The organism is Vibrio chagasii (assembly GCA_041879415.1).
GTDB lineage: Bacteria > Pseudomonadota > Gammaproteobacteria > Enterobacterales > Vibrionaceae > Vibrio.
The window spans coordinates 692,059-749,729 of sequence record CP090851.1 but is presented as its reverse complement, the minus strand read 5'-3'; the positions used below and the strand labels follow the sequence as shown (position 1 = coordinate 749,729).

The window sequence follows — 57,671 nt, the reverse complement described above, 5'->3', positions numbered from 1 at the left end:
TTTAATCTTTAGTTTTGGTGCTCTACTTTATCGATTATCTAAACGACTTATCGAACCTTTCAACTCGCTCTCTGAACAGCTTGAATCAAATAATCTCAATCAAGAGTTTGGCGTCACTGATGACGCTGCTGTTGAATTTCGCCAACTGACCGACCAACTCAATCAATATCGACGTGAAATCAACTCTCTCGTTAAACGTGAGCAAGCCTTTGCACGCTATGCAAGTCATGAATTGAGAACACCATTAACGGTTGCACGTGGTGCCAATAAACTGCTGATCCGAAGTGAAACGACCGAGTTTCAATCCCGTCAGGTTGAACGTATTGATGACGCCATCGTGCAGATGTCTGAGATGGTCGATGCCTTGCTTGGCCTCGTGCGATATGAAAGAAACAGTGACGACGCACCACTACGCTTATTTAGCCAACAAGAACTAGAAGCGATTGTCTCAAAAAGCACGTCGCAGGCCTCTGAAAAAGAGGTCGAGATATCGTTAATCGTTGAGTCAGAGCCAACCATTCAAGCCACCAGCGCTATCATGAACATGTTGATTGGCAACCTGCTAAGAAACGCTATTGCGGCAACTAATCTCGGCACTGTGACCATTACTCTGTCTCAAAACAGCATCACGATTGAAGACCAAGGCGAAGGCCTACAAGATCAATACAACCCTAACGGCCACGGTTTAGGGCTATTGATTGTCGACGACCTGTGTCAACGCTATCACTGGGACTTCAAACTGTTTAACCGAAGTTGCGGTGGATGCACGGCTCAAATCACCTTTTAGAGCGATTGGTATTCATTAATATCTATTGGTCTCAATATCGAGTGAAAACTTGATGTAGTTGGTTTACAGAGGCAATAACCTACTAGATACTCGTTAGTCCAATTTGATTTTAAAATGCTGGCTTTTTAGTCAGCATTTTTACTAAGTGCGATGAAACTAAATAATAGCCCTGTAACTCAGCATCAATACAACGACCACACCTTTTTCTTAAAGCGTGATGACCAGCTGCACTCCCACTTTTGTGGCAATAAAGCCCGCAAGTTCATGAAGCTGCTAGAAGACGATCATCCGGATATCACCACCCTAATCAGCTACGGCTCAGCGCAAGCGAACTCTCTGTTCTCACTCGCGGCATTGGCAAAGATTAAAGGTTGGACGCTGGAGTTTTACGTCGACCATCTACCTCAATGGTTACAAGAGCGCCCAATCGGCAATTACCGTGGTGCCATCGACCTCGGCGCTAAAGTCATTCCAGTTAAAGAAACAGGCTCAGAACTTCATCCACAACAGTATATTGATCAAGTGAGACAACCAGACTCACAGTGCATCGTGTTACCAGAGGGTGGTCGCTCTCAACTTTCCGAATATGGCGTGAAGCAACTGGCAATGGAAATACTGAGCTGGACGCGCTTTGAAAACCAATACGAATTTGTTGTGGCACTACCCGCAGGGACTGGCAGCACTGCACTTTATCTTCATAAGCATCTAAAGTTACACAATATCCCAGTGCTCACTTGCGCTTGTGTCGGTGGAAGTGACTACCTAACGCAGCAATTCAATGAGCTTGGCGAAACCGAACATCCACAGATATTGCCTCTCCCGAAGAAGCATCACTTTGGTAAACTGTATAAGCAAGACTATCAGACATGGCTAGATCTTCAGGAGCAAACTGACATTGAGTTTGATCTGCTTTATGACCCATTAATGTGGCAATGTTTAGAACAATGGCAGGCAGATAACCCAACCAAAACCATTATCTATATTCATCAAGGGGGCATCTTAGGAAACGAGTCAATGTTACCGCGCTACCAACGCAAGTATCCTGATATAAAGACAACTGGTTCTAACAGCGATAGCAGCGCATCACCTGCTTGGTAATGGTTCAAATCTCCTAAACCTGTTATTCGAACAATCACAGTGACGGTTTACTGTGATTGTGTCTTCCGTATAAGTTTCTTCCGTTTAATACAGTAATCCTTCTTGCTTTACCCATCAAAGCCAAACTGACAATCTGGCGAGAATCATAACCTTATCTATACTTTCCATTGGATTGCCACTCGTCACCGGAAGGATTAATGTATGCGAGCACTTACTACACTAGGTCTGTTTTCGGTTTTGCTTCCTTTTGCAGCACACTCTGGAGAAAACGTCATCTACCAGGTAGATGGTATGGAGTATGAAGGTTATTGGAGTGAAGCCAGCGATCAAGCCCCCCTCGTACTTTTGATACACGATTGGGATGGTTTGACTGACTACGAGAAAAAGCGTTCTGAGATGCTCAACGAACTGGGTTACAACGTGTTTGCTATCGACCTGTTTGGAAAAGACATTCGCCCAACAGAAGTGAAAGATAAAAAGCAACACACGGGCGAGTTGTATAAAGATCGTGAAAAAATGCGCGCACTACTTAATGCTGGCGCTATGGAAGCGCAAAGGCTTGGCGGTAACTTAGATAACAACGTAATGATGGGTTATTGTTTTGGTGGCGCTGCCGTATTAGAAGCCGCGAGAGCAGGAATTCCATCCAAAGCTAATGTCACCTTCCACGGTGGTCTATCGACACCGCAAGGACAAAACTACTCACAAACCAAAGCGCCAGTTGTCGTGTTCCATGGAACGGCTGACGCCATGATATCAATGCAGGATTTTGGCAGCCTTGCCGCTGAACTGGAATCAGCCAAAGTACCTCATGAGATGATCACCTACAGCGGAGCCCCTCATGCGTTCACAGTGTTTGGTTCCAATAATTACCAGAATGAAGCTGACCAAAAATCGTGGCAGCGATTCACTCATGTATTAGAGACCACCACCAGATAAACTGAAACACTAAAACCTAGTTAGCCCATGCTTATAGCTAAGCATGGGCTAATTGGTGTGTACACGTTTTTTGATGAGTTACATGTAACGGTGGATGCTCAGGTCGTCTGATTGAATATCGCTATTTGAGCCACTAACTACACTCGCTAACAACTTTCCTGAACCACACGCCATCGTCCATCCCAAGGTTCCATGACCAGTATTGGTAAATAGATTCTTAATTGGCGTCTTTCCGATGATAGGCGTGCCATCTGGCGTCATCGGCCTCAAGCCAGTCCAGTACTCTGCTTTAGAGAAGTCCCCCGCCTGCGGGAACAGGTCTTTTATCACCATATCAATCGTCGCTTTGCGCTTTTCAGGAATCAGGTAATTGAAACCAGCAAGCTCTGCGGTCCCTGCAATACGAATTCGATCATCAAAACGCGTCATCGCCACCTTATAGGTTTCATCCATAACGGTTGATGTTGGTGACTTATCCGCACTAACAATTGGCAATGTCAAAGAGTAGCCCTTCACTGGATAAACAGGAATCGACAAGTCGACTTGTTTAAGTAGATCTCGAGAATAACTTCCCGAGGCCACCACGTAAGCGTCCGCTCTGAACTCTCCTTGGGTCGTGGTAATGCTCTGAATATCTTGATTTTTACGGTTCAGCTTAAGTACTTCCGTATCAAACACAAACTGAACACCAAGCGCCTTAGCTTTCTCAGTCAGAGCTAAACAGAATTGGTGACAATCTCCCGTTTCATCATGAGGTAAGTATAAGCCGCCCACCAGCTTGTCTTTCACGTCAGCTAATCCCGGTTCAACCGATAGGCACTGATCAACACCAAACAGCGAGTGCTCGATGCCACTTTCTGTTAGTAGCTTCATATCCTGCTGAATCGCGTCTAGTTGCTTTTCGCTTCTGAATACCTGCAAGGTGCCTTTCTGCCTGCCCTCGTATGCCAAATTTTCACTGGTTCGAAGATGGGTTAGACAGTCTCGGCTGTAGTTTGCCACTCTCAACATGCGAGACTTATTCACAGCGTATTTGGCTTCGTTACAGTTAGCGAGCATCTTAGTCGCCCAAGCCACCAACTCTGGAGAAAGTGATGGCTTCACTTTCAAGGGAGCATGTTCTTGAGTGAGCCATTTCATCGCTTTCAACGGAATACCCGGCGCTGCCCAAGGTGAAGAATAGCCATAAGAAATTTGTCCGGCATTCGCGAAACTGGTCTCTTTAGCACTGCTATCTTGGCGGTCGATAACCGTTACTGAGTGACCCTCTTTCGCCAGATACCAAGCACTGGTCAAGCCAATAACACCGCTGCCAATTACAATTACTTCCATTCTATATTCCCCTTCACTCGCCACACAGCCGAGCCTTACTGCCTGTTGAAACATCTGTCGTTAATAGTTTGTAACGTATTCATCAAGCGTTGACTTAACAATCCAACATGCGTTGATAAAAAGTCAATTTAGTGGAGGGTCGGGAGAATGAGTTTTGGAAGTGTGATGTTGAAGGGCTTCCGAGCACAAGACATTGAGTGGACCCACAGAGTAGCCTCACCCAACAAAGAAGCTCACTGGTAGTAACAAGTTGAGCCAAGAGTAGGACTCTGCGTTTCACCAACCCTGATCTATTTAGATATTGTGAGCATCATGACTTAAGAATGTGGCGTTCTCGATGAGAAAGTCTAAAAAGGTTTCGGCTTGCAATGAGAGTGCACGGCCTTTGAGAGATTGAACTTTCACCGTCGCTTTAGAGAAGGTGTCTAACTCGGTCGCAACCACTTCAATTTGTCCCGATTTGATCTCATCAAGCACAGTGAGCTTAGGCATAAAGGTCACGCCTAGGCCTGCCGAAACAAAGTTAGTGAGTGCGGTAACAGAGTTAGTTTGAAGCTTAGGTTGCAAAGTGAGATGAGAGTTTTGTTCGGCTTGCTTTACTAGCCTCCCCATACCTGTCGAGTTATCGATCAAAGCAACAGAAGCCTCTCTTACATCTTGAAGTGTCACTGGTGCTTGTCGGGTAGTTAATACGTGCCCTTTTGGAGCGATAAGCTCTAAAGGGTGGCTACGTTCGACGTGTGAATGCAGTTTAGGATGAGGAGCAGACGCATAGGTAATCGCAAAATCAATCTGTTGATCTTCCAACATTTTCACCGCATCCAATGCACCGGCTATCTCGATCGATAAATTGATATCAGGGTAACGAGCCATGAAAGTCTGCATCGGTTTAGAGACCAAGTTTGTGATAAACCCTTCCCCAATCGCGATACTAACGTTACCACCCTTGAGGTTTTTCAGCTTGGTTAGGCGAGCCAGCACCGCCGTTTCACTGCGAACGATGGAGCGGTAATAGTTCAATAACTCGTTGCCCGCCTCAGTCAACAGTGATTGACGATTATTGCGTTCCCATACCTTCATTTCTGCTTGTGCTTCAAGCTGCGTCAGCATTCTACTCATTGCCGCAGGGTCAACGTTCATCATCTTAGATGCTTTACGCAGTGACCCATATTTTGATAACGCATTCAGATACTCAAGCGCACGAAGATTAAAGTGATGCATGCAACTTCCTTGTGATTCGACTGACACAACACAAGCGTCTCATAGTTTTAGTAAGACATGTATCCCAATATATTCATACCATGCTTCCACCTCCTAGCTTGTGCGCTAAATCACTTAAAAGCCAAAGGAATTAAGCCCTTTGACTTGAGCTTGATAAAGCAAATATCGCCACTTTAATTTCTTTTTTATAAAGATTTGTGAAAATCCCCAAATGGTATTCTGTTAATACATAATTCAAATAAGGGAATACCGTGAATACAACTAAATTTTTGTTGGTTATATCTGGAGCTGTGATAATTACGGCATGTGGTGGTAGTGAAAGTTCGTCATTAGATAGTCCCCATCAGGCCATAACCATGTCGGGAAAAGCAATCGATGGGTATATTCAGGGTGCAACCGCCTTTCTAGACATTAATGCCAACGGTATCCTAGATAAAGGTGAGCCATCCGACACAACAGATGAACAGGGGCAATACGATTTCAACCTTTCCAATGAACAAGCGCAGTGCCAACAGTATGCCGCTACTGTGATCGATGTGCCTATTGGAGCAATTGACAGTGACTACCCAGATAACCCTATCACAGAACCCTATCAACTTACCTACCCACCTTCTATAGCAACCACGAGCGATAGCGATATTCTGGCCGTTACGCCTCTATCAACCATTGTGTGGGTTGGGATTCAGCGTGATTTAACTGCCGAAGATAAATCACCGACTTGCACCGCATTACTTCATAACGAGGAACTACGTGGTGACATAATCAACCGCGTCGAAGAGCAAGAATTACGGGTTGCGTACCGCTACAACATTACTGTAGATGAACTTTACAGTGATTATGTTGAGACTAATAATGAAGAATTACACTTACTCGCGCAAAATCTAGTCCCAGGCCTTCAAAAGAGCTATGACGAAACAAGTGATATTTCAAAAGAAGGCTACGACTATGCATACGTTGAGTATTTCCTTGCAAGCCCTGATTGGCCAACGGATGCTTACGAGAACTCAGAAGCAACAACGTGGTACCGCCTCGAGTTTATTCAATCTGAAGAAGGAAACTGGGAAGAAACGACATGGCTGTATTCGTATGATCTAGAAGAACAACTAGGTCTCGTAGATTATAAAGAAGCCGCAGAGCAGAAGGAGGAAGGCTTAATCAAAACCAACTTCCTAGCGATGTCACGCAACATGTTCTCAGCTCCAGAACAAGGTATTCAGAAGTGGGAACCTGGTAACGAAAACTTTTACTGCAGCATCGCAAATGAGGCTTTACAAGAAAAAGATGACGCGCGCGGATATTCAGTTGCTGCATTCATATACAATACGACAAGCATTGAAGATTGTCGTGAGCAAGTACAAAACAGAGCTAACGAACTTAATGAAAGTGTTATTGCCAAGACCATAAACAACGAAGAAAATACGATGCAGGAGTCAATTTATCGAAGCGAACAAGGTACGGTGTTGCACCCTACCTTATTTGCAGGAAAAATTGATTCTGACAGTCTCGATACACTGACCTACTACAGCTCTGATTTTGATACAAACGACCTAAATAGTGCCTTCGAAGTTTGGAAATCTCACCAAGATTACAACACTTATGGTGACATCGTTCAGACAAGTATGTTTCGAAGCTTTAATAAAACCTCATTAGACCTAAATTTAACCTCACCGACCAAAGTAACCGAGCACCATGCGGATGGAACGAACTCGTCATACTGCCATGTTAATAATGTTGTAGTAGATGATTGCGAACAAAGCTACGAGAACTAGTATTTAATAACTTAATTGCTAGTTATTTCAAGCCTAAAGAGGAGTCGCCACTCCTCTTAATTTAAGCCTTAACCTTACAAACTTCATCTACCCACTAGAAAAAGTGAAGCTACTTATTTTAAAGCAAGTAGCTTATCGACAAACTCTGAGAAACCGTATCCGCCGGGCTCGCTCATCACTACTGATGGGTGATGCTCTAGTCGTTCCCAATAATGCTGAATATTAGCCACACCGACACTGTTCGGCAAAATTTCAAACATGTATTGATCGTTCATCGAATCACCGACATAGCAACTACGCTCGACGATCTCTTGGTCAGATAGCCCCTTCTCTTTGAGAAAAGCAGTCGATGTTGCTTTCTTAGAGTGTTCACCATACCAAGCATTAATGTGGATAGAGCTTGCTGTGGCATGTGCACCTAACGCGTGAATCTTTGAAACTATCTCTTCAATAATCGCATCATCGACTTTAGGACGGTTTTGACCGATGTCTATCGCAACTTCACACAAGCGGTACGACTGATCGAGCGTTAAACTGAGCTCTGGATAATCGCTCAAAATAGCTAAGACTTGTTCTTTCAGTTTGCTCTGATTAGTACTGACTTCTGGCAAAGGAATATCAGAGCGCAATGTCAGATAACCGTTTTTCTTTTCCATAATGAAGGCGCCATTCTCACCGAGAACCGCATCAACAGGCCACAGCTGAGCAATATGATCACACCAACCTGCACAAGCGCCCGTTACCGCAACCACTTTCTTGCCCGAGTCACGTAACTTACTTAAAGCGATCAAGGTTTCAGGCGGCAATTGACCTTGCCACGTTAAGGTATCATCCACATCGGTTAACACCCAATCTATCTTTTTCCAATTTTGGTTCAATTCATTCGATACCGAATTCATTTCTACACCTCTAAATAATCAATCACTAAACAGTGTTAAAGCAAATTCGGTAAAAACATCACTAAGCTTTCAGAGAAAGTCAGCAGCATCAGAACCGTGAGTAGTGCTAGCAACAACGGAGCCACTTCTCTTACGAAGTCGACCATACGAACTTTTAAAATCGAGCAAACCGTAAACATCATCGAGCCAAATGGCGGAGTCACACCACCAATCATGATATTCACAATCACGATAATACCGAAGTGAACCGGGTTAACGCCTAGGTTAAGCACAGCTGGCAATAGTAATGGCGTGAGTATGATCATCGCGGCGCCACCTTCGATGAACATGCCAACCACTAACAGCAGCACGTTAATCAACAACAGCAAGACGAGCTTGTTGTCTGTCAGCTCAATCAGAGCCGAAGCAACATTGTGTGGGATCTGTTCTAGCGTCATGTAGTAGCCGAAGACCATGGCGCCAATAATGATGAACATGACACTACTAGTGCCCTGCACTGTTTCACGCATGATCAGCGGGATATGGCGAAAGCCCAGTTGACGATAAACAAAGATGCCAATAATCGCGCAAAGTAATACGGCAATCGCACCCGCTTCAGTAGGCGTGAACAAGCCAAAACGCATACCCAGAATAATGCCGAACGGGATCAACAGTGCCGGAATCGCTTTCAAGAAGTAGTGAAAACGCTCTCTGGCAGAAGCTGGCTCAGAGCGTGACGGTTTGTAACGGCGCTTACGAGCAATAAACGCGATTGTCACCATCAGCGACAGCGCCATCAAAAATGCCGGCACGTAACCCGCTATAAACATTTGATGGACTGACACGTTCGCTAATAAAGCAAAGATGATTAGGTTAATACCCGGTGGAATCACAGGGCTGATACTTGATGACGCAGCTGTTACCGCGGCTGTGAATGGCAAATCATACCCACGCTTAGTCATCTCAGGAGCAAGAATCTTCGACTGCATCGCCGCATCCGCGTTTGCCGACCCAGAGATACCACCCATCAGAGTACTCAATGCCACATTCACTTGAGCCAAACCACCGGTTTTATGGCCAATCATCGAGTCAGCAAAAGCGAGTAAGCTCTTACTGATCCCCGCATAGTTCATCACCGAACCCACCATGATAAAGAACGGGATGGCCAACAACGGAAAAGACTCAGCAGAACTAATAAAGCGCTGCATCACCAAGCTCACCGGAATAGAGTCATTGATAAAAAGAAAGTAAACCATCGCCGATGCAATCAGAGAAAACGCGATGGGGATGTTCAAAAGAAACAGAGCAAACAGAATAAGGATTGGAAGATAGCTTTCCATGAATCGTACCTACTTAGAAGAGCGCTTTAGAGAAGCGACATCGTTCGCGATAAATCGAACGGTGTGGATCGCCATCAATGAGAAACAAAGCAACAACACGCCATTGATAACAAAATATGATACGCCCATGACCGGCGTTACCTTGTTAGATAACATGAGATATTGATAACTCAGAACCGCCATTAAAATGTTCAGAGCCAGTAGGAAAACGGAAACACACAATCTAAATGGGATTTTTGCTTTTTCTGGCAGCATGGCAACCACCACATCCACACCCATGTGAAGCTTGTGTTTGTAACAGGAGCTAATCCCTAAGTAGACAGCCCAAATGAAGCAAATAACCGACAGCTCTTCACTCCACGGAACAACAAAGCCAAATCCATAACGCAACACGACGTTAACGATAACAACCAAAACGGTGATCGAAATAGCGATAGAAGCGAGGATTTCTTCAATATTTTTCAATAAAAACAAAAGACTTCTCCAGCGAAATACCTAATACAACGTGGGTATTTCAGGAATAAAACGGCCTAAGAATATTTAGGCCGTAATCATTAACTAATTAATTTATGCAGAACTACTGTGCAGCTCGGATCGTTTCTAGCTCTTTCATGATCGTCGCGTGTATGCCTTCACTCCAGCTTGGGAACTGGTTGTACACATCTGCCGTCAACTGGTTGAACTCTTCAGAATTCACTTCATTGAAAGTAACACCTAACTCTTCAAGTTTCTGAGTGTATTCAACATCCAGTTTAACTAGCTCAGCAGTGTTAGATTCAGCACCAGCCTCTAGCTCTTCGTTGATGATCTGTTGTTGCTCTGGCGTAAATTTATCCCAAAGCGTTGGTGAAATGTAGATACCCACAGTGCCAAGGAAGTGCTTAGTCAAAGACATGTTCTTAGCCACTTCGTAGATCTTGGTTGAGTACATGGTCAGGATAGAACCTTCAAGACCGTCGACAACGCCTTGCTGAACGCCTGCGTAGGTCTCAGGGAATGGAAGAGAAGCTGGAGCTGCGCCCATTGCTGAAAGTGTACTGATGAACAGCTGACTTTGTGGAACACGAATACGCATGCCTTTCATGTCATCAGAGTTAACAATCTCTTTATTGGTGATCATGTGGCGGAAGCCAAACATGTAGTCTGCGTTTAATACTTTGATGCCCTTCTCTTCCGCTTTAGCTTTAAGGCCAGCCACGAAGTCAGTGTCCATCATCGCTAAATATTCATCGTAGGTGTTGTACAGCATTGGACCTGCCAGTGCAGCAAAGTCAGGCACGTAATCACCTAGATAAGTCAAATCCTCTACGGCAATCCAGTTAGCACCGTTAACCACTTGCTCCAAGTTATCTTTGTAAACAGGCAATTGACCACCAGGGAAAACTTTAATGTTTACCGAGCCATCAGTTCTTTCTCGAATTTTGTCGGTCGCTTTGATTAACTCTTGTGTAAGCAGCTCATTTTGAGTGAACACAAGGCTCATGTTGATATTGATCGGCTCGTCTTTAGCTTCAGAACCAGCCTTGTCAGCTTCACCACAACCAACAAGCAGCGTTGCCGCCATAATTACTGTACCTAATAGCTTTTTCATTTTTCATCACCTTTATGTGGCTATCGTTTTCTAAATATAGAGGGTGTTATTAAGTTTTCGTAGAGTATGTGAGTGAATTATTACATTCATATGAACATTTATCTTAGCAATTTGAACATAGTGAGTATAAGGTCTCACTATTGTACAAACTCTATCCAACTCTTTTTAACTAGTTCTCATTTAAAACAGCGCAATATGGTGGAGAGTTAATAAATCTGTAATAAAGTGGAGCTACTGTTTCCTGAATTTTCAAATGAACATCGAGATTGAATTATGATCACAGGCCACCGCGGTGCCGCTTCTTTAGCACCTGAAAATACGTTAGTGAGTATTGAACACGCAGCGAAAGCTGGTGCTAAATGGATTGAAATTGATACCCAGTTGAGCGCTGATGGCATCCCTATGGTTTTTCATGACAAGACAGTCAATCGTTGTACTAACGGAACGGGTAATATCGCCGATTTAGACTTAACTACACTCAAGACGTTAGATGCTGGTAGTTGGTTTGGTAGCGAGTTCGCGGGGACCACGATTCCTACTTTGAGCGAAGCGTTCGATAAATGCCTAGAACTTGATGTAACTCTGAACCTTGAGATCAAAATTTATGACGATAAGGCTATTCAGCCGCTAGTTGAAACAGTGATCGCACTGGTTGAGCAAAAGCAGTTCCCTATTGAAAAACTGCTCATCTCAAGCTTCAAAAAAGAAGCGCTAAGTCTTTGCCAGCAAATGATGCCTGAGGTTAAACGTGGTTTTATCTGCGAAGTGTGGAACGATTTCAGCCTGGAGTCCCTTCGATCACTTGATCTGTACAGCATTCATATTGATCACCGCATCCTTGATGAGAAAACAGCAAAAGCGATCAAAGCTTCAGGCGCAGTTCTGAAAATATGGACCCTGAACGATCCACAATTGGCGGCTAAATATTTCAACCTAGGCGTCGATAACATCATCACTGACGAACCAAACCAATTTTAGTGGGCTTCTATGGAACTGAACCATCGCCAGAAAGAAATACTCGCAACGCTTAAAGCTAACCAAGATATTCAGATCGACCACTTAGCCGAGTTGTTTTCTGTTACCACTCAAACCATTCGTCGTGACGTAAACCACCTGTGTGAGCAAGGTCTAGCGCGTAGAGTGCACGGAGGCGTGAGCCTACCTACTACGCTCACGAACACGAGTTATCGATTCCGCGCTGGCGTTGAGTCAGAAACAAAAGACAGTATTGCTATAGCAGTTGCCGATGCGATACCTGAAGGCTCAACGGTCATGATGGGCATTGGTACGACCGTCACTCGAATCGCACAGTACTTATTAGCAAAGCCAGCGCTGCGAGTGATCACCAATAACCTTCAGGTCGCTCGTATCCTTGAGGCAAATGAGCAGATTGAAGTGTATTTGGCAGGTGGTTTGTTCAGACGAGAGCATCAAGATATGGTTGGCAGCAGCGTGGTCCACTTCTTCTCTGACTTTGAAGCAGACATAGGCATCTGTGGTTGTGGTTCAGTAACAGACAGTCATTTCGCCATGGAGCATGAACAAGTTGAAGCTGACCTATCCAAGTCAATCATAAAGAACAGCCGTGAAAGTTGGCTAGTCGCAGATGCTAGTAAATGGGGTCGGTTTGCTGCTCTGAAGGTAGCGTCACTGAATGATTTTGACCGCATCTACACAAACAACACTCAGCTGCCATCGGAATTGAACATACATTTGGTCGAAGACGAAGTACATCAATAAAGAAGAAAAACATAGATAGAAAAAAGCCTAGCTTCAACGCTAGGCTTTTTTGTTTAACAAGATAGACCAGAGAAATACTACATCCCAACAAAGAAACTGATCACCAGCGCATTAATCAAATCGACAAAGAAGCCACACACTAGAGGCACGACGATAAATGCTTGTGGGCTCGCACCGTAACGATGAGTCACGGCAGTCATGTTTACAATCGCTGTTGCAGTCGAACCTAAAGTGATGCCTCCGAAGCCAGAACATATCACCACTGAATCGTAGTTTCTTCCCATCAAGTAATAAACGACAAAGATGGTAAACAGCAGCGAAAGTAGAATTTGGATGCTCATAACCACAGAGATATAGCCAAACAGCCCGTCAAGATCCCAAATGCGGAGTCCCATTAATGCCATGGTTAAAAACATGCCCAGGCAGATATCGGAGATCATTGCCAACCCTTTGCGACCTTGGGCAATTTTTTCTTGTGTGCGACGCTTCTTGAACAAAGCCCGACCAACGTTTCCGATTAAGATACCTGCGATTAAACAGCTTACGAATAGAGGCAGTTTTAGGCCCATTGATTCAATAACTTCACTTAAGCTATAACCTAGCATAAGTGTCAGGTTTAGAATCAACCATGCCCATAAAACGCCGTAGTGGCTAAGCTCAGTTTTGGTTTCACTCTCTTGGAATGCACCAACCGTTACCTCCTCTTCATTTGAAGGGCTCACTTTGTGTTTGTTAAGAAGGTAGTTGGCAATCGGACCACCGATGACACAGGCTGCGATTAAACCAACCGTGTTGGACGCCACACCAAGCTCCAACGCATTCGAAATACCAAACTCTTCGACAAACATTGGCGCCCAAGCTAGGGTTGTACCGACACCGCCAATCAAGCTAATAGAACCTGACAGCAAACCCGCTTTCGCATCCATACCAAAACCCGATGCGACAGCCATACCCACCACGTTTTGAAGAACGATAAAAGTCGACGCCAAACAGAGCAGGATAAACAGCGGCCGCCCACCTTTTACCAACGTCTTAATGTCAGCTTGAAGACCAATACCAGCAAAAAAGTAGAGAAGCAGAAAGTCTCTAACATCGAGGCTAAAGGTGATTTGGATTTCAAAGAGATAGTAAAGCGCAGCGACGATAGCAGCACAAACAAAGCCACCAATAACTGGCTCTGGTAGTGAATACTTCCTTAATACTTCAGAGCGCTCGATTAAGCCTTTACCAATGAACAGCAATGAGATCGCAATGGTAAAGGAGAGCATTGGAGAAACGAGGGTTTCTGTCATGATGAGATAGATTCCTAAGAGTTAAGATTATTCATAATGTTGCTTACTCTAAATCTTGTAGATTCATGACAATAAATCAAGCGTTTATCGGTGACATCAATCGCTAATCTGGAGCAAAATGCTTCAACATAAACAGTGGGGGTGACGAACACAAAAGGACTTGAGAAAGTAATGTTTCGAAAGGAAGAATGTGTAAAAATTTAGGTGCCCAAGAACGAGAAAACCCCAGCATTTCTGCTGGGGTTTAGAATAGTGGTGGAAGGATGGGGATTTGAACCCCAGATACGCTATAAACGTATACTCGCTTTCCAGGCGAGCGCCTTAAGCCACTCAGCCATCCTTCCACAAATTGTGTTGAGCTCGTCACTCAACGAGGCGCTACTTTATTGATTCTGCTTGCTTTGGTCAAGGGGCATTATCAAAAAAAGTGCCTTTTTAAGTTTGTTCGATTACAAATTAACTCATTAGATCAAAAACAAACCAAATTTGATGCTATCGCTATTCTTAAGCTTGTTGCTTTTCTTAAGCTTGTTGATAGTAACCTGGAACTCTAAACCACTTACGGCACATATCTAAGAAGTAACCGTACAATACGCCCATACCACAAGAGATCACAGCGTTACTGGTTACCGCAGTCACGATCTGGTCACTTGAAGCACCAACAGCTAACAAAATACCAGCATACACTGGAGACTGGAATAACACGTAAGCCATTAAGTCAGAGAGGTTTTTCATCAACGAGCTTTGTGAAAGTTTTGCACCATTACGCAAGAACCAATCACGGAACACGCCATAAGGCCATGCAATCGCAATGTTTACCGGAATCGACAGCGTTCGAGAAGCAAGAGATTGCTCGAACGTCATACCAGAGATGAACACTTCTACGATCATGCCGGAGATAAAACAAAAAACTACCATAGCAAATGTATCCGCCGCTGCGTTACGAATACAAAATGGACCACGAGACTTCATTTAGCGTCAAACCTAAAATATATCACTACCTATTTAGTGATTTAGCAACATATAAACAAGGCACTTTCGCACCCTACCAGATAATGTCGCTATTAAAACACAAGATTAGCAGTCATACATTTCAAATTAAAAATCAAGTTGTAAATTAACAACCAAAAACCATTTAAAAACCAGTCACTTCCACTAAAAAATTACAAAAAGGTTATAATTCAGCCATTTCGTCATTAACTTTCCGTAATTAAACAACACCTATGCCATAGGCAGGTTGACGGTAATTATGTTGATCACATCTTGAGTCGGCGGAGCGCCTAAAGAAACCTGTTCTAATGCTTTATCAACTTGGCGAGAAAGCTCAGCATTGTCCATAGGTTCGACATGCTTACGCAGGCTTTCTAACGCTGATTGAATCAGCTCTAGGTTATTGTCTTCTAACGCGACATAGAGTGTCACGAGTAGCTCTTCGGTATTGTCCTTGTTGCGCAGATCAGGTTTCGGTAGTGAGCGGCTTGGGCTCTTATTTTTATTAAGGTTTGCATCATGACTATTTAAGCTCACAGGCTCCCCCAAAGACCCGTTCTCATTCTGGCTTTTGGTTTCATGATATTGATAGAGCTTGTTAGAGTAACGGAACAAGGCATCATCAAGTTCACGCTCATCAATCGGCTTAGCGATAATGTAATCGACTCCAGCCCCAAGCATGCGCTCACGAGTCTCTTTGAAGACATCAGCCGTACAACCAAATATCAAAACAGAAGACACTTCACCAATTAACGCTCGAATGGCTGTTGTTGATTCTACGCCGTCCATGACTGGCATGTGGTTATCCATCAACACGAGATCAAATCGCTCAGCAACAAGCGCCTGTATTGCCAGTTCACCGTTTTCAACGCTCTTGCAAGTAAAGCCCTTGCTATTCATAAAGGTCTCAATGATTACCGTGTTGGTTCGATTGTCCTCAACGATCAGCACCTTCAAGCCAGAGTAATCTAACTTCTTATGTGGCAAGCTCTCTATTTCACCAGGCTGACAAGGTTGAATTTTCAATCTTACATCAAAGCTCGTGCCTATCCCCTCTTCACTGGTGACGGTAATGTTGCCATCCATTAGCTGAGTGATTTTCTTTACAATCGCTAACCCAAGGCCTGTACCACCAAAACGCCTGGTCGTCGAAGACTCCGCTTGTTCAAACGGTTTGAAAATGCGCTTTTGCGCCTCTTTCGATATACCGATGCCGGTATCACGAACTCGAATGCTGAGGTAAGTATCGCTGCCTTCGACTATCTCTTTAAGGTAAACCTCAACAAAACCACGCGAGGTGAACTTCACTGCGTTATTTAAGAGGTTAAATAGAATTTGACGCAAGCGTGCTTTGTCGGAGAAGTACCAGCGACCGGAAGGCACTTCCGAGTACACCTTAAATTGGAGTCCTTTCTCAGAAGACAATGTGTAGTAAACACTGTTGATACTGCCGATGATCGAATCCAGTGGGAAGCGCGTCTCATCAAGGTCTAACCTACCCTGCTCAATCTTAGAGAAGTCCAAGATTTCATTCAGCAAGGTCATCATGTGATCGCCTGATTCATACAGACTCTTAAGGTGCTTCTCTTGCTCAGCATTAAGCGGGGTTTTTAACAGAATTTGCGCGGTACCCAAAACGCCATTCATCGGGGTACGAATTTCGTGTGACAGGGTCGCAAGGAAAGCAGTCTTTGCATTGGTTGATGCTTGCGCTTTCACTTTTTCAGCTTCGAGGTATACCGTCTTCTCATTGAAGGTTTTGATCAGGTGACCGATCTCATCATGACTCGAATAATCTACATCAATCACTTCACCGGCTTTTGAACTGTTGACCTGAGTGGCAATGTTGGTGATGGGACTGATTAAATAACGGTTAAGTAAGTAGTAACCCGCCATCACACACAGTAGTAACAAGGGCACAATACCACCTTCGATACTCATCACCTGACGAAATACTTCATCTGCTACCCGCGATTTAGAGTTAACGACATCGACTTGCCAACCAAACTCACCGAATTGATTACTACTAATGTAGATCCCTTCGACAAGGTTAAAGTTATGAGAAACCAGCACTTGGTTGAGCTTGTCTCTCAAGGTAATACCAAGGTTATACTCTTCTGCGTGATTCTTAATAAAACCCAGTAACTCTTCCAAAGAGAGATCCACCGTCGCGATACCTGCAAAGGTACCATCGTAGTAATACGGCGAAGACGCAGTGATCATTCGCACGTGCGTGTAAGGATCAATGTAGACGTCACTCCATGAGATAGTTCCCTGAGGTTCATCGACCACCGAGGTATACCAATACTCTTCGTGATAAGGGGCATTTTTCGGGTTGTTGTAAGAAAACAGCTGGTCGATGGTTCCATCGTCAGCTTTGTTGAAGAAGTAACTGTTTAAGAGCTTGTCGGGGTCTAACGCATAAGGTTCTGGCCAAATGCCAGCACTGACGATGGTGTCGTCACTCGCGGCTAACATCGACTTAAACAGAGGGATAACATCTTCGCCTTTACGGTGCGCCTGTGCAAAGCCAACTAGACTATCAACAAAACCTTGAGAGCTACTGAGTGGCTCTGTAATCAGCGAAGACAGTAGTTGCGTACGTAAGTCGAGGTTCTGTTGCAGTTTGGCGCGCACAGGAGATTCTACGACGTAATACGTGACGCTACCGACAATAGCGATAAACATTGCAAGGTATAACCCAAGCGCTACCATGCTTTTTTTCTTTAAAGACGACCGTATCTGCATAATTCTTTTATTGTTTTCTTTTCTGTTAAACCTAGTGTTTATCCTCAACGACATCAAGCCTTTTTAGATTGAAGCTTGATTGGCACAAGTTCATTGGTACTATAAGCGCAAATATGTTCCCTTTTACGGTACCTCACTTTGACTTTACAAGATATTCTTGCGCTTCCAGAGTTGGAAGGAAAGCTAATCACAGAACACAAAACCATGGGCTTTGTCACTGCAATGGCTGCAGCGCCTAATGTGTTAACCCCGCATGAGTGGCTACCGTTCCTTTGGGGTGGCGAAGAAGTCGCTCCTTTCACTGATGGCGAGCAACTAGAAAGCTACATTGAAGTGATCATTGCACTTTGGAACAAAACTCGTCCCGAACTAATCGAAGGCACTTGGGTTTGGCCTGAAGCTTGTCAATTAGACGAAGAGGAAGTGGTTAACACTGCTGCTCGTGATTTCTGTGAAGGCTTACTTCAAGGCTGGCAGATTGCTCGTGATGATTGGGAAACGCTAATGCCTGAAGATAGCGAAGACAACGCTCTGGTTGGCGGTGTTCTACTTTCTCTGAGCATGCTCTACGATCCAGAAACTTCAATCGCAACCCTTGCCGAACAAGGTATCGAAGGCCTAGAGCAGTTTGAAGAGATCTTCAATGCAGTTCCTGTAATGCTTTGTGGTCTAACTCAGCGTGGTATTGCACTGGCTGAAGCTCAATAAAAGTAATCAACAGAAACTACGAAACAAACAGCAAAAGGCCTCATGATGAGGCCTCTTTTAATGCAAAAATGTCCAGTAAGGCGAAACACTCTAGTACACGAAAAGCGCTCACATCAAAAAGAGTCGCGACTTAAAAGCCTTTCCAATCAAAGTCGTCGATACGCTCATCGGCAATATAGAACAACTTAGTACCGCTACTGACGACTTGATCCAATTCTGGATTGAGCTCAATACCGTTTCCAGAGTCTATCGCAATCAACGTCGCTTGATACTTCTCTTTAAACACAGAGAAAATTGGCGCCACAGTCACAGGTTCGGCATCTTGAGGGTAGTAAGTCGAATACTGCGTCATACCTCTCGTCGAGCTAAGCAGCTCTTGGTGCAGCGCGCTGGATCCCGGATCGACCGCGGCCTTTGCTAGCATCTCCGCGCCTACCGCAGGAATACACTCAGAGTTCGGGCAATGTTTATGTAGCAGGTCACTCAATGCTTCATCTTTAAAATAAACCAACAGATGCGCTTCTGGGTTTCGGTTGGCACAGTAAAGTGCAGCAGATAAAGTAATATCATCTTCAGGGTTATCAATCAGAATACAGCTGGCTGATTCAATCCCCGTCTTTTCCATCTCTTTACCATCAGTGTAGCTATTCACCTTAACGAAACTGATTTCACCAGGGAGTGGGTTTTCAATGTCTGAACGCGTACATAACACAATTGGACGCCTACCCGTCTCTTCATGCTGGAGCATACGGATAAGGTGAATGGTTCTTTGCTCATTCCACCCCAACATTAAAATATGATTTTCCACTCGTACTCTCCTTTTTCCTAACAAGCCAGCTCGCCAATATTCAACACCTTCTGTGGCAACCTTACCGAGTAACGCAGCAAACAGGCTCAGTCCACCCGGAATCACAAATAGAATGACAATCCATCGACCCGCTTCTGTCGTCGGTGATAAGTCGCCATACCCTACAGTCGAAGCGGTCACTACTAAGTAATACGCGAATGTCGTAAACGAACTGGTTAAGTCCGTCTCACCCACCAAATACAAACTTGACCATGAAATAAACACATAGCCAAGAAAAGTAACCAGTAGGTTTTTGCCGTTCAAAACAAAGATGTTTGCTTTGATCCAACGTTTGAGTTGTAACCAGATTATCATTCAAGCCTCAAATCCTGCGTTCTTACTTACATGCTAGAAAAAATACGCGATATCAACAAGATGAATCATCAGAAAAAGACACATGCTCACAACATTGATATTAGCAGGTTATCTTTAGGTACAAAAAAACCAGCACTATAGGCTGGTTTTTAATTTAGGCAGATAAGTAAGCCGCTTACGCGTTACCTTTTACCTGCATGTTTAACTGCTCTGCGAAATCTAACATACGGTTCAATGGAATAAGCGATTTAACACGTAGCTCGTCAGAAACGAAGATTTCGTGTTGCTCACCGCCATTCTCAAGTGCGTTTTCAATTGCCTCAAGACCGTTCATTGCCATCCAAGGACAGTGTGCGCAACTACGACAAGTTGCACCAGCACCCGCCGTTGGCGCTTCAATCAGCTCTTTTTCAGGAACCAGTTGTTGCATCTTGAAGAAAATGCCTTTGTCTGTCGCAACAATCATCTGTGGATGCGGCAGCTCTTTCGCTTTCTTGATTAATTGGCTAGTAGAGCCAACAGCATCAGCCAGCTCAACAACACTTGCTGGAGATTCTGGGTGCACAAGAATTGCAGCTTCAGGGTATACCGATTTCATCTTTCTCAATGCATCTGCAGAGAACTCATCGTGAACGATACACTCACCTTGCCAAAGCAACATGTCAGCACCGGTTTGATTCGCGATGTAAGAACCTAAATGACGGTCAGGGCCCCAAATGATTGGTTTGCCTTCAGCGTCTAGGCTTTCAACGATTTCCAAAGCAATGCTCGACGTAACCACCCAGTCTGCACGAGCTTTAACAGCCGCAGAAGTGTTTGCGTATACAACCACAGTGTGGTCAGGGTGAGCATCACAAAATTCTGTGAATTTATCAGCAGGACAGCCAAGGTCTAATGAACATTCAGCTTCAAGCGTTGGCATTAGAATGCGTTTTTCAGGAGTAAGGATCTTCGCAGACTCACCCATAAAACGAACACCAGCGATGATCAAAGTGCTTGCTGAGTGACGGTTACCGAATTTAGCCATTTCTAATGAATCGCCAACGAAACCACCAGTTTCTTCTGCCAGAGCCTGAATTTCAGGATCTGTGTAGTAGTGTGCAATTAGAACTGCATCTTTTTCTTGAAGTAGTTTTTTGATGTTTGCGATGTGGGCCTGTTTCTGAGCGTCACTCAGTGGAACTGGCTTAGGCGGAAACGGGTAAACTGTATCGATTTTATCTAGTATATGACTCATTGCTCTTGCTCTACGCAACTTCTTCCGAGAATCCGAGTATTCTACACAGGACAGGCATGAGGATCAAAAAGGATTGGTTGTAAGCAAGCACGATTGGGTATTGAAGCGGGTAGAAAAAAGAGGCGCCTTAGCACCTCTATTTGATTTTATAAGTGGGTTTGTGCCACTTTGGCCGAAGCACTGTTTGGGTACTCGGTAACGACTTGTTGGTAATATTTCTTAGCTTGCGCCGCATTGTTATTGCGCGCTGCTATGTCACCAAGCTTAACCAGTGCGTCCGCTCGCTTGTTTGAGTCTTTGTACGACACAACAGCGGCAAAGCTCTTCACAGCTTCTTTATCCTGCTTCTTAGCAAAATAAAGCTGACCTAACCAGTAATGAGAGTTAGGTGTGAAGGTAGAATCTGGGAAGTCTTTTTGAAACTGTTGGAATGCGGCAATCGCACCCGTGTAGTCTCGTTGCTTGAGAATCATGTCTACAGCATTTTGATAAGCAGTCTGCTCATCAACATCAGTACTGAACGTACCAGAAGCTTCTTTAGAGCCTTCGCTCGCGGCTACTGCTACCGTTGCGGTACCTGCTGCTTTCACCTCACCTCTTACGCGATCAAGCTCGATAAAGAGTTCACGTTGGCGCTCTAGCATTTGTTTCATATCGTAACTGTTGCGTTCTAGCTCACCACGAAGCTCACTGATTTCCAGTGCCATATCGTCCATTTGCTGTTGCATTTGAAGCTGAACAAGATTGCGATTTTGAAGCAGGCGCTCTAAACGCTCAATATCTGATTCGTTAGATGCTGATCGAGAGGAAGAAGAAGTTGAATTGGTTGCGGTGCTATTGAGATCGGATACTGGAGCTGGTGCAGCGAACGCAGTGTTCGCTGCACTTGCCAGTAACGAAAGCAAAATGACTCGCTTTGTGTTACTGAACATGAGGCAATTCCTCAATTAAATAGCTTACTAGGATTAGTAAACTAGTACTGCGCGACGGTTTTTAGCGTACACATCTTCAGATTGACCTAGAAGAAGTGGCTTCTCTTCACCGTAGCTTACGATAGAGATTTGGTCAGCTTGAACACCTAGAGCTTGTAGGTATTTTGCTACAGCTTGTGCACGACGCTCGCCAAGTGCGATGTTGTACTCTGGAGTACCGCGCTCGTCAGCGTGACCTTCGATAGTTACTTTCATGTCTACGTTCTTAACTAGGTAAGCTGCGTGAGCTGCTAGCATTTCTTCGTAGTCGCCAGCGATAGTAGAGTTATCGAATGCGAAGTAGATTGTTTGAGTTTCACGTAGTGCTTGCTCTTTAAGCTCTTGCTCAGACAGTTGACCGTTAGCGTCAATTGGCGTTACAACAGTTGTATCTACGTTGCCTTCTGAACCAGAAGTAGTTTGGTTGCTTTCAGTACCAGATGTTGCAGATGTTGCTTCATCAGTTGAGCTACATGCCGTTACTGCCATCACTGGTAGTGCAATCATTAAGCCTTTAAGAACTTTATTAAGTTGCATCGTTTTTTCCTTACGTTATCAAACTTAGTTTCTACAGCGACTAAGTGCTATAGATAGTTAAATGCCACAATAGTTAACACTATCAATAGCTAAAAGAATATGTGACTTATCCTAGAGGAACGGAGACCATGCAGGCGCTCTTACACGTCCGTTGGTAGCCGGTAATCTAGCTTTAAAACGGCCATCGATAGAAACCATCGATAGTACGTTCGTCTTGTTGTAAATAGAGCTATAGATAACCATACCTCCATTTGGTGCAATACTTGGAGACTCATCTAACAGTGTTTTTGTTAGTACTTGAACCGCACCAGTTTCCAAATCCTGCTTAGCCAAGTTAAAGCCTGAGTTGCTGCGATTAACCATGATCAGGAATCGTCCATCAGGGGTAATCTGGCCACCTAAGTTTTGGCTACCTTGCCAAGTAATACGAGATGTCGAATTATTTGACAAATTTACATTATATATCTGAGGTTTACCACCACGATCAGACGTAAAGATAAGAGACTTACCGTCTGGATGCCAGAATGGTTCCGTATTATTTGAACGGCCGCGGGTAATTTGAGTCAGCTTACGGCTCGCTAGGTCAAGTGTGTAAACCTGAAGGCTGCCTGTTTTCGACAATACTAGAGCGAGCTTTTTACCATCAGGAGAGAATCTTGGCGCACCATTATGACGAGGGTATGACGTCACTTTCTCACGCTCACCCGTGTAAATATTCATGATGAAAATTTCAGCTTGGCCATTCTGGAAGCTCACGTAAGCAAGCTTTTTGCCGTCTGGAGACCATGCTGGAGACATTAGAGGTTGCTTAGAGCGAAGTACTAGGCGCTCATTGAAACCATCGTAGTCTGCTACGCGAAGCTGGTACGGGTATTTGTCTTTGTCGTTCACAACAACGTAAGAGATACGTGTTAAAAACGCGCCTTTCTCACCTGTTAGCTCTTCATATACCAAATCAGAGATACGGTGTGCGTACTCTCTTAGGCGCTTACCTGGTACGGTCGCTTTCTTATTGAACAACACGTGATCTTTTGAAAGTACCAATTGACCTTCATCGCTTAGCGCGCGGCTTTGGCCTTTCGTTAACTGGCCACGAACAATATCGATCAGTTGGTAATTCACCACGTACTGCCCTTCGGCATTTTTTGTGATGCTACCAGTTAATAGTGAATCAACGCCTAGGTTAGTCCAAGCATCAAAGTTTACCTCTGTTTCGCTGTAAGGCGTTTGAGGCATTTTGCTTGTCGCAACTGGGCTGAATTTACCACTACGCTGTAAGTCAGAAGCGATAACCGCTGACACATCGTGTGGTAGTGGCTCAGCACCTTCCCAGCGGAAAGGTACGATAGCGATAGGTCGTGCAGAGTTAATACCATCTGTAATAACCAGCTCCAGTGCTGCATGCGCAAACTGGCTGCTTGTCGCTATTACAAAAACAAAACTCAGTAATAGTTTCTTTAACACAAGTTCGTCCTTTTACTCTGGTGATACCGTTAAATTAATGTCTTTTAGTGATTTCACAATATCAGGGTCTTTAGGCAATGGGTAAGATTGTACCTGTGCCACCGCGCGCTTAGTTGCTGCACATAGACGGCTATCGCCATCCAATATGCTTAGACTACCCAAAATAGCATTTGATCCTGTTGGAATAAGCTTAAGGTTCACTCGGCATGAGCGACCTCGGTAGCTGTCTTCTAACAATAGGTTTTGCTGAATCAACTGGGTGTAAATTGCACCGTAACGCTGTGCTTCATCACTAATAAATTGTTGTCTTGCCGAAGAGTTTTGAGTCGCTTCAGTTTCAAGCCCTGCAAAGATATCATTCAGTGCAGCTTCTTGCTGTTTACGCTCTTTCTCAGCTCTGGCTGCCGCCTCTTTTGCTTTACGCGCTTTCTCAGCTGCAGCGGCGGCTTCTTTCTCTTTCGCTATACGCTGCTTCTCAGCACGTTCAGCGGCTTCTTTTTCTTTACGAGCTTTTTCAGCGGCCTCTTGCGCAGCTTTTTCTTTTGCCACGCGTTCTTGTTCCGCTTTTGCAATCGCTGCTTCTTTCGCTTTACGCTCTTTCTCAGCTTTCACTAGAGCCGCCTCTTTTAACTTGCGGTCTGCTTCTGCTTTAGCAGCTTTCTTCTTCTCTTGCTCTAAACGTGCTTGTTCAGCTTTGCGTTTTTTCTCGTTTTCGACACGTCGTTTTTCTGCTTCTCGAGCGGCTTTCGCATCCTTCGCTTGTTGCTCTTTTAGCTTACGGATGTTTTCTTCTTCAGCCTTACGATTCTTTTCTAGCCTTTCACTTTCACGTCGAAGCTTGTCTAGGCGCTCTTGCTCTTTCTTACTCGCCGCCTCACGTTGTTGACGAATTTGTTGAGCTTGTTGACGAACCAATTGAGGGTCAATAACTACAGCCTGCACCATCTGCCCAGTAGGCTTAGGTTCAGACATAGTAAAATCCGCTCCCCATATGAGCGCAACGAATAAGACTACGTGCAGCCCAAGTGAAATAAGAAGCGGCTTTTTGAAACTGTTAGATTTTTTATTATTCGCTTTCATGAATGCTACGGAGCTATTCCCTTATATCCGTTAAAAGGCCAACCTTTGGCACACCTGCACGGCTTAATTCATCAAGTAATAAAACCACTTCAGCATAAGGAGTTGCAGCATCGCCACCCACCGCTACTGGAGAGTTCGGTTTCAAAGACAGTTCAGCTTTTACTCGAACGATGATGTCTTCCAATGATAGACCTCGCTGTACCTCTTCGTCGTTAACGCTTAGGCCAAGCTCGCCGTCTTTATTCACTTCAACGATAATGAAACTCGCGTTGTCATCACCTAATAAATCTTGCGCTGACTTCGCAGTAGACGCCTGAGGTAGTTCGACATCCACACCTTGAGTTACAAACGGCGACGTCACCATGAAAATGATCAGCAATACGAGCATAACGTCGATATAAGGTACGACGTTAATCTCAGCTGTCATTTTGCGTTTTTTAGGTTGGTATCCAGCCATCTATTATTCCCTGCCAGCCATCGCTTGACGGTGAAGAATGCTGTGGAACTCTTCAGAGAAAGTCGCGTAGTTATGTTCTAGCTTACCAACACTGCTGCTAAAGCGGTTGTATGCCATTACAGCTGGAATCGCAGCGAATAGACCCATTGCAGTTGCGATAAGAGCTTCTGCAATACCTGGTGCTACCATCGCCAATGTCGCTTGCTTCACTTCACCTAACGCGATGAATGAGTGCATGATACCCCAAACGGTACCGAACAGGCCGATGTATGGGCTGATTGAACCAACAGTCGCCAAGAAAGGTAAGTTAGTTTCTAACTCGTCCACTTCGCGAGCTACTGCTACGCGCATTGCACGTCCAGTGCCTTCCATGATGAAGTCGGGAGATGTCGCATTCGATTTACGAAGGCGTGCAAATTCAGTAAAGCCTGCGTAGAAAATCTCTTCAGTTCCAGAAAGCTCATCTTTGCGCTTGTTGCTCTCTTGGTACAACTTAGCCAAATCAACACCAGACCAGAATTTATCTTCGAAGACTTCTGCTTGTTTAGAAGCTTGAGATAGCACTTTACTTCTTTTTATGATCATTGCCCAAGAAACGACAGACATGCCCATAAGAGTCAGCATGACCATTTTAACTAGTAAACTAGCTTCTAGAATTAGGCCTAAGATTGAGATTTCAGCAGTCACTATTCGTTAGCTCCGTAAGAATAAATGTTGGCATTGCCTTGGGTTTCATTTTTTGATTGTCGATACATGCTACCTTAACCATTGCTTTACACAATGCTTTGCCATCAGGATTTACGATCTCTTGACAGAAGACCAAGGTAGCTCGCTTTAACTCGTAAATATTTGTAATGACTTGTAAAGAATCATCAAGACGTGCGCCTTGAATGAAATCAATGTCCATATGTCTGACTACAAAACCGATGTTTTGTTCTAATAATACTTGTTGAGAAACGCCAATTGAGCGCAGCATCTCAGTTCGTGCACGCTCGAAGAACTTGAGATAGTTCGAGTGGTACACCACGCCACCTGCGTCGGTGTCTTCGTAATATACGGTTACTGGCCACGTAAACGGCTTAGATAATCCCTGCAAATTAATACCACAAACCAAAAATCGATAAAGACATCACTATAACCTAACTCCTTATCATTAATAGTATATGGCAGTGAATTTTTTGATTTAACAGACGAAAAAAAAGGCCATCTGTATAAGATGACCTCTTTTTGACTAAAAACCCAACAAGTACAAAGGCTCACGTTGAATGAGAACCTAAAACCACACCTATTTTATAGAAGGCGTAGCACTGTTAGATACAGCAGAATGGTAAGTGAAACGTATGGGCTAAACAGCAGTTGCCACATCCAAGCTCTAGGCTTAAACCCAACACCGTAAACCATGCTTGAGCACACAGCCCAGATAAACATTGGCCCGATGATCGCATTAAAGCCACCGATGCTTGCTGCATACGCTTCAGGATCCCACATCACTAAACCAACATGCATGAAACCCAATATTAGGGACAAAGCTCTTAACAGAGTCTTGTCCATTGGTCGATGCAGCTTAGCGACTTGTTCTGCGAGATTACTCACTGTCTTTGTCCATCATTTCAGAATGCTCAAGCCATAGAGCATTGATGATGCCGAATGCACATGCTAGAAGTACACCCAAAATCCATGCGAAATACCACATAAAATTTCTCCTAAGTTATTTCACTTCTAGCTTAGTAAGCTGAAACGTCGTTATCTTCGATGTGTTTCTTATCTAGGCGACCGAACATTTTGTAGTATGTCCAAGTTGTGTAGCCAAGAATCACTGGAACCATTACCGCCGCAACCGCAGTCATTAGACCAAGTGTTAGCTCACTCGCCGTTGAATCCCACATAGTCAAGCTATGGTCAGGGTTCAGGCTTGATGGCATTACGAATGGGAACATTGCAAAACCAGCCGTTAAGATCACACCAGCGTTAGATAGGCTCGAGAATAAGAAAGCGAAACCACCGCGCTCAAGACGAGATGCAATCACAGCGAATAGTGGCATAACCACACCAAGAATCGGTGCCGCCCACATTGCTGGGTACGTCTCGAAGTTTGTCATCCACGCGCCAACTTGAAGTGATACTTCTTTGTTTAGCGGGTTAGAGTCTGCGAACGTGTCAATCGTGCTTGTAATTACATAGCCTTCGATTGATTGAACCCAGAAGCCACCAATAACAAATAGCACAATTGAGATTAGGCCTGTGATCTGAGCAACGTTACGAGCACGAGCGTGCAACGCTTCTGTTGTCTTCATCTGTAGCCATGTTGCGCCTTGTGTCACGAACAACATCAGCGCCAATACACCACATAGCAATGCAAACGGATTTAGCAGAGCGAAGAATGTACCGTGGTACTTAGACATCATTAGATCGTTAAGGTCAAATGGAACACCTTGTAGTAGGTTACCAAATGCTACACCAAAGATGATTGGCGGAACTGTGCCACTAAAGCAAAGTGCGTAGTCCCACGTTTTACGCCATTTTGGGTCTTCAATCTTAGAACGGTAATCAAGTGCAAGTGGTCGTAACCAAAGCGCTGCTAACGTCGCGTACATCGCGAAGTAGAAGCCAGAAAACGACGTTGCGTAAACCAGCGGCCAAGCTGCGAACAGTGCGCCACCAGCCGTGATCAACCAAACTTGGTTACCATCCCAGTGAGGGGCAATCGTATTCAGCATGATACGACGTTCAGTGTCACTCTTACCGATAACCGGTGAAAGTGCTGCAACACCCATATCGAAGCCATCTGTTACTGCGAAACCTACCAGTAGAACACCGATTAGGATCCACCAAATAAGTCGTAAGCTTTCGTAATCAAACATTAATATTCCCTCACTTATACTTCAACTGAACGGCTAACTTTGTCTTCAACAGAGTTATCGTTTTGTTCGAAGTGGTAACGGCCTGTCTTCAAGCTACTTGGACCTTTACGTGCGAATTTCAGCATTAGGTAAACTTCGGCAATCAGGAACACTGTGTACAGTGCCAGGATAGCGAATAGAGAAGTCCAAAGCTGTTCAATAGTTAGTGCTGATGCAGCAACGTTAACCGGTAGGATTTCACCAACCGCCCATGGTTGACGACCAAACTCAGCAACGAACCAACCTGCTTCAATCGCAATCCAAGGTAGTGGGATTGAGAATAGTGCTGCTTTAAGTACCCATGGTTTCTGTTCGATCTTCTGACGACACGTTTGGATAAACGCCGCACCGAATACAAACAGCATGATGAAGCCACAAGCAACCATCAGACGGAATGACCAGAACAGAGGCCAAACTGTTGGGATTGAATCATCCGCAGCCATTTGGATTTGGTCTTCTGTTGCGTCAACAACATTGTCTGTGTAGCGCTTAAGAAGTAGACCGTAACCTAGGTCACCTTTCACTTCATCGAACGCTGCCATGTTTTCTTCAGACTTATCGCCCGCACGTAGTTTCTCAAGTAGCTCGTATGCGTACATACCTGTACGGATGCGATCAACGTGGTCATCACGTAGGTCACGTAGACCCGTTACTTCTTTATCAAGAGAACGCGTTGCAATAATACCCATTACGTAAGGGATCTTAATTGCGTAGTCAGTATCCATTGTTTCTTGGTTAGGAATCCCAAAAACAGTAAATGCTGCTGGTGCTTCTTCCGTGTGCCACTCTGCTTCTACCGCAGCTAGCTTCACTTTCTGAACTTCACCAAGCTCGTAACCAGACTCGTCACCTAGTACGATTACTGACAGGATCGCCGCCATACCGAAAGATGCTGCAATCGCGAAAGAACGACGAGCAAAGGCAAGGTCACGACCTTTAAGAATGTAGTATGAGCTGATACCAAGGATGAACATCGCACCCGTTGTGTAACCAGACGCTACTGTGTGTACGAATTTAACTTGCGCTACTGGGTTTAGTACAACTTCAGCGAAGCTCACCATTTCCATACGCATAGTTTCAAAGTTAAATTCCGCACCCACTGGGTTTTGCATCCAGCCGTTTGCTACCAAGATCCAAAGCGCTGAGAAGTTAGAGCCTAGTGCTACTAACCAAGTTACCGCTAAGTGCTGACGCTTTGACAGTCTGTCCCAACCGAAGAAGAAAAGGCCAACAAAAGTAGACTCTAGGAAGAATGCAACAAGCGCTTCGATAGCTAGCGGAGCACCAAAGATGTCGCCAACATAGTGAGAATAGTAAGACCAGTTAGTACCAAACTGGAACTCCATGGTTAAGCCTGTCGCTACACCAAGAGCAAAGTTAATACCAAACAATTTACCCCAGAACTTGGTCATGTCCTTGTAAATTTGCTTGCCAGTCATTACATAAACAGACTCCATGATGGCAAGTAGAAATGCCATACCTAAAGTCAGTGGAACAAATAGGAAGTGATACATCGCTGTAAATGCAAATTGCAATCGCGACAGATCAACAACATCAATCATGGTAACTCCTTTGTGTCGGCTGAATGACACTTGTGTGATTATTCACCTCAAAAATCCATGTTAAAACAATTTGTAAAATTGTTATTACAACTTGAAATTTGTAGCAAAAACGTACCGTTATAGTTAGATTATTGTTAAGCATGAGCTAATATAGCTGGCGCTAATATTACTGGTAAAATCAGTATGTTTCAAAAGGTTTATGGGAGAACCCTGCGTTGATTTGTATCAAATTTATTCGTGCAAATTAGGGTTATTTTTGAACAATTATGATTAAAATCACACCAATTTGGCTTGTGTTAATAACACTGCATGATAGCTGTGACAAAACCTCAGCACACCATCAACATTAGAGTCACAACTACCCATAAAGTATTAACAAGAAATATGACAACTTATTTCAATTTTTGTTAGCTAAATCAAAGCTGAAATCAAAGTTTTCATTTTTGAAGCGCTCTATTTGAGCTTTATAGCGACTCGCGCAAAGAGTTGTTATTCAGTAAAACGCAAAAAATCCCAGCGCTTATGCAACTGGGATCTTTAAAAATGAATAATCTAGCGATTGGACGGTCTATCTATTCCAAAGTGTAAATAGGCTCTGTCGGTCGCAATTCGACCTCTTGGTGTTCTTTGTAGATAACCTTGCTGAATCAGATACGGTTCTAATACATCTTCAATGGTGTCTTTTTCTTCACCAATGGCTGCTGCCATATTATCGATACCAACAGGACCACCACCAAACTTCTCCATGATTGCCAGTAGAAGTTTTCTGTCCATATAGTCGAAACCTTTAGCATCGACATCAAGCATGTTCAGTGCGCTATCTGCAACCTCAGGGCAAATATGACCGTTCCCCTTCACTTCCGCATAGTCACGAACACGGCGCAATAAGCGGTTTGCAATACGTGGTGTACCACGAGCACGACGGGCAACTTCTAATGCCCCTTCCGCTTCCATCGATAAACCAAGACAATCGGCACTGCGCTGCACGATGTTTTGCAAATCTTCAACTTTGTAATACTCAAGACGTTGAGTGATACCAAAACGGTCACGAAGTGGAGAAGTCAATGAGCCAGCACGAGTGGTTGCGCCAATCAAAGTAAAAGGTGGCAGGTCAATTTTAATTGAACGTGCAGCAGGGCCTTCTCCGATCATGATGTCCAACTGATAGTCTTCCATAGCTGGATACAACACCTCTTCAACCACAGGGCTTAATCGGTGAATCTCATCAATGAATAACACATCATTTTCTTCAAGGTTGGTTAGCAGCGCCGCCAAGTCACCAGCTTTCTCTAATACAGGGCCAGAGGTAGTGCGAATGTTCACATCCATCTCATTGGCAACGATATTCGCTAACGTCGTTTTACCAAGACCGGGAGGACCGAATATCAACAGATGATCAAGCGCTTCATTACGCAGCTGTGCCGCTTTGATGAATATCTCCATCTGGTCACGAACGTGGTCCTGACCTTGATAGTCGGCGAGTGCCTTTGGTCGTATTGCACGGTCGATAACATCTTCATCTTTAAAGACCGGGTTGTCAGGAGCAATGAGGCGATCTGCTTCAATCATAGAGAGTTCCAATTTAAGAGTGTTAACTCTGTTTTCTTTCAATTCTTGTTAAAAGTATCACCGACGTTAAAAAAACGAAGGTAAACACTCGTTTTACCCTAACGTCGAGGCAGAAAAAACCGACACGCAAGGGACAAGTATCTTTTATCAGCCACACCTCAACCTTTTCGATTGAACTGGGGCTGTATTATCGGGTTCGATTAGACCATCGATTTCAAGGCTTCGCGAATCAGCTGTTCACTTGTCATGCCGTCTTTCGCGATTTGAGAAACCACCTTAGAAGCTTGAGTTGGTTTGTAGCCTAGTGCAAGTAGCGCACTTACCGCTTCTTCTTCAGCATCATGAACCGTTGGCATAGAGTCAATTGGTGCAGCGTCAGTCGCAGGAGTAAACAAGTCACCTGCACCCCACCCTTTCAGGCGGTCTTTCATTTCAACAACAAGGCGCTCTGCGGTTTTCTTACCAACACCTGGAAGTTTCACTAGCGTAGAAATGTCTTCACGTTCAACACTTTGAACAAACTGGCTCGCAGTCATACCAGAAAGGATACCAAGGCCAAGTTTAGGGCCGACACCGTTCGCTTTGATCACTTCGCGGAACAGCGCACGCTCTTTAACCGTGTTGAAGCCATAAAGGAGCTGCGCATCTTCACGTACTACAAAATGCGTGTAAATAATGGCCTCTTCGCCTACGTTCGGTAGTTCATAAAAACAGCTCATTGGCATTTGTACTTCGTAACCAACACCACTGACTTCTATCAATAATTCTGGTGGCTGTTTTTCTATTAATGTACCGCGTAGACGTCCGATCACAATTCACTCTCTTGATGGAATTTAATTTGAGGGACAGAATATAAAAGAACTGGATGCTTATCCAGTTCTTTGTGGGTTTTCGAGGGATTTATTTAAGCCTGTTTAGCTTGGGAGACCACGCGATTTAGGCTTTCAACCAATTCCTTGACTGAAGTGACATGTCCAGTCAGTTCAGAGCCATAGTTGGCAACCAAACTCGACACAGATTTAGTTTCGGCAACGCTCTGCGCCACTTCAGAGCTGGCAAGATCGAGCTCTTTTAAAGAGTCCATCTGCATCGCCATAATATCGGTCAATTGGTTCACATCAGTAGAGATAGTCTGAACCTCTGAAATAATGCCGTTCATTTCATTGGCCGTAGTTTCGATGATCGCTCTGCCATGCTCCACTTCCACTTTACTACGATCCAACAAGCTTCGGATCTCGATGGCTGAATGACTACTTTTTGCTGACAGCTCCCTTACCTGGTCGGCTACCACAGCAAAACCTCTCCCCTGCTCACCTGCGCGAGCCGCTTCTATTGCGGCATTCAGCGCGAGTAAATTGGTTTGCTCAGCTACCGAAGTAATTAAGTCAGCGACCTTCATGATCTCTTGGTTACTTTGTATGATTTGACTGATGGCTCCGGTCGAGGCCTCAAGAGACTCAGAACTCTTTTGCGCTTTGGTGCCAACGGCTTCACTGCGCTCTTTGAGTTCACCGACAAACGAATTCGACTCTGCGATACCTTGCGTCATCTGGTGCAGTTGCTGGCTCATCTCTTCGGCTGCACTCGCCTGAGATTCACAATTGATGTTCAATACTTCGACTTGCGCATGTAAATCTTGTGACTGTTGTTCTAGGTGTACAGAGACACCCTGTAAGCTTTCTGAATTCGAGTTTGCTTGATCGAGCACAACTGACAAGCGTCCTTCACTTTGTGTCGCTTTGTTGGCGACCTGCTGACTCTCTGAAATCGCTTCTTCTGCCATCTCGATGGCGACTTCTTTTTGCTTGGCTGTAAACGCTTGTGCAATGCAGATCACCACCAGCGGCATAATAACACCCGACCATGTTTCGACAACCACCGCTTCCGGAGTAAGCACTAACTGTGGAAATGTGAATCCGTTTAAATGAGCGGACGTCATCACCAAGGAAACACCAATCACCAGCCCACTCCACACCAAAGCGACAATACGTGTTCCTGATAAAAAGAAAGCAACCACTAACAAAGGCACCCAATAGGCTTGCGTCGAGTCCACCACACCACCACTTTGATAAATGATATTCAGTGCGTGTACCGCCATGCCGACAAAACCAAAGTTAAGTGCCAAGCTTGGTTTCCCGGTAACGCGGAGTAATGTGGCTGAGAGCAGTTCGAAGACGATAAGGAACACAGAAGTAGCAACAAGTAGTTGCTCTCCATGTTTTGTCCATTTGATTAAGCTGTAGATACCGACGAACAAAGCGATGAAAGTGAAAAGTAATAAGATGTCGGCTTGTCTAGTTTGATTGTTGTTCCATTCGCGAGTTTTGGGCAGAAATAGCACGCGCCACAACTTGATAGGGTTCATCAGTGATCATCCTTGATTAACTTATAAGACCTCCGACCAATGTTAATATCATGTTAAAAGGGACGCAATGTTATGTTCTAGGTTCTGTTCGAAAGATCTCATTTCGTCAGGGATTTAGCGGCATATTGCTTTGATATGAGCCTAACCAAACGCGAGGCTCATCTGTGTAACGGGGGAAGTGATATATGAAGGAAGCTAACTGGAGGAGAGAGTTAACGATAGCGTCCTTTTCTCGCTCCTGTCGCTTTACCTGCCAGTGCAATCAAGGTTTTGTTGGTGTTGGCGTGAGTGATCGCTACGCCTAACGCATCGGCAGCATCGGCTTGTGGTCTCGCAGGTAACTTAAGCATACTCATTACCATGTTCTGAACCATAGACTTATCAGCACCACCATTACCTGTCACCGCCTGCTTAATCAAACGAGCGGCGTATTCATGAACCGGCAAATCTGCATTTACAGCGGCCACAATTGCGCTACCACGAGCCTGACCTAACTTAAGTGCCGAGTCCGCATTCTTTGCCATGAAGACCTGCTCAATGGCAAACACATCCGGCTGAAACTGAGTAATGATTTCACTTACCCCAGCGTAGATCTGCTTGAGTCGGCCGGGAAGCTCTTTTTCCGAGGTACGGATGCACCCACTGCCTAAGTAATGCAGATGGCGACCATTTTGACGAATCACACCGTAGCCGGTAATGCGAGAGCCGGGGTCAATCCCCAAGATAATAGACATAACTTCTAGTACTGATTATTTATACATGCTTTATCAGCTTAGTATATCGAACGATAAAAAAAATGCCCGTTAAATTAACGGGCATTTTTATTTACTAAACAAAAAGTCACTCCAATAAAGAGTCACTCAAAAGATAGAGTACTTAGCTTATTCAGCCGACTCTTCTTTTTGTGCTGCTTTGACTGTGATTGCTAGCTCTTCCAAAGATGCTGGGTTTGCTAGGCTTGGCGCGTCTGTTAGTAGACATGCTGCAGCTGTTGTTTTCGGGAATGCAATAACGTCACGGATGTTCTCAGTACCACAAAGTAGCATTGCTAGACGGTCAAGACCGAATGCTAGACCAGCGTGTGGTGGAGTTCCGTATTGAAGAGCATCTAGTAGGAAGCCAAACTTCTCTTGTTGCTCTTTCTCTTCGATACCTAGGATACCGAATACAGCCGTTTGCATCTCTGCGTTGTGAATACGAACAGAACCACCGCCCACTTCGTAGCCGTTGATTACCATGTCGTATGCGTCAGAGTTTGCCGCTGCTGGGTTCGCTTTTAGCTCTTCCGCAGTCACACCTAGTGGAGATGTGAATGGGTGGTGCATTGCGTGTAGGTTACCTTCGCCGTCTTCTTCAAACATTGGGAAGTCAACAACCCACAGTGGAGCCCATGCAGATGTATCTGTTAGCTCTAGGTCTGTACCTAGTTTAAGACGAAGTGCGCCCATTGCTTCAGCAACGATGCCTGCTTTGTCTGCGCCGAACAGAATGATATCGCCAGATTCAGCTTCAGTACGGTCTAGAATACCGTTGATTACGTCTTCGCTTAGGAATTTAGCAACTGGAGATTGGATACCTTCCATGCCTGCTGCACGGTCGTTAACCTTCATCCAAGCTAGACCTTTCGCGCCGTAGATGTTTACGTACTCTGCGTAACCGTCGATTTGCTTACGAGTTAGCTTAGCACCACCTGGAACACGGATAACCGCTACACGACCTTTTTCGTCGTTAGCTGGGCCAGAGAATACTTTGAACTCAACGTCTTTAACTAGGTCAGCAACGTCAACAAGCTCTAGTGGGTTACGTAGATCTGGCTTATCAGAACCGAAACGACGAATCGCTTCAGAGAAAGGCATTACTGGGAATTGACCTAGTTCTACATCTAGAAGCTCTTTCCACATATCGTGAACTAGCTTTTCAGTGATGTTACGTACTTCTTGAGAAGACATGAACGATGTTTCGATATCGATCTGAGTAAATTCAGGCTGACGGTCAGCACGTAAATCTTCATCACGGAAACATTTAACGATTTGGTAGTAACGGTCAAAACCAGACATCATCAGCAGTTGCTTGAACAGCTGAGGAGATTGAGGAAGCGCGTAGAAGCTGCCTTTGTGAACACGGCTTGGTACTAGGTAGTCACGAGCACCTTCTGGAGTCGCTTTCGTTAGTACTGGTGTTTCGATATCTAGGAACAGGTTCTCGTCTAGGAAACGACGAACGAAGCTAGATGCACGAGCACGAAGCTTGATGCGATCGCTCATTTCTGGACGACGAAGATCGATGTAACGGTACTTAAGACGCTGTTCTTCAGAGTTCGTTTGGTTGAAGTCTAGTGGAAGCGCTTCTGAACGGTTGATGATCTCTAGACCAGTCGCGTAAAGTTCTACTTCACCAGTAGCCATGTCTTTATTTACTTGGCTGTCAGGACGAACACGTACTTCACCAGTAAATTTGATACAGAATTCATTACGCAGTTGGTTAGCGATCGGGAAGATATCTTTCATATCTGGATCGACAACAACCTGAACGATGCCTTCACGATCACGCATATCAATAAAGATAAGACCGCCTAAATCACGGCGACGGTTTACCCAGCCGCACAATTCTACAGTTTGTCCCGCCAGGGACTTGTTCAGGTTACCACAGTAATGGGTACGCATAATGAATTTCCCAATCTCTTAATAATTTACTAATTTCCAAGCTGTAGGTGTCAAAATAGCCCTACAGAGCAAAGGATCATTTATACGCGGAAACTCGCTTAAAATCGACCTTCCACACTCGAATTTATTGTGTTTTATCTGGCTTTGCTGCTTTTTAGTTCATCAAACGCGCAAAGATTCACCAAAACCAAAAAAATTGCGATAATTATATCTCGAAAGTACCTTAATCAGCAAAAGTCTCGTACAGTAGATTTTCATTTCGATTAAAAGCAGTAATGTGATGACTAATGGTGCAAAAACGATGGACACTTTACCTCTAAGACTTGGATTAACCATGTGGTCTCATTCTGAGTGGCAAAGTCAGTTCTACGGTAAAGGCACCAAGCCCGAAGAACGCCTTGAAAAGTACACTCAAGTTTTCCATACCGTAGAGGGCAATACGACCTTTTACGCGACGCCGAGTATGACTACCGTGCATAACTGGAAAGCGGCAAGCCACGATGACTTCAAGTTCACCTTTAAACTGCCCAAGTTCATCACGCACCAGCAACAACTTAGACATTGCCAAGCCGAACTCAAAGAGTTCTTAATGACGATGTCACCTCTTCACGATCGCATAGGTCAGTGGACCATACAGCTACCACACGCCTTTGAACCGAGCATGCTTCCTGCTCTGCAAAAATTCTGCACCTTGTTTCCAAAAGAGATGCAGCTCGGCGTTGAAGTTCGCCATTTGGGTTTCTTTGATAAAGGTGATGCTGAAAAACGCTTTAACCAATGGCTTGTGGAAGAAGGTATTAACCGTATCATTATGGATAGTCGCCCTGTCTTTTCTGCGCCGCCAACCACAGAAGCGGTAATCGATGCCCATCAGAAAAAGCCACGCGTGCCCGTTCATGCTATTGCGACAGCCAATAATCCAATGATTCGATTTATTGGTCACCCTGACCAAGCGCCAAATATCGAATTTTTCAAACCTTGGTTTAGCAAAATTCCACAGTGGCTAAGTGAAGGCAAACAACCGTACTTAATGATCCACACCCCAGACAACAATCATGCGCCGGAACTCGCGAGCGCCATCTATGAGTTATTGCAAAAACAAGTGTCTGAAAATACGTCACTATTACTACCTGACCTGGAGCAATTTCCAGCTCAAAAAGGCAATCATCAAATCTCGATGTTTTGAGGCTTCTTGTACATACAACGGTAATCCTCATCAGTAATCTGAGTTTTCGTGACAGCAGTCCTATTTTTTCGTAAAATACGCCCCCTTTTATTCGGTACGAGCTTTGTACCAGTAACGCTGACTGTCGAGAGAGAATGCCATGAGCAACAAAGACAACATCTTTTCCGCTCCTATTGATAAAATTGGAGACTTCACCTTTGATGCAAGGGTCGCAGAAGTATTCCCGGATATGATTCAACGCTCGGTTCCTGGCTACAGCAACATCATTTCAGCTATCGGTATGTTAGCGGAGCGTTTCGTAAAACCGCATTCAAACGTTTATGACTTGGGTTGTTCTCTTGGCGCTGCAACACTTTCCATGCGTCGTCACATCCAGAAAGAAGGCTGCACAATTTTTGCTATCGATAACTCAGAAGCGATGGTTGAACGCTGCAAGTTGCACGTTAACGCTTACCGCAGCGACACGCCTGTAGAAGTCATCGAAGCCGATATCCGTGAAGTCGAAATCAAAGACGCTTCGGTAGTGGTACTTAACTTCACGCTACAGTTCCTATCGCCAGACGACCGCTATGCTCTACTTGAGAAAATTCATGCTGGCCTGCGCCCAGGCGGAATTCTAATCTTGTCTGAGAAATACGTATTCGAAGATGAAAGCTCGAACGAACTGCTGATCGACCTGCACCATGATTTCAAACGTGCTAACGGATACAGCGAACTTGAAGTGAGCCAAAAACGTAGCGCGATTGAAAACGTGATGCGCCCAGACTCTATCCCAGTGCACAGAGAGCGCTTTGATAAGATTGGCTTCTCAAGCAGCGAAGTGTGGTTCCAATGCTTTAACTTTGGATCAATGTTCGCGATTAAGTAGCGCACAAACCCGTTTAGCTCGCACTAGAACGTCATCCTCACTGTAGTGAATGACACGATAACTTTTACACCACCAATTCAGTGAAAAACTATGTTTAATTTTGCCAATTTTTATCAACTTATTGCCCAAGATACTCGCCTACAGCCGTGGCTTAATGTTTTGCCACAGCAACTGACGGATTGGCAAAATGCAGAGCACGGTGATTTCGATCGTTGGTTACGCGCGTTAAACAAAATTCCACAAGACGTACCAGATCAAGTTGACCTGAAAAATTCAGTGACCATTGGTAGTTCTAAACCATACCACCAAGGTGAACTGAAAAAGTTAGAAAGCTTATTGAAGACGTTCCACCCATGGAGAAAAGGCCCTTATACCGTTCACGACATCCATATCGATACAGAGTGGCGCAGTGACTGGAAATGGGATCGTGTACTTCCACATATTTCTCCATTGAAGAACCGCTCGGTGCTAGATGTTGGCTGTGGTAACGGCTACCACATGTGGCGCATGCTAGGTGAAGGGGCACGCTTAACAGTGGGTATTGATCCTTCTCACCTATTCTTGATTCAATTTGAAGCTATTCGTAAGTTAATGGGCAACGACCAACGTGCTCACCTTCTACCTTTAGGTATCGAACAGCTACCAAAACTTGAAGCCTATGACACGGTATTCAGCATGGGTGTGCTGTACCACCGCCGTTCTCCATTGGATCACCTGATTCAACTGAAGGACCAATTAGTATCTGGCGGCGAATTAGTGCTGGAGACCTTAGTGATTGAAGGCGATGAGAACGCAGTATTGGTTCCTGTTGATCGCTATGCACAGATGAGAAACGTGTACTTCTTCCCTTCTGCTCGCGCACTGAAACGCTGGCTTGAACAGGTTGGCTTTAAAGACGTACGCATCGTGGACGAGAATGTCACAACGATTGGCGAGCAACGCACAACTGAGTGGATGACACACAACTCTCTGCCGGATTACCTAGATCCAAACGACCCGAGTAAAACAGTGGAAGGTCACCCTGCGCCAAGACGCGCCATTCTTATCGCAACCAAGCCATAAACTAAATATTCAAAAGCCAAAATTGCGTCGTAATAAAATTTGTCTCTAGAGCTCATTTATTTTCTAAAACAGATCAATGTTTAATAAATGAGCTATTTCAAATAGCAATAATTGGCGTAGCGCTCACATTGCGATTCAATATGACCAGACTCTTACAATAGGATGCTTCACGCATCCTTTTTTGTGGGCTAAACTTCTAAATAGTCTGAACTATTCTCTAATTTCCCAAAGGTTTTTTTATGTTTAAGCGATTATCGCCAATTGTGGCGGTTGGTTTGCTCTCTGGCTGTACCCTAACTAATGGTGCGGCCTACCACCAAGAAACTCTCGACGCTATTGCCCGCTCAGAGACAAACATCGCAAATAAGGTTCAAAATCTTGAACTACAACTAAGCAATCAAAGTGATTACATTGAAAGCTTAGAAGACGAAATCACAACCCTCTCCCAACAGCTTGATGTCCACCTAACCAGCATGGAACACAAAGTGATTGAAGAACTGGAAGAAGAAGAGCCAGTCGCAGTTGCAGCGGCTCCTGTTGCTCCAACTTCACAGCCTACAATCCTTGGCGGCATCGAAAAAGTCTCTATCGACTCTATCAAACAAAGCTTCGATGCTCGTGTTGATACGGGTGCTACAACATCGTCTTTGAACGCTGTTGATATCAAAGAATTCGAACGCAACGGCAAAGATTGGGTACGATTCCACCTAGCTGATAAATCACAAGCGACAGAAGACCAAAAATGGATTGAAGCGCCTGTTGTACGTTATGTGAAAATCCGTCAGTCAACGACCGACCAAGCAGAACGTCGAGCTGTGATCGAATTATGGGTTAAAGTTGGAAAAATCCATGAAAAAGCGCAATTTACATTGGCGGATCGCTCTCAAATGAGTCACCCTGTATTACTAGGGCGCGAATTTATCAAAGACATCGCGCTAGTAGATGTAAGTAAACAGTACGTACAAACGGAAGCCAAATAACAATAGTAGGGTAAGCTATGACGTCACGAATTCCATTTTATATCTCTATTTTCCTGCTCATTGCAGCAGGTATAACACTGAGTATGTTCAGACATACGACCTATGGTGTTCCTTGGACCCCAGGGGAAACCAGACAGGTGTGGGACATTGAAGCTCGTATCGAATTCAATGCTGTAGGCAAAGAAGCGAAGGTTTCATTAGCGGCTCCTCATACTCAGTCTAACTACACTCTAATCAGCGAGTCAGCTTCATCACCAGGCTACGGTATCTCTTACTTGAATACCGATTCAGGTCGCCGCGCCGAATGGTCTATCCGCTATGCTGATGGCCCACAAACCATCTACTACAAAACTCAATTCTTAGTCGATAGCCAAGCAAAAGTTACTGAAAACCCACCAGAGGGTGAAGTTGCTCAACCAAGCTTCGACGGACCAGAAGAAGCAGCATCGATTGCTTTGATTGACCGCGCAACCAAGCGTTCAGCAGACAACCTAACCTTCACTCGTGAGCTCATCAAAACGTTAAACGATCCAGACAGCCAAAACTCAGCGCTGCTTCTGAACAACATGACCAAAGTTGAAGCGACACACAAGCTACTTTCGGCAGCAAAAATCCACAACAAAGTGGTTGGTGTTATCGAGCTAGAAGATGGTCGCCGTCGTCAATCCATTCAGAACATGATCCAAGTTTGGGATAACGATCAGTGGATTCTGTTCTCCCCTGAATCAAGCGAACAACAAGTTCAACCAAACCTACTGATCTGGGATGAGTCGAACGTATCTTTGTTAGATGTTGTTGGTGGTCAAAACAGTAAAGTTCACTTCTCTATGATTGCTCAAGAGATCACTCCTACTGAAGCAACCAACAGCAAAGTCTCTGCAGACCAATTATTGAACCTATCGATTCACAGCCTACCGCTAGAAGAGCAAGCGATGTTTAAAACCATCATGCTAATTCCAATCGGTGCTCTGATTGTTGTGTTCTTGCGCGTTATCATCGGTTTGAAGACATCTGGTACTTTCATGCCAGTTCTGATAGCAGTAGCCTTTGTTCAAACACAATTGGTTACGGGTATTGTCGGTTTCTTACTGATTGTCGGCACAGGCCTTATTATTCGTAGCTACTTATCCAAGCTCAACCTGTTACTGGTGGCCAGAATATCCGCGGTGATTATCACGGTAATCATGATTATTTCTGTGTTTACCGTAGTGGCATTCAAAGTGGGTCTAACTGAAGGTCTTTCTATTACGTTCTTCCCAATGATCATCCTATCTTGGACTATCGAACGTATGTCTATCCTATGGGAAGAAGAAGGCGCGAAAGAAGTGGTTCTTCAAGGTGGTGGCTCACTATTGACTGCCGTACTTGTGTACTTAGCAATGACTAACCCGTTCATTCAACACCTAACATTTAACTTTATCGGTCTACAACTGATTGTCCTAGGCGGTATTTTACTACTAGGTACTTACACTGGTTACCGCTTAACTGAGCTACGTCGCTTTAAACCGCTAGCGGAGGATTAAGTTATGTTTGAACAGTTTACTTCGCCGTTTAAGTTGAAAGACAAAGGCATCATGGGGATGAACAAGCGTAACCATAGCTATATTGGTCGCTACAATGATCGCTCCAAGTATCCGTTAGTAGATGACAAGCTAAAGACTAAAATCATTGCGGAACAAGCCGGTGCGACAGTGCCTAAACTTATCGGCGTGATCAGTCACCAAGCTGAAGTAAAGACAATCCACAAGATGGTTAAAGAGTGGCCGGGTTTTGTAATCAAGCCAGCTCAAGGAAGTGGTGGTAAGGGTATCCTTGTCATCACCTCACACAAGGACGGCGTTTACACCAAGCCGTCTGGCTCAACTATTAACGAAGAAGATGTAGAGCGTCACATCAGTAACGCTCTTGCAGGTCTTTTCTCGCTAGGTGGTAAGAACGACGTTGCCGTAGTTGAAAACCTGATTAAGTTTGACGAATGTTTTGACGGTTTCAGTTATGAGGGCGTGCCAGATGTACGAATCATTGTATTCAAAGGCTACCCTGTCATGGCGATGATGCGTCTTTCTACTTCGGCTTCTGATGGCAAGGCTAACCTTCACCAAGGTGCCGTGGGTGTAGGTATCGACATTGCAACAGGCAAAGCAGTGCGAGCGGTTCAGTTTGACCAACCGGTGACGCACCACCCAGATACAGGTAAAGAACTGGCACTGCTGCAAGTTCCTCACTGGGAAAAGCTGCTGATTCTTGCTTCAAGCGCTTGGGAAATGACTGGTTTGGGTTACATGGGTACGGACATGGTTTTAGACCAAGAAGAAGGCCCAATGGTACTTGAGCTTAATGCTCGTCCAGGTTTGGCTATCCAAATCGCGAACGGCGCAGGTCTACTTCCTAGATTACAGCATATTGAAAACCTTGGTACACCCGCTGAATACCCAAAACCTGCGGAGCGCGTTGCTTACGCTGCAAAACAATTTGGTGTTCACAGTAATGAGATTGTTTCAAGCTAAGCCTACAACTGAACTGAGAACTCTATCAGTTGCTAGCTTGCTAACTCAATAAAAAAGCCGCATAACTCTCAGAGTTACGCGGCTTTTTAATGCCTGCTATTTCATTCTAAGCAATTCAGCTAGGCTTCTGCCTGTGCAGTTTTAACTTCAGGTTCACACATTGGGTCAATGCGTACTGCCGCCACCTTGAATTCTGGGATCTTGGCATGCGGATCGGTCGCGGTTGTCGTCAAACGGTTCACTGGAGACTCCACGAAATGGAAAGGAATAAACACCACCCCTTTTTGCATTCGCTTCGTCACAAACGCTGCAATCTCAATCTCGCCGCGACGTGTTGATACCCTAAGCATTTGACCATTGGAAATCCCTAACGCCTCGGCATCATGAACACTGACCATAGCTCGCGGCCCCGCTAGGTTATCCAATCCTTTAGTTTTACGTGTCATAGTTCCGGTATGGAACTGCTCTAAAATACGCCCTGTCGTGAGCACCAACGGGTACTCTTCGTCCGGAAGCTCTGCAGCATAACGAAACGGAATTGCCTCCATTTGGCCACGTCCACGAGTAAACTGGGTTTGGTGCATGATACGAGTGCCATCAGGGTTGTTCTTATTGCTTGGCCACTGCACACCATTCACCGTGATATTCTCCCAACGTAAACCTGCGTACTGTGGTGTTACGCGAGCTATCTCGTTAGTGATATCGGCAACCGACTGATAGCTCCAGCCACCACCCATGGCATTAGCCAGCATTTGAATGATAGCCCAATCTTCCTTCGCTTCCCCTGGAGGTAACACCGCAGGATTGATACGCTGCACGCGTCGCTCAGTATTCGTAAAGTGACCTGACTTTTCTGCAAATGAGCAAGATGGCAAAACCACATCCGCATATTGCGCCGTTTCCGTTAAGAAGATGTCTTGCACAACAAGGAAATCCAACGCCTCAAGTCCTTCGATCACGTGCGCTTGATTTGGATCGCTTAGCACAGGGTTTTCACCCATCACGTACAAGGCTCGAACTTCTCGGTTACATGCACCGTCAATAATTTCGGTGAGTGTTAGCCCCGTCTCCGCTGGTAAATCAGTAATGCCCCACTCCATCGCAAACTTTTGACGCACCATAGGGTTATAGACCTTCTGATACCCAGGTAGGTTATTTGGCAATGCTCCCATATCACACGCGCCTTGAACATTGGATTGACCGCGTAACGGGTTGATACCGCCCCCTTCGATGCCGATGTTGCCACAGAGGAGCTGCAGGTTAGCAATGGAGCGAACATTATCGTGCCCAGTCGTGTGTTGCGTAATGCCCATGGAGTAATACACCGCGGTTCGCTTTGCGGTACCAATCAAGCGCGCCATCGCGAAGATATCTTCAGCTTTAACGCCAGTCACCAGTTCTACTTTGTCTAGGGAGTAACTTGGCGACATCACCTCTTGCAACAGGGTATCAAAGCCGTCCACACGATCTTCGATATATTCTTGGTCATACCAACCATGTTTGATGATTTGCTGCATCACACCGTTAATTAGCATCACGTCTGTACCCGGTCGATGTGCTAAGTAAAGCTCAGCATGATCGGCAATATCGATTCTTTTAGGGTCTGCGACAATCAAACGCGCACCGTTATGTCTTACCGCCTGCTTTATGTGCGAGCCAATAATCGGGTGTGCGGATGTAGTATCAGAACCGATGATGAAGATGACATCCGAGTGTTTGATGCTTGGGATATCATTGGTCATTGCCCCACTGCCAAGCGAAGCCTCAAGTCCAGTCACTGTCGAGGCATGACAAAGGCGAGCACAGTGGTCGACGTTGTTAGTCCCAAGCTCACGTCGAATGAATTTTTGGAACGCATAGTTATCTTCATTGGTGGCTTTCGCTGAAGAGAACCCTGCTAGCGCATTGCTACCAAAGCCTTGTTTTATCGCAGTGAACTTATCGGCAATGAGCGTGATGGCTTTTTCCCAACTCGCAGGTTGCAACCAACCATCTTTACGAATCAATGGGGTTGTGAGGCGAGCATCACTACTCACGAAGTCAAAACCAAAACGTCCCTTAACACAAAGCATGCCTTCGTTAACCGGAGAGTCACCACCTTCGATATAACGAATCTTATTCTTCGCTTCATCGATATGCATGGTTAGCTTACAGCCCACACCACAGTAGGTGCAGATGGTATCGACCTTCTTAAGAACGTCGGTGTCGCCTTGCTTTCTATCACGAGCATCCACCATGGCACCTGTTGGACAGGCTTGAATACAAGAACCGCATTGAACACAGTTCGAGTCACCCATTAAAGTCTGGTTCGCCCCAAAATTAGGGCGACACTCAGGTCTTGAAGCTGGCTTGCCATCAGCTTGATTCATGAAACTTAGGACGCCATGAACATTCTGTTCACGACAGGCTTGAATACACTGGCCACAACTGATGCAGCGGTTGGCATCGAAAATAATAAATTCAGAACTACTGTCGACAGCAAACTTCTGTCTTGTGGAACCAACTTTCGCTTCTTCTGCGCGAATAGCTTGCCAGCTCTCATTTGAAGCAATATCGATTTTGTATTCTGGATGTGTCTGCGTTGCTTTGTATTCGGTTGAATAATCTCGTAGGTCGCAGTTAGTGTTCGCTTGGCAACCACACTCTAAACATCTTGCCGCTTCTGCAATGGCATCGGCATTGTCAAAACCAGTTTCGACTTCTTCAAAGCTTTGCTCACGCTGCTCTGGCGTCAGCTCTGGCATAATCTTACGCGCCATGCGTTGTATCGATTTATATTGCTCAGAATCGACCGCTTTAAGCTGCTTATGCTTTCTAGAGTTAAACGGTTTGGCAGGGATATTATCCATATCGCCATTGAAGAATCGGTCGATCGCTTGTGCAGCAATTCGCCCGTCTCCTACTGCTTCTACTGCAGTCGCTGGACCACGTCTGAAATCACCGATACTAAATATATTACCCGTACCTGTGTGCATGGTTTGCGGATCAGCATCTGCGGTGTTCCAGCGAGTTAGTGGGATATCAATCTCTTCGCTATCCATGAAGCTTAGGTCTGGCTTTTGCGACACAGCAGCAATAACCGTATCGAACGCTTCAACAAAGAACTCCCCTGTTGGTTTAGGGCTACGACGACCGGACGCATCAGCAGGACCAAGCGCCATGCGTTCTAATCGAATTTCAGATACATGGCCATTTTCATCGGAAATGTTTTCAGCTGGGTTGGTCAAAAAGTGGAACTTAACACCTTCATGCTCCGCTTCTTCGATTTCGTAATCTTCAGCTGGCATTTCGTCTCGCGTGCGACGATAGATGAGTGTGGTATCAGCACCATCACGCACTGCGGTTCGTGCGCAGTCAATTGCGGTATTACCACCACCAATCACCGCCACCTTTTTGCCCGTAGTGAAGTTTTTGTCAGTCACATAGTCTTTTAGATAATCAACACCTAGATAACAGCCGCCAAGGTCACTACCTGGATAATTCATTTCAACGGCTTGTGATGCACCTACAGCTAAGCAGACCGCATCGAAATCACGACTAAGATCTGACAAGGTAAAATCGACACCGAGCTTCTTATCACACTCTACAACCATTCCGTTACGACACATCAGTTCGATTTCTTTATCTAGAATGGACTTTGGTAAGCGATATTCTGGGATGCCATAACGCAACCAACCACCAGCTTTAGGCATCGATTCATAGACACTGACATCATAGCCCTCATTGGATAGGTAATAGCCCGCTGTTAAGCCACCGGGTCCACTACCGACTATCGCTATACTTTTGCCTTTACTCGTCTTCTTCGCTGGCATGTAGCTCTCTTGAGCAGCCAAATCAGCATCGGCTGCATGTCGTTTGAGCTGGCGAATCGCAATCGAATCATCGACTAGATTTCTTCGACATTCCGTTTCACAAAACGCGGGACATACACGACCAATAGAGAGCGGCATTGGCAGCGTTTTCTTAATCACTTCGATTGCTTTGGTATGATCATTTTGTGCAATGTGATGTAGGTAAGACTGGATATCAACTCCCGCCGGGCAAGCGGTTTGGCATGGCGCTTCACAGTCAGCATAATGGTCTGCCATGATTCGATTCAACGCACCCTGCCTGTGAGAGGTTAGCTGTTTAGATTGAGTAGTAATATTCAAGCCATTGGATACTTCAATCTCGCAGGAACGAGTCATTCCCACACCATCCACTTCAACCACACACAGATCGCACGGGACTTTGTCCCCTGTCTTATTCAAACCGCATAGAGATGGGATCTCTAGACCACATGTTTTTGCCGCCTCAAGCACGGTCTGCCCTTGTTCGACGATTCGAAATTTCCCATCAATAACGATCTGAATCATATTGAGTCCTACCTTCAAGTTTGCGTACGAGTCACGCTCAAAAAATAATTATCGGCACGGTATTACAAGCGTGCCGCCACTCATTACCATACATTAACTGTGGTTTTGTGCGTGTGACTTCAAACAAGTTCTATTGAGATTAACCATAAGGTATGAGTGGTCTTATCAGTTGTTCAAAAAGGCTAGATTCGAGATATAAAAAAGCCCCTACGATGAGGGGCTTAAAATTAGTAGAAGTAAGTCAGCTTCTGCTTATTATTCAGTTTCTTCGATAAGCTCTTGAACTGGAGAGGCTGGCTTATTCTGAGCAAATCCGCGCAGACCAACAACGTGTACGTGTTCGTGATCTTTGAAGACCTTACGTACCAGTTTGTAAGTTGTACCCTTCTCTGGGCTGATGTTCTCTGGCGCTGCAATCAGAAGCTGCATACCTAAACGGTCACACAGTTCAAACAGTGTAGAGATAGACTTCGCATCCAGACGTGCTGCTTCATCAAGGAACAACAAGCGACATGGAACAATATCTTTGCTACGAAGTCGACGAGACTCTTCTTCCCAGCTCTGAACCACCATCAGTAGGATAGATTGACCAGTACCAATTGCCTCACCGGTAGACAGTGCGCCCGATTCAGCTTGTAGCCAACCATCCGAACCACGGTTAACTTCAACACTTAGCTCTAGGTAGTTACGGTAATCCAGTAGCTCTTCACCCAGAACCTGCGGAGAACGTTGGCCCATATCGATATGTGGATTCACACGTTGGAACAACTTCGCCATCGCTTCTGAGAAGGTGAAACGAGTCGTTTCGAACAAGTCTTTATGCTGCTCTTGTTGAGTCGCTAGGCCTGATAGCAAGATTTCATGACTTTCACGGATCTTAACGTTCAGACGTACGCCCTTAACCTGACCAAAGTAAATGTTCGACAGACCTTGGTTTAGCATTCGAATACGGTTCTGCTCGCGCTGAATCGTCTTCTTAATGATGCTTGCTACCGACTCAGAGCTGATTGCGAGACGGTTTTCACGCTGCGTCAGTTCTTCTGTTAGTCGAGCTAGCTCAACTTCCATCTCTTCAATTGCTTCAACCGGATCATCCGTATGAATGATGTCTTGGCGAATACGCTCGCGAAGATGTTGGTATACCGCAATGTAGAACAGAACCTTACGCTCTGGATGTGCGTTATCTTCAGATAGGCGCAGTGAATCGCGTAGGTCTTCATTGTCAGCCACAGCCAGACGCAGTGCACCCAGTGATTTATCCGACATTGAGCGAAGTTCACCAGCTGTTAGGTAAGCCAGTTCACGCTTGTGTAGACGACGTTCAACGTCATTCTCACGAGCTAAACGCAATACTGAACACCAACCTGCTTTTGCTGCAACAACGAAGGTACGAAGCTCTGTGTACTCTTTCTGTACTTTCTTAAGACGCTTAGCCAGTGCTTTCATCTCAAGTTCAGTTGAGGTAATCGTGCGTTCGTATTCGCTCTTACGGCTACGAGAAGTATGCAGACGCTCTTGAAGTTCATCACGACGACGAACCGCGCGCTCTTCAGCACCTTCATCAGCGTTCACGCCGAACTCTTGAAGCTCTTGTTTGAACTCTTGAACAGTCTCTTGCTTCGCCTGATGCGAGCTCTTCAGCGCTGCCAATACTTGGTTGTACTGGTTCATCTGTTCGCGAGCTTGCTTCAAGCCATCGCGGCCTTTCGCACGAGCTTGTTCTGCTTGAACCAGTTTTGCTTTTAGTTGCTCACTCAATTCACTGCTCTTGTTAAGCAGGTCAACTGAGTCTGCGTAGGCAAAGTAGTGACGACGTTCAATCAGATCAGACAGTGCGAACACTTTGCCTTTTAACGTTTGCAGCGCGTTGTCCGCTTGGCGATACTCTGCTTCCAAAGCTTCAAATTGCTCTGGGTCAGCGTCTAGTGCAGAAACGATTTGCTCTAGTGACGCAAGTGCTTTGCCATGAGTGTTCAGGTAAGACTTAGCTTCGCTCAGGCGTTCTAGTTGTACTTCTAGTTCAGCCAAGCGCTCAGCTAATGTTTCGTCTTCTAGAATACGAACCATAGGCGCTAACTTATCAAGCGCAGCAATCGCCTGTTTACTTTGTTGAAGCTGGCTACGTTGCTGTTGCTCTTTCGAATCCAGTTCAGCCAATGAACGTACAACTTGGTTACGTTTCTCACGAACGACTGCAAGTGCTTGCTCTGGATCTGCATTAAACGCAACGTGCAGGTGCTTCGCTACAAAGCTGTTGAATGCTTGGTATAAACGGTTCAGTTTTTGAGAGTCAAACGCAGCTTTCGCGTGATTCTCAACAACCACATCGCGCTCTTCACGCAGTTTCTCTAATCGCTGCTCACGAGCTGCACGACCAAACAGTGGGATCTCAGGAAAACGAGAGTAACGCATTTGGCGATCGTTCAATTGAACACACACCGCGCCTTCTAACTCATCGGCATTGAATGAGCTGTCATCAAACGCATCTACATCACCTTCAAGGATGTAAAGGTCTTCAGGACAATCATCAAGATCAATCAATTTCTCTTTAATGCCATCAAGATCCGAAACCACAATCGCGTGACGAGCCGGACCATACATCGCACTGAAGTATGGTGCGTCGCCAATCGTGATGTCGTCGTAGATCTCAGAAAGCAGCACGCCACCAAGGGTGTCAGCTAAACCTTTCAAACGAGGATCATTTGAACCACCCGGTGATGCTAGACGCTCGATCTCTTGCTCAAGTTCAGCTCGGCGCGTTGCCAGTTGATCTTTAGCCACCGCTTGAGATTTTTCATATTCAAGCACTTGCTGCATTTGCGTCATCACAGCTTGGCTATCTTCTAGCTCAGCTTCGGTTTGATCTCTCAACGACTCAAGTACATCGTTTGCTGTGATCCACGCAGGAGCAATTGACTCAAGTTTTTGAATCTCTTGATCGTGGTTTTGCTGAACACGACGTTGCTCACTCTTCGCTTCACGCAGCTCTTCTTGAGCATACTCAAGCGTTTCGATCTGCATGACATGACGTTCACGTTCTTCTTCGAAAACCGCTTCGTCAGTCAGTGAAATGTTGTGTTGCTTTTGGTATTCAGTTGCTAGCTCTTTCGCTTGACGTTGCTGCGCTACGTCACGAGCCATATCGCGGTGCTGAGCACGCCATTGCTGTTCGTTTTCAACAACATGTTTAGCGTTGCGGCCTTTTTCTAGAGCTTGCTTAGCGCTATGAGACGCTTCTTTACGCTCAACGTCACCAACAATGCTCTTAACCAAAGACAGCGCTTTGTCGAACTGTGCCGAAGCTGCAGAAGACATGTCTAGCTTATGCTTCGTTGCCAGTAGAGTCTGTGTGCTTGATTCTTCTTGTGCTTTCAGCTCAGAAACTAAAATTAACGCACTTTCTGCAGTAATCGATTCATCACCCAGTAACTGCTTGGTTTTCTCTAGTGCTTGAACCGCTTGCTGGTATTGAAGTGCGCGTGTCTGCTGAACATCCAACGCTTGTTGGTAATCAGCAAGCTGAGTTTTCAAGCTATCCACTTCTTCTTCGGTGATAGTTGCCTGCTCTTCAGCAAGAAGTACTCGCTCTTGAGCTTCCTCAACCACCATCATCTGCTCTTCTAGACGCTCATTAAGCTCTTCTAGATCTTCGCTATAGCGAGCAATTTTCTCTTGCTGACGAAGTGCAGTTTGAACCAATTGAAGATGATCCGATGCCGCTTGGTAGTCTTGCTCTAGCGCTGATTCTTGATCCACCAGCAGTTCAAGCTCTTCTTGAACGCGATCCAACAGGTTGTTTTGCTCAAGTAAAGTTTCACGCGAACCAAACAGCTCACCACGGAACTTCATGGTTTGATCAAGCTTGTTGCGACGATCGTTCGCATGGCGCATATAGTCTGCTGCCACGTAGTTGGTCGATTCAGTGATCAAGTGCTTGAACAAGTCACGATCCGACTGAGTTGTCTTGATCGCTTCTAGCGTCATGCGGTTCTCACGCAGTGCCGATTCCATATCTTGGAATGCTTTCTTCACACCACCATTTTGCGGCAGAAGGTAATCACGCAGAGAACGTGTAATTGCGCTTGAAATACCACCGTAAAGTGATGCCTCAATCAGGCGGTAGAACTTAGAACGGTCGCCGCTATTACGCAGTTTCTTCGGTACCACACCGTATTCGAACATCTGCGAGTGGTAATCCACAATCGAAGAAAACGCTTTGAAGTGTGCGCCTTCGTATTGTGCAACTGCGGCTTTGACATCATTTAACTGACATACACGTGCGTGGCTGTCTGAAACGTTCTGGATAAGCACATCAGTTGGTTTTACATGGCTTGGAAGGCCTTGGATAACGAACGGCTTGATGTCTACTTTCTTGTCACGACCAGCAACTTGCTGCAGTTTTACTGCAAACAGTAGGCGCTGGTTGCGAGAGTTCACCACATCCAGCGCGGCATAACATGCGCCTGGCTGAAGCTTACCGTAAAGGCCTTTATCACGAGATGACTGTGAGCTACCCGCTTCCGTGGTGTTACGGAAGTGCAGAAGGCTTTGGTCAGGGATAAGTGCTGTAATGAATGCCGCCATTGTGGTCGACTTACCTGCACCGTTACCGCCAGAAAGCGTTGTAACCAATCCATCAATATCAAAAGTACGAGCGAAGAAGCCGTTCCAGTTGACCATGGTTAATGATTGATACTTACCTCTTTCAATCATGCTTCACCTTCTACTTTTGTTTGTTCGCCGTCGTTTGACTCAAGGTCAAAGTCAGCTTGATCGTTAAAAATATCTTGTTGACCGTTTTCATCTACATCTGATGCTGCTTCAGCTTTCTCTTCATTCAACAAGCTACCTTGGTTAGGTTCTTGAGTATGCACCACAGCCTCACCATCACGGATAAGACGCAGTTGAGCTTCTTTCATGTCATCGCCAACACGTACGTCCGCACCAAAGCGGAATACCGCTTCGCTGATACGGAATTTGCCCGTTTCGCCAATCGCAATCAACATGCCGATACGACGTAGGCGACGTAGAGAAGTACGTACTTTTTCAAACAGTTTTTCTTTGTCTAAATCAGAACCAGAGGCACGGTTTGTTGCTAGCTTCATGAGTTTTTTCTCATCTGCTAACGCCATTAGCTCTTCAAACAACTCTTGGTTAGTGAAGATACCTTCGTGAGCTAAACGTTCTGGGCTCAGGTACAAGAAACACAATACCTTACCAACAAGCATGTCTAACTCAGACAACACACTACGACCGATCAGAGACGTAGAACGTGGACGCAGATAGAAGAAACCTTCCGGTGCTTTCACAAGTTCTGTGTTGTAGCGTTGGTAGAAATGCTGAAGCTCAACTTCAAAATCAGAAAGTAACGCGTGGTTATCTAGGTCTTCTGTTGAAATATGCTTGCCTGAACGCAGCATGCTGTCTAGCGCAGGGAACAGTGGGTTCGCTATCGCTTTTACCAGTTTCTCTGGCATGTAATCATCAGTACTTGTTAATGACATTGGCTTGTACCTTTGCACCGAAATCGTTGATTGCCTGCCAATCTGGCTGAATAGCCTGATAGTCAGACTCTGAGTAACCTAAGCGCACCGCTTGGTCGACAACAATTCTGGCTAAATCAAAATGGTGTGTGCGAGGGTGTTCAGCGAGGTAATCGCGTAACACAAGGCCAAGATCGATTGGCGCACCTTGCTGTTTGTGAGCTTTCAACATATCTGCGATTTTTTCAGACAACAGATCGTTCACTTGCTCAAATTCTTCGTACTCTACGTCGAGTGGCGCTTGTCCTGTTACTTCGTCATCACGAAGCACTAGTGCTTCATCACGAAGGTCGGTTAGCTTTTCAGCATCGGCATACGTCAGTAGCCAAGGCGCATCAAAATATTCAGTCACAGATTGACGTAGGCGTTGGCTGAAGGCACGGTTCTTATCCATATCAATCGCGGTACGGATAAACTTGTGAACGTGACGGTCATAGCCGATCCACAGGTCAATTGCTTGTTGGCCCCAACTTGTGATTCGGTCGAGCTTCATTTGCAGACCAAACAGGGTTTCGCCAACAAACTCAAGTTCGTCGTCACCGTAGACTATTTCTTGGATATCGAGGATCTGCGTTTGTAGTTCGTCACCTGCCGCTTGCAAGGTGTCTTGCAGCTCTTTTAGCGTGGCAGAGGTTTCTGACAGCAAGACTTCACAGTTGTTGATCGCCTCACGCCAATCTTTATTAAGAAGGTCGGCAATCTGCTGTTTCACAGTCTGTTGCTGCTCATCCATAACACGTTGGTTAAGATCAATCTGATCGAAAATTTCACCAACGGAATACTTGAGCACGCCGTAAACGTTCTTTCTCCAATGTCCTGGCGTTCCACCTTTTTGGGCAGCTTCAATGGCTTTTGCCATTTCGTCCGCAACCATAGAAAGTTGGATAGACAGTTTTAATTTAGAGAACTGACGGTGACGTAAATAATAATCTGAGATACCAATAGCCAACGGGGACAAGCGGTAGATGCTTGCGCCATCGGTAATTTCGCTGGTAAAGCGGCTAATCAGCTTCTGTTTAACCAACTCATTGATTGCGTTATTAGCACGAAACGCTGACGCTTCACCAGTATCTTCAAACAGTCGAGTGACGATAGTAAATGCATCATGCAGCTCACCCTCGCCCAACTCTTCATCGAACCTTTCATTGCTTAATACTGCGATAGCAATCAAAAATGCTAAGCGCTCTGGCGGCAAGTTTAATGAAAAATCATGCTGCTTGACCCAGCCCACCAACTCATCAATTGGCTGCTCTTCGGCAGTTTGAGTCATTTCACTCATTGTGGTTCCTGTTACTGTTCTTCGTCATATCGCATACGTTTGATATGACGCCTATTTCTTTATAACGCGGGCTTGTTACGATTGCATAGCGCATGTTGTGGCTTCTTTTACCACATTCATCACTGTTATTGCGCAGGTTTTTGAGCCCAAACGTGAATATAACGGCCTAGTGACAGATATGGCTCTTGGCGGCATAGCTGCTTTTCTAGTTCCAATACATCTTCAAATTGGTAATCGCCCATGTACTCCATATTGCCTATGTAGTCACTGAAGGAGCGAATGCCAGATTTACCACAGATTTCTAGACCAGCGTCTTCTATCCATTGGTAAACCTCTTCAGGCTTCAAGCCTTTTTGTGGTTGCAGCTTAAACCGTTTTCGATGTGGCATCCCATTCAATACATGAGGAATGTTGCCACAAATCACATTTTTCAGGACTAATCCGTGGTGGTTGTAAAACATTATCGAGGCAACACCACCTGGTTTAACTTGTTCAAGTAGAAAATCGAGTGCTTCTTTAGGGTCGGCTAGCCACTCCATAACAGCATGAAACATCACAAAATCGACTTTATCGTCGAGATGCTCTGCCACTTTTTGTACTGGGGAATGGATAAACTCATATTGCTCTAACAGCCCCGCTTCGGTGATCCCTTCTTGAGCCAGCTTTAGCATCTCAGAAGAGAGATCACATAGAGAAACTTTATGACCAAGTGCCGCAATTTTTTGCGACATCTGTGCCAACCCGCCTCCGGCATCAAGCACATGCAGTGGAGAAGCAGAATCTTCAAACTTGCTCAAAGCTTGTTCTAAATCTTCCCATACGATGATCTGACGGATCTCTCCTTTGTCGGAGCCGTAAATATTTTTTGCAAATTTGTGGGCAATATCGTCGAAATTACGGTCTTCAGTCACAGCTACTTGAGTTATTATGTCCTATCGTGCCTGCTATTCTGTCACAGGAATTTCAGGAATAAAGAGGCGATGTCTCTTTTTACTACTAAGTGATGTTTTTTCGGACTATTCGGATATGTTTGAGCTGAAAAAAGTAGTGTCTTCATTACTGATGCCACTACCAGCAATGTTAATTCTCGCATTTCTGGGCTTAGCCCTAGTGATGTTTACTACTAAAAGAAAGACTGGTTGCTTAATTACCCTCTCTGCCCTCTGTGGCATTTTCCTAATCGCTTTCCAACCAGTTTCTAGTCAACTATTAATGCCAATGGAAAGGCAGCACTCTGCATTTTTACCGGTCGACGAGACTGTCGATTACGTGATGGTTCTTGGTAGCGGGCACGTCGTTGACGACCAGATCCCACCAACATCTGAACTGAGCCGTACAGGCTTGATGCGTTTAAGTGAAGGGATTCGTATTTTACGCCTCTACCCTGGCGCTAAACTGATTTTGTCTGGCTACGGTGCTGGTACAGAGGTCAGTAACGCAAGAATGATGGCTAAGGTAGCCTTAGCACTTGGAGTGGCAAAACCTGACATCATTTTACTGGAAACAGCAAAAGATACTTGGGAAGAAGCTCGCCAAGCAGCAGCGTTCGTGAAAAACAAAAAGATGGTGTTAGTGACATCAGCAAGCCACATGACACGTGCTTTGAACGAATTTAATGCAGCAGGTATGAAACCATTGCCAGCGCCAACCAACTACCTTGCTCAAGACGGCATAGTAGAACCTTGGAACAAATACATGCCTAAAGCGATTTATCTTGAACAGACAGAACGTTACTGGCACGAGACGATGGGATTAGTTTGGCAAAGCCTACGCGACTGGTTAGATACCAGTAGTGATGTTGCTGAAGAGCCAATCTTAGTACCTGAAGCTTCTAGTTTAGCTGAAGACGACAACGCCATTTCGGCAGCACAGCCTCAATAGGCAAACGACATAAAATCCCAAAATAATAAAAAAGCCGAGACATCAATGATGTCTCGGCTTTTTAAGTTTGAGTTCTCTTGCTGACTAAGAGTTCTTAAAGAGTTTAGTCACCAGCAAACATGTAACCTTCACCGTGCACTGTCACAAAAATTTGTGGGTTCTTAGGGTCGAACTCCATTTTTGCACGCATACGACGAATCAGTACATCAATAGTACGGTCATTCGGCGCGTCAACACGGTGGCTAATCATATTAAGAATACGTTCGCGGCTTAATACCTGATTAGGGTAAGAAGACAGTGCAACCAATAATTCATATTCAGCTTTCGTCAGTTTTACCGGCTCGCCGTTTTTGCTTAACGCACGACGAGGGATATCAAATGTCCACTCACCAAAACGAACCACTGACTCATCTTGTGACTCTTCAGCCTCGCCTGCTGTCGTTTTACGAGCAGCAGAAATACGCCAAAGTAGATTTTTAACTCGAACTAATAACTCGCGAAGTTCGAAAGGTTTAGTAACGTAATCGTCAGCGCCCATTTCAAGGCCAACAATTTTGTCAATGCTATCCGTGCGTCCAGTAACTAAAATAATTCCAATGTCAGATTGACTGCGTAATTCGCGAGTTAGCATCAATCCATCTTCGCCTGGTAAGTTGATGTCCAGCATAATGAGGTCAACGTTGTTTTCTTCTAACACGCTTCTCATTTGAGCACCGCTCTCGGCCTCGCTAACTGTGTAACCTTCGTTCTGGAAATAACCAACCAGTTTACTACGGGTCACCACATCATCTTCTACGACTAATACGTGATAGCTCATCTACACCACTTTTCTTATTTAATAGTTTCGGTGACTATTCTATTCATAACTAGTAACAATTCTAGTGGTACTGAAGATAAATGCCAGAAACATGGATTTTTTTTGATACAAGACAATCTTAAACCTTGCTATTTGTCGTCTAGCACAATTCAATATAGGCATTACTACTAACGAGTAACTTTGCATTTCGCAAATAACCTCGTCATCAGCCTTGGTGTGCGAAAAGACACCACAAGACTAAATCAGGATCTATGTAATGAAAGATACGAAAGCGTTCAATGAGCAAAGAGCAGAAATTTACTGGTGGCTATCAAGCTTATTCGCCAAAGAGCTCACTCAAGACGAACTTGACCACTACCATTCTGTTGAAATTCGTTCTTTCTTAACTGGTTTAGGCGAAAATGAAACTCTAAAGCCTGCTATTGATAAGTTAGTTGATGCACTGAACCGCCTACAAACTCGCGAAGATGCACAACTAGAACTGTCTGCTGACTTTTGTGACCTTTTCCTAAAGACGGATAAGCATGGCGCCCTTCCTTATGCCTCAATGTACATCGGTGAAACTGGCCTATTAAACGATAAGCCAGCGAAAGAGATGGAAGAGATCATGGCTAAGCACAGCCTAGTGGTTAACCAAGATCTAAAAGAACCAGCAGACCACATCGCTATCGAACTCGACTTCTTAGGTAACCTAATCATTCGTTCTAATGAAACAGAATCAGAAAAAGAACTAGAAAAATCGTTCGAAGTTCAGCAACAATTTATCGAGCAACAGCTATTAACTTGGATCCCG

General features: G+C 45.0%; 48 protein-coding genes and 1 tRNA gene (2 of these 49 only partly in view). 15 read left to right on the top strand and 34 right to left on the bottom strand.

What is annotated here, in order from left to right:
- The 3 genes from L0991_03360 to L0991_03350 form a co-directional block, all read left to right on the top strand.
- Window positions 1–787: the 3' portion of a HAMP domain-containing histidine kinase gene (locus L0991_03360; protein XGB63114.1), read on the top strand. The gene continues 464 nt to the left of window position 1, outside the view; 787 of the gene's 1,251 nt are visible here — the last part of the coding sequence; its start codon lies beyond the left edge, outside the window; the stop codon is at window positions 785–787.
- A 150-nt stretch (window positions 788–937) separates the two neighbouring features.
- The gene (locus L0991_03355; GenBank protein XGB63113.1) at window positions 938–1,885 is read left to right on the top strand and encodes a 1-aminocyclopropane-1-carboxylate deaminase/D-cysteine desulfhydrase; all 948 of its coding nucleotides are present in this window, start codon (window positions 938–940) and stop codon (window positions 1,883–1,885) included.
- Between the two features lie 201 nt (window positions 1,886–2,086).
- Entirely contained in the window at window positions 2,087–2,824 is a 738-nt protein-coding gene (locus L0991_03350; protein ID XGB63112.1) for a dienelactone hydrolase family protein, read from the top strand.
- 78 nt (window positions 2,825–2,902) lie between these two features.
- On the opposite strand, the gene L0991_03345 is transcribed toward L0991_03350, so the two are convergent.
- Window positions 2,903–4,156, bottom strand: a complete 1,254-nt coding sequence (locus L0991_03345; protein XGB63111.1) for a D-amino acid dehydrogenase — start codon at window positions 4,154–4,156, stop codon at window positions 2,903–2,905.
- A gap of 294 nt (window positions 4,157–4,450) precedes the next feature.
- The gene (locus tag L0991_03340; GenBank protein ID XGB63110.1) at window positions 4,451–5,377 is read right to left on the bottom strand and encodes a LysR family transcriptional regulator; all 927 of its coding nucleotides are present in this window, start codon (window positions 5,375–5,377) and stop codon (window positions 4,451–4,453) included.
- Between the two features lie 251 nt (window positions 5,378–5,628).
- Between L0991_03340 and L0991_03335 the strand changes: the two genes are divergently transcribed.
- A complete protein-coding gene (locus L0991_03335; protein ID XGB63109.1) occupies window positions 5,629–7,146 on the top strand; it encodes a hypothetical protein in 1,518 nt (505 codons plus the stop codon).
- Between the two features lie 113 nt (window positions 7,147–7,259).
- On the opposite strand, the gene L0991_03330 is transcribed toward L0991_03335, so the two are convergent.
- The 4 genes from L0991_03330 to L0991_03315 form a co-directional block, all read right to left on the bottom strand.
- The gene (locus tag L0991_03330) at window positions 7,260–8,045 is read right to left on the bottom strand and encodes an HAD-IIB family hydrolase (protein XGB63108.1); all 786 of its coding nucleotides are present in this window, start codon (window positions 8,043–8,045) and stop codon (window positions 7,260–7,262) included.
- Window positions 8,046–8,080: 35 nt separating this feature from the next.
- Window positions 8,081–9,364 carry a TRAP transporter large permease gene (locus L0991_03325; protein XGB63107.1) on the bottom strand — a complete coding sequence of 428 codons (1,284 nt, stop codon included), beginning with the start codon at window positions 9,362–9,364 and terminating at the stop codon, window positions 8,081–8,083.
- A gap of 9 nt (window positions 9,365–9,373) precedes the next feature.
- Window positions 9,374–9,838 carry a TRAP transporter small permease gene (locus L0991_03320; protein XGB63106.1) on the bottom strand — a complete coding sequence of 155 codons (465 nt, stop codon included), beginning with the start codon at window positions 9,836–9,838 and terminating at the stop codon, window positions 9,374–9,376.
- A gap of 103 nt (window positions 9,839–9,941) precedes the next feature.
- Window positions 9,942–10,955 carry a C4-dicarboxylate TRAP transporter substrate-binding protein gene (locus L0991_03315; protein ID XGB63105.1) on the bottom strand — a complete coding sequence of 338 codons (1,014 nt, stop codon included), beginning with the start codon at window positions 10,953–10,955 and terminating at the stop codon, window positions 9,942–9,944.
- 273 nt (window positions 10,956–11,228) lie between these two features.
- Here L0991_03315 and L0991_03310 point away from each other — a divergent pair, with 273 nt between their 5' ends.
- Window positions 11,229–11,933 carry a glycerophosphoryl diester phosphodiesterase gene (locus L0991_03310; protein ID XGB63104.1) on the top strand — a complete coding sequence of 235 codons (705 nt, stop codon included), beginning with the start codon at window positions 11,229–11,231 and terminating at the stop codon, window positions 11,931–11,933.
- 9 nt (window positions 11,934–11,942) lie between these two features.
- A complete protein-coding gene (locus L0991_03305; GenBank protein ID XGB63103.1) occupies window positions 11,943–12,695 on the top strand; it encodes a DeoR/GlpR family DNA-binding transcription regulator in 753 nt (250 codons plus the stop codon).
- 77 nt (window positions 12,696–12,772) lie between these two features.
- Here L0991_03305 and gltS read toward each other — a convergent pair whose 3' ends face one another.
- The 4 genes from gltS to L0991_03285 form a co-directional block, all read right to left on the bottom strand.
- Entirely contained in the window at window positions 12,773–13,987 is a 1,215-nt protein-coding gene (gene gltS / locus L0991_03300; protein ID XGB63102.1) for a sodium/glutamate symporter, read from the bottom strand.
- Between the two features lie 253 nt (window positions 13,988–14,240).
- Window positions 14,241–14,331: transfer RNA gene (locus L0991_03295), tRNA-Ser, on the bottom strand.
- Between the two features lie 178 nt (window positions 14,332–14,509).
- Window positions 14,510–14,959 (bottom strand): L-alanine exporter AlaE, encoded by a 450-nt coding sequence (locus L0991_03290; protein XGB63101.1) that lies wholly within the window; start codon window positions 14,957–14,959, stop codon window positions 14,510–14,512.
- A 249-nt stretch (window positions 14,960–15,208) separates the two neighbouring features.
- On the bottom strand, window positions 15,209–17,692 hold the full coding sequence (locus tag L0991_03285) for an ATP-binding protein (GenBank protein XGB63100.1): 2,484 nt from the start codon (window positions 17,690–17,692) through the stop codon (window positions 15,209–15,211).
- A 171-nt stretch (window positions 17,693–17,863) separates the two neighbouring features.
- On the opposite strand from L0991_03285, the gene L0991_03280 reads away from it, so the two are divergent.
- Window positions 17,864–18,433, top strand: a complete 570-nt coding sequence (locus L0991_03280; GenBank protein ID XGB63099.1) for a UPF0149 family protein — start codon at window positions 17,864–17,866, stop codon at window positions 18,431–18,433.
- Window positions 18,434–18,563: 130 nt separating this feature from the next.
- Here L0991_03280 and L0991_03275 read toward each other — a convergent pair whose 3' ends face one another.
- From L0991_03275 to aspS, 18 genes are all read right to left on the bottom strand, one after another.
- Window positions 18,564–19,595, bottom strand: coding sequence for a potassium channel family protein (locus L0991_03275; GenBank protein XGB63098.1), 1,032 nt, complete (start codon window positions 19,593–19,595; stop codon window positions 18,564–18,566).
- 175 nt (window positions 19,596–19,770) lie between these two features.
- A complete protein-coding gene (gene nadA, locus L0991_03270) occupies window positions 19,771–20,832 on the bottom strand; it encodes a quinolinate synthase NadA (GenBank protein XGB63097.1) in 1,062 nt (353 codons plus the stop codon).
- A 146-nt stretch (window positions 20,833–20,978) separates the two neighbouring features.
- Window positions 20,979–21,764, bottom strand: coding sequence for a tol-pal system protein YbgF (ybgF, locus tag L0991_03265; protein XGB63096.1), 786 nt, complete (start codon window positions 21,762–21,764; stop codon window positions 20,979–20,981).
- 33 nt (window positions 21,765–21,797) lie between these two features.
- Window positions 21,798–22,340 carry a peptidoglycan-associated lipoprotein Pal gene (pal, locus tag L0991_03260; GenBank protein ID XGB63095.1) on the bottom strand — a complete coding sequence of 181 codons (543 nt, stop codon included), beginning with the start codon at window positions 22,338–22,340 and terminating at the stop codon, window positions 21,798–21,800.
- Window positions 22,341–22,451: 111 nt separating this feature from the next.
- Complete coding sequence (gene tolB, locus L0991_03255) at window positions 22,452–23,804, bottom strand: Tol-Pal system beta propeller repeat protein TolB (protein ID XGB63094.1); 1,353 nt, start codon at window positions 23,802–23,804, stop codon at window positions 22,452–22,454.
- Window positions 23,805–23,816: 12 nt separating this feature from the next.
- Window positions 23,817–24,884 (bottom strand): cell envelope integrity protein TolA, encoded by a 1,068-nt coding sequence (gene tolA, locus L0991_03250; protein XGB63093.1) that lies wholly within the window; start codon window positions 24,882–24,884, stop codon window positions 23,817–23,819.
- A 13-nt stretch (window positions 24,885–24,897) separates the two neighbouring features.
- Complete coding sequence (tolR, locus tag L0991_03245; protein ID XGB63092.1) at window positions 24,898–25,341, bottom strand: protein TolR; 444 nt, start codon at window positions 25,339–25,341, stop codon at window positions 24,898–24,900.
- 3 nt (window positions 25,342–25,344) lie between these two features.
- The gene (gene tolQ, locus L0991_03240; protein XGB63091.1) at window positions 25,345–26,028 is read right to left on the bottom strand and encodes a protein TolQ; all 684 of its coding nucleotides are present in this window, start codon (window positions 26,026–26,028) and stop codon (window positions 25,345–25,347) included.
- Window positions 26,018–26,455 (bottom strand): tol-pal system-associated acyl-CoA thioesterase, encoded by a 438-nt coding sequence (gene ybgC, locus L0991_03235; GenBank protein XGB63090.1) that lies wholly within the window; start codon window positions 26,453–26,455, stop codon window positions 26,018–26,020. Before ybgC ends, tolQ begins: the two co-directional genes overlap by 11 nt.
- Before the next feature lie 176 nt (window positions 26,456–26,631).
- Complete coding sequence (gene ybgE, locus L0991_03230; protein ID XGB63089.1) at window positions 26,632–26,934, bottom strand: cyd operon protein YbgE; 303 nt, start codon at window positions 26,932–26,934, stop codon at window positions 26,632–26,634.
- Window positions 26,927–27,034 (bottom strand): cytochrome bd-I oxidase subunit CydX, encoded by a 108-nt coding sequence (cydX, locus tag L0991_03225; protein ID XGB63088.1) that lies wholly within the window; start codon window positions 27,032–27,034, stop codon window positions 26,927–26,929. The genes ybgE and cydX overlap by 8 nt, the downstream gene beginning before the upstream one ends.
- A 31-nt stretch (window positions 27,035–27,065) precedes the next feature.
- Window positions 27,066–28,202, bottom strand: a complete 1,137-nt coding sequence (gene cydB, locus L0991_03220; protein XGB63087.1) for a cytochrome d ubiquinol oxidase subunit II — start codon at window positions 28,200–28,202, stop codon at window positions 27,066–27,068.
- A 14-nt stretch (window positions 28,203–28,216) separates the two neighbouring features.
- Window positions 28,217–29,803, bottom strand: a complete 1,587-nt coding sequence (gene cydA, locus L0991_03215; protein ID XGB63086.1) for a cytochrome ubiquinol oxidase subunit I — start codon at window positions 29,801–29,803, stop codon at window positions 28,217–28,219.
- A gap of 552 nt (window positions 29,804–30,355) precedes the next feature.
- The gene (ruvB, locus tag L0991_03210; protein ID XGB63085.1) at window positions 30,356–31,372 is read right to left on the bottom strand and encodes a Holliday junction branch migration DNA helicase RuvB; all 1,017 of its coding nucleotides are present in this window, start codon (window positions 31,370–31,372) and stop codon (window positions 30,356–30,358) included.
- A 200-nt stretch (window positions 31,373–31,572) separates the two neighbouring features.
- Window positions 31,573–32,184, bottom strand: a complete 612-nt coding sequence (gene ruvA, locus L0991_03205) for a Holliday junction branch migration protein RuvA (protein XGB63084.1) — start codon at window positions 32,182–32,184, stop codon at window positions 31,573–31,575.
- A gap of 92 nt (window positions 32,185–32,276) precedes the next feature.
- On the bottom strand, window positions 32,277–33,737 hold the full coding sequence (locus tag L0991_03200) for a methyl-accepting chemotaxis protein (GenBank protein XGB63083.1): 1,461 nt from the start codon (window positions 33,735–33,737) through the stop codon (window positions 32,277–32,279).
- 212 nt (window positions 33,738–33,949) lie between these two features.
- Window positions 33,950–34,471: a crossover junction endodeoxyribonuclease RuvC gene (ruvC, locus tag L0991_03195; GenBank protein ID XGB63082.1), complete on the bottom strand. Its 522-nt coding sequence runs from the start codon at window positions 34,469–34,471 to the stop codon at window positions 33,950–33,952.
- 147 nt (window positions 34,472–34,618) lie between these two features.
- Window positions 34,619–36,400 carry an aspartate--tRNA ligase gene (gene aspS, locus L0991_03190; protein ID XGB63081.1) on the bottom strand — a complete coding sequence of 594 codons (1,782 nt, stop codon included), beginning with the start codon at window positions 36,398–36,400 and terminating at the stop codon, window positions 34,619–34,621.
- Window positions 36,401–36,701: 301 nt separating this feature from the next.
- On the opposite strand from aspS, the gene L0991_03185 reads away from it, so the two are divergent.
- The 6 genes from L0991_03185 to L0991_03160 all read left to right on the top strand — a co-directional run bounded on the left by L0991_03185 (window position 36,702) and on the right by L0991_03160 (window position 43,003).
- Window positions 36,702–37,586 (top strand): DUF72 domain-containing protein, encoded by an 885-nt coding sequence (locus L0991_03185; protein ID XGB63080.1) that lies wholly within the window; start codon window positions 36,702–36,704, stop codon window positions 37,584–37,586.
- 139 nt (window positions 37,587–37,725) lie between these two features.
- Window positions 37,726–38,454: a carboxy-S-adenosyl-L-methionine synthase CmoA gene (gene cmoA / locus L0991_03180; protein XGB63079.1), complete on the top strand. Its 729-nt coding sequence runs from the start codon at window positions 37,726–37,728 to the stop codon at window positions 38,452–38,454.
- A 90-nt stretch (window positions 38,455–38,544) separates the two neighbouring features.
- Complete coding sequence (cmoB, locus tag L0991_03175) at window positions 38,545–39,516, top strand: tRNA 5-methoxyuridine(34)/uridine 5-oxyacetic acid(34) synthase CmoB (GenBank protein ID XGB63078.1); 972 nt, start codon at window positions 38,545–38,547, stop codon at window positions 39,514–39,516.
- A gap of 239 nt (window positions 39,517–39,755) precedes the next feature.
- Window positions 39,756–40,496, top strand: a complete 741-nt coding sequence (locus tag L0991_03170; GenBank protein XGB63077.1) for an ATP-dependent zinc protease — start codon at window positions 39,756–39,758, stop codon at window positions 40,494–40,496.
- 17 nt (window positions 40,497–40,513) lie between these two features.
- On the top strand, window positions 40,514–42,019 hold the full coding sequence (locus L0991_03165; protein ID XGB63076.1) for an inactive transglutaminase family protein: 1,506 nt from the start codon (window positions 40,514–40,516) through the stop codon (window positions 42,017–42,019).
- A 3-nt stretch (window positions 42,020–42,022) separates the two neighbouring features.
- Window positions 42,023–43,003 carry an alpha-L-glutamate ligase-like protein gene (locus L0991_03160; protein XGB63075.1) on the top strand — a complete coding sequence of 327 codons (981 nt, stop codon included), beginning with the start codon at window positions 42,023–42,025 and terminating at the stop codon, window positions 43,001–43,003.
- 119 nt (window positions 43,004–43,122) lie between these two features.
- Here the strand turns inward: L0991_03160 and fdhF are convergent, their stop codons facing one another.
- The 5 genes from fdhF to cmoM form a co-directional block, all read right to left on the bottom strand.
- Window positions 43,123–47,358: a formate dehydrogenase subunit alpha gene (fdhF, locus tag L0991_03155; GenBank protein ID XGB63074.1), complete on the bottom strand. Its 4,236-nt coding sequence runs from the start codon at window positions 47,356–47,358 to the stop codon at window positions 43,123–43,125.
- A gap of 255 nt (window positions 47,359–47,613) precedes the next feature.
- The gene (mukB, locus tag L0991_03150) at window positions 47,614–52,071 is read right to left on the bottom strand and encodes a chromosome partition protein MukB (protein ID XGB63073.1); all 4,458 of its coding nucleotides are present in this window, start codon (window positions 52,069–52,071) and stop codon (window positions 47,614–47,616) included.
- Window positions 52,068–52,862, bottom strand: coding sequence for a chromosome partition protein MukE (mukE, locus tag L0991_03145; GenBank protein XGB63072.1), 795 nt, complete (start codon window positions 52,860–52,862; stop codon window positions 52,068–52,070). The genes mukB and mukE overlap by 4 nt, the downstream gene beginning before the upstream one ends.
- A complete protein-coding gene (mukF, locus tag L0991_03140) occupies window positions 52,843–54,180 on the bottom strand; it encodes a chromosome partition protein MukF (GenBank protein XGB63071.1) in 1,338 nt (445 codons plus the stop codon). Before mukF ends, mukE begins: the two co-directional genes overlap by 20 nt.
- Window positions 54,181–54,305: 125 nt before the next feature.
- Window positions 54,306–55,091 carry a tRNA uridine 5-oxyacetic acid(34) methyltransferase CmoM gene (gene cmoM, locus L0991_03135; GenBank protein ID XGB63070.1) on the bottom strand — a complete coding sequence of 262 codons (786 nt, stop codon included), beginning with the start codon at window positions 55,089–55,091 and terminating at the stop codon, window positions 54,306–54,308.
- A gap of 115 nt (window positions 55,092–55,206) precedes the next feature.
- Between cmoM and elyC the strand changes: the two genes are divergently transcribed.
- The gene (gene elyC / locus L0991_03130) at window positions 55,207–56,061 is read left to right on the top strand and encodes an envelope biogenesis factor ElyC (protein ID XGB63069.1); all 855 of its coding nucleotides are present in this window, start codon (window positions 55,207–55,209) and stop codon (window positions 56,059–56,061) included.
- Between the two features lie 103 nt (window positions 56,062–56,164).
- Here elyC and torR read toward each other — a convergent pair whose 3' ends face one another.
- Complete coding sequence (gene torR / locus L0991_03125; GenBank protein XGB63068.1) at window positions 56,165–56,878, bottom strand: two-component system response regulator TorR; 714 nt, start codon at window positions 56,876–56,878, stop codon at window positions 56,165–56,167.
- A 256-nt stretch (window positions 56,879–57,134) separates the two neighbouring features.
- Between torR and torD the strand changes: the two genes are divergently transcribed.
- Window positions 57,135–57,671, top strand: partial view of a molecular chaperone TorD gene (torD, locus tag L0991_03120; protein ID XGB63067.1) — the 5' portion only. The gene runs 111 nt beyond the window's last position; the window shows 537 of its 648 coding nt (coding positions 1–537); it begins with the start codon at window positions 57,135–57,137; the stop codon falls past the right edge of the window.

What these genes read in the sequence shown, in the direction of transcription:
- L0991_03355 (XGB63113.1), top strand. Translation starts at nt 938, where the DNA reads ATGAAACTAAATAATAGCCCTGTAACTCAGCATCAATACAACGACCAC.
- L0991_03350 (XGB63112.1), top strand. Translation starts at nt 2,087, where the DNA reads ATGCGAGCACTTACTACACTAGGTCTGTTTTCGGTTTTGCTTCCTTTT.
- L0991_03345 (XGB63111.1), bottom strand. Translation starts at nt 4,156, where the DNA reads ATGGAAGTAATTGTAATTGGCAGCGGTGTTATTGGCTTGACCAGTGCT.
- L0991_03340 (XGB63110.1), bottom strand. Translation starts at nt 5,377, where the DNA reads ATGCATCACTTTAATCTTCGTGCGCTTGAGTATCTGAATGCGTTATCA.
- L0991_03330 (XGB63108.1), bottom strand. Translation starts at nt 8,045, where the DNA reads ATGAATTCGGTATCGAATGAATTGAACCAAAATTGGAAAAAGATAGAT.
- L0991_03325 (XGB63107.1), bottom strand. Translation starts at nt 9,364, where the DNA reads ATGGAAAGCTATCTTCCAATCCTTATTCTGTTTGCTCTGTTTCTTTTG.
- L0991_03315 (XGB63105.1), bottom strand. Translation starts at nt 10,955, where the DNA reads ATGAAAAAGCTATTAGGTACAGTAATTATGGCGGCAACGCTGCTTGTT.
- L0991_03310 (XGB63104.1), top strand. Translation starts at nt 11,229, where the DNA reads ATGATCACAGGCCACCGCGGTGCCGCTTCTTTAGCACCTGAAAATACG.
- L0991_03305 (XGB63103.1), top strand. Translation starts at nt 11,943, where the DNA reads ATGGAACTGAACCATCGCCAGAAAGAAATACTCGCAACGCTTAAAGCT.
- gltS (XGB63102.1), bottom strand. Translation starts at nt 13,987, where the DNA reads ATGACAGAAACCCTCGTTTCTCCAATGCTCTCCTTTACCATTGCGATC.
- L0991_03290 (XGB63101.1), bottom strand. Translation starts at nt 14,959, where the DNA reads ATGAAGTCTCGTGGTCCATTTTGTATTCGTAACGCAGCGGCGGATACA.
- L0991_03285 (XGB63100.1), bottom strand. Translation starts at nt 17,692, where the DNA reads ATGGTAGCGCTTGGGTTATACCTTGCAATGTTTATCGCTATTGTCGGT.
- L0991_03275 (XGB63098.1), bottom strand. Translation starts at nt 19,595, where the DNA reads ATGATAATCTGGTTACAACTCAAACGTTGGATCAAAGCAAACATCTTT.
- nadA (XGB63097.1), bottom strand. Translation starts at nt 20,832, where the DNA reads ATGAGTCATATACTAGATAAAATCGATACAGTTTACCCGTTTCCGCCT.
- ybgF (XGB63096.1), bottom strand. Translation starts at nt 21,764, where the DNA reads ATGTTCAGTAACACAAAGCGAGTCATTTTGCTTTCGTTACTGGCAAGT.
- pal (XGB63095.1), bottom strand. Translation starts at nt 22,340, where the DNA reads ATGCAACTTAATAAAGTTCTTAAAGGCTTAATGATTGCACTACCAGTG.
- tolA (XGB63093.1), bottom strand. Translation starts at nt 24,884, where the DNA reads ATGAAAGCGAATAATAAAAAATCTAACAGTTTCAAAAAGCCGCTTCTT.
- tolR (XGB63092.1), bottom strand. Translation starts at nt 25,341, where the DNA reads ATGGCTGGATACCAACCTAAAAAACGCAAAATGACAGCTGAGATTAAC.
- cydX (XGB63088.1), bottom strand. Translation starts at nt 27,034, where the DNA reads ATGTGGTATTTCGCATGGATTTTGGGTGTACTTCTAGCATGTGCATTC.
- cydB (XGB63087.1), bottom strand. Translation starts at nt 28,202, where the DNA reads ATGTTTGATTACGAAAGCTTACGACTTATTTGGTGGATCCTAATCGGT.
- cydA (XGB63086.1), bottom strand. Translation starts at nt 29,803, where the DNA reads ATGATTGATGTTGTTGATCTGTCGCGATTGCAATTTGCATTTACAGCG.
- ruvB (XGB63085.1), bottom strand. Translation starts at nt 31,372, where the DNA reads ATGATTGAAGCAGATCGCCTCATTGCTCCTGACAACCCGGTCTTTAAA.
- L0991_03200 (XGB63083.1), bottom strand. Translation starts at nt 33,737, where the DNA reads ATGAACCCTATCAAGTTGTGGCGCGTGCTATTTCTGCCCAAAACTCGC.
- ruvC (XGB63082.1), bottom strand. Translation starts at nt 34,471, where the DNA reads ATGTCTATTATCTTGGGGATTGACCCCGGCTCTCGCATTACCGGCTAC.
- aspS (XGB63081.1), bottom strand. Translation starts at nt 36,400, where the DNA reads ATGCGTACCCATTACTGTGGTAACCTGAACAAGTCCCTGGCGGGACAA.
- L0991_03185 (XGB63080.1), top strand. Translation starts at nt 36,702, where the DNA reads ATGGACACTTTACCTCTAAGACTTGGATTAACCATGTGGTCTCATTCT.
- cmoA (XGB63079.1), top strand. Translation starts at nt 37,726, where the DNA reads ATGAGCAACAAAGACAACATCTTTTCCGCTCCTATTGATAAAATTGGA.
- cmoB (XGB63078.1), top strand. Translation starts at nt 38,545, where the DNA reads ATGTTTAATTTTGCCAATTTTTATCAACTTATTGCCCAAGATACTCGC.
- L0991_03170 (XGB63077.1), top strand. Translation starts at nt 39,756, where the DNA reads ATGTTTAAGCGATTATCGCCAATTGTGGCGGTTGGTTTGCTCTCTGGC.
- L0991_03165 (XGB63076.1), top strand. Translation starts at nt 40,514, where the DNA reads ATGACGTCACGAATTCCATTTTATATCTCTATTTTCCTGCTCATTGCA.
- L0991_03160 (XGB63075.1), top strand. Translation starts at nt 42,023, where the DNA reads ATGTTTGAACAGTTTACTTCGCCGTTTAAGTTGAAAGACAAAGGCATC.
- fdhF (XGB63074.1), bottom strand. Translation starts at nt 47,358, where the DNA reads ATGATTCAGATCGTTATTGATGGGAAATTTCGAATCGTCGAACAAGGG.
- mukB (XGB63073.1), bottom strand. Translation starts at nt 52,071, where the DNA reads ATGATTGAAAGAGGTAAGTATCAATCATTAACCATGGTCAACTGGAAC.
- mukE (XGB63072.1), bottom strand. Translation starts at nt 52,862, where the DNA reads ATGTCATTAACAAGTACTGATGATTACATGCCAGAGAAACTGGTAAAA.
- mukF (XGB63071.1), bottom strand. Translation starts at nt 54,180, where the DNA reads ATGAGTGAAATGACTCAAACTGCCGAAGAGCAGCCAATTGATGAGTTG.
- elyC (XGB63069.1), top strand. Translation starts at nt 55,207, where the DNA reads ATGTTTGAGCTGAAAAAAGTAGTGTCTTCATTACTGATGCCACTACCA.
- torR (XGB63068.1), bottom strand. Translation starts at nt 56,878, where the DNA reads ATGAGCTATCACGTATTAGTCGTAGAAGATGATGTGGTGACCCGTAGT.